The sequence below is a fragment of the Nonomuraea sp. JJY05 genome, from assembly GCF_043496855.1.
Classification (GTDB): Bacteria; Actinomycetota; Actinomycetes; order Streptosporangiales; family Streptosporangiaceae; genus Nonomuraea.
Genome location: NZ_JBIEIS010000003.1, coordinates 337855 through 394212, shown reverse-complemented (window position 1 = coordinate 394212; position 56358 = coordinate 337855). Strand labels below are relative to the sequence as shown.

Genomic DNA, 56358 nt, shown 5'->3' with positions numbered 1-56358 from the left:
CACGTAGCCGCGCTCGGCCGCCAGGTAAGGGGTGGCGAGGGTGTCCTCGTACTCGCGCACCAGCTCGGCCCGGAGCGCGTCGGGGTCGTCGGCGGCGGCCAGCCGCTTGCGGTGCAGGATGTTGACCGCGCCCTGGGCGCCCATCACCGCGATCTGCGCGGTGGACCAGGCCAGGTTCACGTCCGCGCCGAGGTGCTTGGAGCCCATCACGTCGTACGCCCCGCCGTACGCCTTGCGGGTGATCACCGTGACCAGCGGGACCGTGGCCTCGCCGTAGGCGTACAGGAGCTTGGCGCCGCGGCGGATGATGCCGTTCCACTCCTGCTCGGTGCCGGGCAGGAAGCCGGGCACGTCCACGAGCGTGAGCACCGGGATGCTGAACGCGTCGCAGGTGCGGACGAACCGGGCGGCCTTCTCGGAGGCGTCGATGTCGAGCGTGCCGGCCAGGCGTATCGGCTGGTTGGCCACCACGCCCACCGACCGGCCCTCGACGCGCCCGAAGCCGACCACGATGTTGGGCGCGAACAGCGGCTGCACCTCCAGGAACTCGCCGTCGTCCAGCAGGGCCGCGATGACCTCGTGCATGTCGTACGGCTGGTTCGGCGAGTCCGGCACCAGCGCGTCCAGCGCCAGGTCGTCGGCGCCGAGCTCCAGGTCGGCCTCGAATTCGGGATGCGGCGCTTCGTCCAGGTTGTTCTGCGGCAGGTACGACAGCAGCGCCCGCGCGTAGTCGAGCGCGTCGTCCTCGTCATGGGCCAGGTAGTGGGCGATGCCGCTGCGGCTGTTGTGCACCCGCCCGCCGCCCAGCTCCTCGAAGGTGACGTCCTCGCCGGTGACGGTCTTGATGACGTCCGGGCCAGTCACGAACATGTGCGACGACTCGTCCACCATGATCGTGAAGTCGGTGAGGGCCGGCGAGTAGACGTGGCCGCCCGCGCACGCGCCCATGATCAGGGAGATCTGCGGGATCACGCCGGAGGCCCGGATGTTGCGGCGGAAGATCTCGCCGTAGAGGCCGAGCGAGACCACGCCCTCCTGGATGCGCGCCCCGGCGCCCTCGTTGATGCCGATGATCGGCACGCCGTTCTTCATGGCCAGGTCCATGACCTTGCAGATCTTCTGCCCGTACACCTCACCCAGGCTGCCGCCGGACACCGTGAAGTCCTGCGAGAAGACGCACACCTGGCGGCCGTCGACGGTCCCGTAGCCGGTCACCACGCCGTCGCCGTACACGAGTCCGCCGCGGGCCAGCGCGTCCAGCTCGACGAAAGAGCCCGCGTCCAGCAGCCGCTCGATCCGCTCCCTGGCGGTCAGCCTGCCCTTCGCGTGCTGCTTGGCCGCCGCCCGGGCCTCGCCCACGTGAACTGCCTCGTCCAACCGCTCCTTGAGGCGGGCCAGGCTGCCCGCTGTGCCCTGCGCTGACATTCACACCGCCGATAGGACTCACCGATAAGACTCAGTTTCATATTGACGATACTCAGTTTCGCTCGCTTGGATACCCCTAACTTTCGAGACAATGACCACGTGCCGAAACCGCCCATCAGCCAGCGCCTCGCCGAAGCCGCCGTGGCGCTGTTCGACGAGCACGGCTACGACGAGACCACCGTCGACGACATCGCCGCACGAGCAGGCGTGAGCCGCAGCACGTTCTTCCGCTACTACCGCTCCAAGGAAGACGCGATCTTCCCTGATCACGACACCCTGCTGGAGAGGATCGCCGCCCGGCTGCGGGCCTCGACCGCGGACACCGCGATCGTCGCCATCACCGACGCGGTGCGCATCGTGCTCGCCCGCTACGTCGACGACGCCGAGGTGTCGCTGCGCCGCTATCGCCTGGTCCGCCGGGTGCCGGCGCTACGCGACAGGGAGATCGCCAGCGTGGCCCGCTACCAGCGGCTGTTCCGCGAGTTCGTCGGCGAATGGCTGGGTGACTCCCCCGACGCCGGCCTGCGCGCCGAGCTCATGGCCGCCTCCGTCGTGGCCGCGCACAACCAGGTGCTGCGGGGATGGCTGCGCGCGGGCGGCACGTACGATCCCTCCGGCCCCCTCGACCACGCGCTGCGGTACGTGATCGCCACCTTCCGCCACCTGGAGCAGCCCCAGGACAGGGGCGACCAGATCGTCGTCGCCACCTTCAGCCGCGCGGCCTCGCCCCAGGACGTCATGGCCGCCATCCAGCGGCACCTGGAGCCGCCCTCTTAGGAGAACGCAACCCCTGCCGCCCCCCTCTTTTCCGAGCGGGCTCAGCGGGCGAGGCCCGCGTCGCGGGCGCGGATGATGGCCTCGGTGCGGTCGGCCACGTGCAGCTTGGCGAAGATGTTGGACACGTTGTTGCGCACGGTCTTGGGCGACAGGAACAGCTCAGAGGCGATCTGCGGATTCGACCGGCCGGCCGCGATCAGCGTGAGGATCTCCCGCTCGCGCGGCGTGAGCTGCGGGAACGCCGTGTCCTCGGTGGGCGGCGCGGTGAAGAACTCGGTCACCCGCCGGGCGATCGACGGCCCGAAGATGGCCTCGCCGTGGGCGACGGCCTGGATGGCGCGGACGATCTCGCCCTGGTTCGCGCCCTTGAGCAGGTAGCCGCGTGCCCCGGCGCGCATCGCCGCGAACAGGGTGGCGTCCTGCTCCGACATGGTCAGCATGACCACCCCGATGTGCGGGCTGTCGGCGACGACCCGGCGGGTGGCCTCGATGCCGTCCAGCTCCGGCATGCTGACGTCCATGACCACGATGTCCGGCTGCAGGTCGGCGGCCAGGGCGACGGCCTCCCGGCCGTCCGCGGCGGTGCCCACGACGTCGATGCCGGGCAGGGAGGCCAGCAGCGCCGCCAGCCCGTCGCGGTAGACCGGATGGTCGTCGGCGAGCAGCACTCGGATCGTCTCATCGGACACCGGCCACCTCCGTGGTCTGTTCGAGGGGAAGTCGCGCGCTCACGAGCGTCCCGCCGCCGGGCGGGCAGGTGACCTGGCAGTCCCCGCCGAGCTCGGCCGCCCGCTCGCGCAGGGACAACATACCGACCCCGGCCTCGACGTCGTGACCGATGCCCCGGCCGTCGTCGCGTACCGTGATCTCCAGAGTCCGCCCGCGCACGCCGAGCATGATCTCGCAGTGCGTCGCCGCGGCGTGCCGCACCACGTTGGCCAGCGCCTCCGACACGATGCGGTACGCGGCCACCTCCACCGCGGCGGGCAGCGAGCCGAGCGCGTCGTCGCCGGTCACGACGATCTGCAGGCCGCCGGCGCGGACCCGGTCGGCCTGCTGCTCCACGGCGCGCAGCACGCCGAGTTCGTCGAGGGCCGGCGGGCGCAGGTCGTGCACCAGGCGGCGGACGTCGGCCAGCACGACGGAGACCTCGGCCGCGGTCTGCTCCAGGATGCGGTCGGACTCGGCGGGCGCGGTGGCGGCCAGGTTGCGGGCGGTCTCGATGCGCAGCGCGACGGCGCCCAGGCTGGGGCCGAGACCGTCGTGCAGGTCGCGGCGGATCCGGCGGCGCTCCTCCTCGCGCGCGGTGACGAGCCTGGCGCGGATGCGCTGCAGGTCGGCGCTGAGCTCGCTGGCCCGCGCCGCCTGGGCGGCCTGGCGGACGAGGTCGCCGAGCAGCCGCTGGTCGCGCTCGGTCAGGTCGGCCCGGCACAGGACGAGCCGGCCCACGGCCTCGTCGCGGTAGGCGACCGGCAACGACAGTTGCGGCCCGTGCGGGGCGCCGTGCTCGACCACGGTGCGCACGCCGCCCGGCCGCTCGATCTCCACCCGTACGTACGGCAGCCGGAACGCCTCCGACACGGTGTGGGCCAGCGCGGCGAGCTGCGCGTCGGGCTCGGTGGTGACCTCCAGCCGTTCGGCGAGCGTCGAGACCATCGCGTACGGGTCGTCGCGCGCCCCGCGCACCAGCCGCCGCGCCGCCCGCCACAGCCACGTCCGCAGCGGCGCGTAGGCCACCGAGACGATCGCGATCGCGGCCAGCGCGGAGTCGCGCTCGCCCAGCACGCTGCCCGCGACGGTGAACACGGCCACGTCGATCGCGACCACCAGGACCGCGAGCATCCCGTACAGGAAGGTCGCCGGCAGCAGCCGGTCGATGTCGTACAGGCGGTATTCGGTCACCGCGATCAGCACCGCGGCGGAGGTGAGCGCGATGCCGACGCACATGAGCACCGACGACAGCTGCTCCAGGGGCACCAGGAGCACGAACATGTCGGCCAGCGCGGCCCAGGTCAGCCAGCGGATCTGGGCGCGCCGCTCCGCGTCCGCCCGCCGGTAGCGGTGCACCGTGACCGCGAAGGGGATGATGAGGCTCACCGCGGCCCCCGCCCGGGCGAGGGTGAGCAGGGCCGCCCACACCTCGTAGGGCAGCTCCAGGCTGACGGCGTCGAGGCCGAGCCGCAGGATCTCCGGGGGCAGCGGGGCGTTCTCGAACCGCGCCGTCGCGGACGCCGGCACGAATATCCACACCAGCGGCAGGTAGCAGGCCAGCCCCAGGCCGGCGATCGACAGCCGCCGCCAGCCCCTGGCGGCGGGCAGCCGCCCGTCGGGGAAGAGCAGGATCAGCAGCGGCAGCCCGACCAGCAGCGCCGCGCCGAACCGGGCGTAGAACCAGTAGGCCGGCGCGGCCCCGAAGGCCCCGGGCGAGGTGTAGATCGCGTACACCGACCAGGCGCCGGAGAAGCCGTTCAGCGCCCAGTGCACGCCCGACAGGGTCAGCACCCAGGCGACGGGATGCCGGGGCAGCCGCCGCAGCAGCAGCGCGCCGGGCACCGCCTGGGCCAGGCCCGACACCGCGGCCGGCCAGCTCACGGCTTCGAGCCCCGCGTTCGGCGGCAGCGGGGTCCCGGAATTGCGGACGTCCAGCAGCACCGTGCCGACCGTGAGCACGACCGCGAGCGCCGCCGGGACCGCGGACAGGCGGCTGGCTTTTGTCACCTGAGCATTGTCGCCGGATCTGTGTCCCGTTGTCCCGGGACAGCCTGTCCCGGGACACGGCAGGGCGCCTCGGGACCGGATCAGGGACCGGCGGCTCTGCCGGCCCGGGACAGCGGCCCGACATCGTTGGGGGCATCGCAACAAACCGGAAGGAACCCCATGGACGCCCACATCACCAACGAGCCGGCACGGGCCCGCACGGACACCCAAGTGCTCAACTCCTCCCACTACACCGGCGCCGCACCGGCGGTGAGCGAGAGCGCGATCCGCCGCGCCGGGATCGGGCTGATGGTCGGCTCGCTGACCTGGGCGACGGCCATCTTCATCCACGGCACGCAAGGCGTCGGCGTGGGCGAGCGGATCATCGACCTGACCGGGCTGGCGTTCCAGCTCGGCATCTTCTGCCTGCTCTGGGTGCAGATGAAGACGCGGGCGATCGGCACCTCGCGGGCCGCCGCGGTGGCGCTCAAGATCGAGGCCACGGTGCTCGGCCTCGCCAGCGTCTGGTCGCTGCTGCACGGCGTCCTGCCGGACGGCGTCAAGGACGCGACCTGGCTGGCCTTCCTCGACATCTGCTGGCCGCTGTCGATGCTGGGCATGGCCGCGATCAGCGTCAAGCTCGCCACCACCGGGCGCTGGCGCGGGGTGCTGCGCTGGTGGCCGCTCATCGCGGAGAGCTGGGCGGTCGTGACCGTCCCCTGCTACGTGCTGGTCGGCGAGCAGCTGGCCCGCTGGGTCGGCGGCACCCACCTGGTCATCGGGTACGCCACGCTCGGCCTGCTGATGGCCCTGCGGCCCGCGGCCACGCTCTTCTCCCGATCCGCCTGAATCGAACCGGACGTGCTGTGGAATTTCGAGTTCTGGGACCTGTCGAGGTCCGTGCCGACGGCGGGGAGCCCGTCGGCCTGGGCGGGGCGCGCCCGCGCGCGGTGCTGGCCCGGCTCCTCATCGCGCGGGGGGCCGTGGTCTCCACCGACACCCTGATCCATGACCTGTACGGGGACAGGCCGCCGCCCAGCGCGCTGTCGTCGCTGCACTCGTACGTGTCGAACCTGCGCCGGGCGATCGAGCCGGACCGCGGCCCGTGGGCCAAGCCCAAGGTGCTGATCGGCCGGCCGCCCGGTTACCTGCTGGCCGCCGACGACGTGGACGCGTCGCGGTTCGAGGAGCTGGTGGGCCGGTCGGAGTTCCAGTCGCCGGGGGAGGCGCTGGCCTGCCTGGACGCCGCGTTCGGGCTGTGGCGGGGCACGCCGTACGGGGAGTTCGGGGACGAGTCCTGGGCCCTCACCGAGGTGGGCCGGCTGCGCGAGCTGCGGCTGGTCGCGCTCGAGCGGCGCGCCCGGGCGCTGCTCGACCTGGGCCGCCCGCAGGCCGTGATCACGGACCTGGAGGGGGAGACGGCCGAGAACCCGCTGCGCGAGCGGCTGTGGTGCCTGCTCGCCCTGTCCCTCTACCGCACCGGGCGGCAGGCGGAGGCGCTGGCCGTGCTGCGCCGCGCGGCCCGGCTGCTGGCCGACCAGCTCGGCCTCGACCCCGGCCCCGAGCTGCGCTCGCTGGAACAGGACATCCTCCGCCAGGCCGACTCCCTGGCGCCGGCCACCGGCCCGGCCACCCTGATCGCGCCGGCCCAGCCCGGACCGGCGGGACTGGAACCGCCCGGGATGGGACCGGCGGGCCTGGGACCGGCGGGGCTCGGACGATCGGCTCGCCGGGACGACCGGCTCGCCGAGCTGATGGCGCTGCCCGAGCGGGCCGCCGCCACCGGCCTGCGGCTGGCGGCGGTGAGCGGCGAGGCGGGGATCGGCAAGACGTTCCTGCTGGAGGAGTTCGCCGAGCACTGCTCGGCCCGGCTCGGGCAGCTCGTGCTCTGGGGGCGCTGCCACGACGCCGAAGGGCTGCCGCCGCTGTGGCCGTGGGTCCAGGTGCTGCGGACGCTCGAACAGCACTGCCCGCCCGGCGACCCGCAGACCCTGGCCGGCCTGCTCGACGCCGACCGCCCGGCCGACGCGCACGCCGTCGCGCGGTGGCTGACCGCCGCCTCGCGCGTCCGGCCGCTGGTGATCGTCCTGGACGACCTGCAGCGGGCCGACTCCGCGTCGCTGGACCTGCTCAGGGATCTCGTCATGCGGCTGGGCGGCGCGGCTGTCACGCTGGTCGCCGCCTTCCGCCCGGGTTTCGACGACCCGCTGAGCCGGCTGGCCCGCTACGACCTGGTGCGCCTGCGCGTCCGCGGCCTGGCGCCGGAGGCCGTGCGGTCCATGGCGGCCGGCATGGGGGTGGCGCTCGACGCCGAGGCCGCGGCACGGCTGGCCGACCGCACCGGCGGCAACCCCTTCTTCGTACGGGAATGCCTCCGGCTGCGGGCCGGCGGGCACGCCGCGGACGCCGTCCCGGAGGCGGTCGCCGCGCTGGTGCGCTCGCAGCTCGAGGCCCAGGTCGCCGACGTGCTGGCGGTCGCGGCGGTGCTCGGCAGGGAGTTCGACCCGGCGATCGTGGCGCAGGTCGCGGGCGTCGAGGCGGACGACCTGCTCGACCGCGCGACCCGCGCGGGCCTGCTCGTCGTGGGCGGGAGTGGGCGGCTGGTGTTCGTGCACGACCTGGTGCGGGAGGCGCTGGCCGGGGACCTGCCGCCCCGGCGGAAGGCCGCGATCCACCGCGACCTGGCCGCCGCGCTGGCCGCCCGACCGTCCGCCGACGTGGCCGCCATCGCCTGCCATGCCGTCCAGGCGGGCTCGCACGCCGAGGCCGTGCGCTGGGCCGTGGCCGCCGCCGAGCAGGCCGGCCTGCGCCTGGCGTACGCGGAGGCGGCCAGGTGGTGGGGCCACGCGGTGGCCGCCCACGACGCCTCGGGCGGCGACCCCGCCCAGCACGTGGAGCTGCTGCTCCACCAGGTCCAGGCCCTGGAGGCGGCCGGCGACCGGGAGGCCGCCCGCCGCGCCGCAGCCGCCGCCCTGCGCGCCGCCGACCGCGCCGACGCGGGCGCCGGGCTGGTGGTACGCGCCCTCACGGCGCTCGGCACGCCGTCCCTGTCGCTGCTGCGCGACCCGTACCAGGCGGACCGGCACCAGACAGGCCGGCACCAGACGGCCCAGCGCCCGGCAGACCGGCGCCCGGCGGACGACCCCCGTCCGCTCACCCGTACCCGCACCCGTGACGACCGCCGTCTCAGCGTGCACCGGCCCCGGGCCGTCGCGGGGTTGACGGACCTCACCGGCGAGTTACGCGACCTGGCGGAACACTCCGGCAACCCGCAGGTCGAGCTGCTCGCCGGCATGGTGGAGGCCTGCGGCCGCCTGGAGGCGTTCGACGTGGCCGCCGCCGACCAGGCCGCCGCCCGCTGCGACGCCCTCCTGGAACGCCACCCGCTGCCCTGGCCCCGCTTCCAGCACACCCTCTGGCAGGCCAACCGGCTCGCCCTCGACGGCCGCTTCGACGAGGCCGACCAGGTCTACGACGACGCCGACGTCCAGGCCCGCCACCTCGACCTCCGGCACGCCCGCCAGACCGTCGCCGCCGGCCGCATCGCCCTGTCCTACCACCGCGGCGCCATCGCCGACGCCGCGCCCCTCATCGCCGCCATCCGCGGCGTGCATCCCACCCTCCACCACGACGCCACCACCCTGCACCTGTGCGCCGAAGGCCACCTCGACCACGCCCGGCGCCTCAACGGCGGTCCCCGGCCCGCCCCGCCCCGGGACTGGTCCTGGCTGTCGGCCACCTGCCTGCGCGCCGCCGCCGTCGCCGCGCTCGGCCGCACCCACGAATGCCGCACCGCCTACACCGCCCTGCTCCCCTACAGCGGCCGCGTCTCCGCCCTGTCAGCCGTGCTCTGCATGGGCCCGGTCGACTGGTACCTCGCCCTGCTCGCCGCCGCCACCGGCCACCACGAGGCCGCCACCAGCCACCTCACCGCCCTCGAACAGCAGGCCGACGCCGCCGGCCTGCACTGGTGGCGCGACCGCGCCGCCGTCACCGGTGTCCGCAAGCCCCTCCAGGTCGCCACCAGGGCGTGAGCCCGGCCGTCTCACGTCCTGGACAGCGGCTGGCTGAGCAGGCGGCGCCCCTCGTCCTGGAATCCGCGCTTGCCGTAGAAGTCGAAGAGATGGCTCACGTCGTTGCCGTTGGGGGCGATCACGATCTCCAGGAGGGAACATCCCAGCTCCGCGGCCCAGCTCCGGCTGTCCTCGATCAGCCGGTCGGCCTGGCCGCGCCTGCGCGCCTCCGGGACGACGTAGAGGTCTTCGAGCTCGGCGATCAGCCCGGACTCGAGCCCGAACGAGGTCGTGGTGATCGCGAACGCGACGATCCGGCCGCCCTCCTCGCTCACCGCGACCCGGGCCGCGGACGAGGTGATCAAGGTGGTGAGGTTGGCGCTGAGGTCGCCTTCCGGCGTGGTGAAGCCGTCCTCCTCGTAGAAGGCGACGGCGAGGGCGAGCAGGGCGGGCAGATCGGCTTCGCGGGCCGTACGGATCGACATGAGGGCCATGATCCCGGCCGATCCGCCGCCTCCGCCAACCGATTTCGTGGTCAGGGCCTCATCAGCCTGCGGGCGATCACCCGCAGGGCGAGGACCTCGTCGGCGCCCTCGAAGATGGACAGCACGCGCGCGTCCACGAACAGCCGCGAAATGCTGTACTCCTCGGCGTACCCGTAGCCGCCGTGCAGCTGCTGGGCCTCCCTGGTGACCCATTCGGCCGCCCGGCAGGCGAGCTGCTTCACCTGCGCGGCCTCCAGCTGGCCGTCACCGGCCGTCACGGCCCGGGCCGCCGCGAACGTGAAGGCCCGGCAGGCGGCGATCGACCCGGCCATCCTGGCGATCTTGGCGCGGGTCAGCTGGTAGTCCGCGAGCGGCCGGCCGAAGGCCGACCGCTGCCGCGCGTAGTCCACAGCGAGCTCCAGCGCCGACTGCATGACCCCGACGGCCCTGGCGGCGGTCTGCAGCCGCGCGTTGGCGAACGCCTGCATCTGCAGGTAGAACCCGCGCCCGAGACCGCCGTCCCCGCCGATCAGGTCGGCCGCGGGGACGCGCCAGCCGTCGAAGCGCACCTCGAACGAGTGCATGCCCCGATAGCCGAGCGTACGGATGGCGCGCCCCTCGACGGACCCGCCGCCCTCCTGCGTGAGGCGCCATTCGTGGCCGGTGAAGGACGGCTTGTCCACCACGAAGAGCGAAAGGCCCCGGTGCCCGGCCGGGCTCGTGCGGGCCAGGACGAGGAGGTAGTGGGCGCGGCCGGCGAAGGTGCACCAGGTCTTGACGCCGTTCAGCACCCATTCGTCGCCGTCGCGGGTCGCGCTCGTGGTGATCTGCGCGACGTCGGAGCCGTGGTCGGGCTCGGTGACCGCCACGGCGCACAGCCGCTCCCCCGAGGCGATCATCGGCAGCCAGCGCCGTTTCTGCTCCTCGGTGCCGCCCCGGGCGATCGCGGTGGCGATGATCTCGGGACGCGTGATGAGCGAGCCGGCGGCCCCCAGCGAGGCCCGGGACAGTTCCTCGGTCACGACCACCATGGCGGCCAGTTCGTCGCCCTCGGCGGCGCCGCCGTACTCGGCCGGGATCGACAGCCCGAAGCAGCCCATGCCGGCGAGCCCGTCGATGATGCTGGCGGGGATGTCCTCGTCGTCGCGGTGGATGCGGCCGGCGACGGGGGCGACGCGGTCGGCGGCGAACTCGCGGAAGGCGGCGCGGACCAGCTGCAGCTCGTCGGACAGGTGGCGCGGCCCCGCTTCACCGGTGGCGAGCACGCGCTCGGCGACGCGCTCCAGGAAGGCCGGGTCGCGTCCCGCGGCGACGTGGGCGGCGACGCCGTCCAGGGCCGTCCCGTCCACGCCCCACAGGGACTCCCGGCCGGTCAGGCGGCCGGCCAGGTCGGCGGCGACGTCGGCGGCATAGAGCAGCGCCAGGTCCGCGCCGTGGCCCGCGTCATGGTCCGGGCCGGGGCCCGCGCCGTGATCTGAGCCGTGGTCCGCGCCGTGATCTGAGCCGTGGTCCGGGCCGAAAGTCGCGTCATGGTTCGCGTCGTGGTCGAGGAGTTCCCCGGCCGCCGCGACCGCCGCCGACATGGACGCCACGTCGTAGGCCACGGCCTGGTCCCGGTCCGCGGAGGCGACGTGGGCGGCGGCCCTGCCGACGACGTCCCGCAGCGCCTCCACCACGGCCCGCGCGCCGCCGGGCTCCGTCGCCTCACCCACGGCCGGCGCCTTCCCCGAGCTCGATCGCCAACGTGCTGTGAGGCTCGTCGCCCTGGCCGAACACGCCCAGCGTGGCCGCGTCGATCCGCCGCAGCAGCGCCGGCCGGCCGCAGAACAGGGGTTTGCGGTTCCGGTGCCGCATGCGCGCCACCGGGGCGTCGCACCCCTCCAGGCGCAGGACCTCCGCCAGGGCGAGCGTCATCAGGGGCCCGTGCACCACCAGGCCGGGGTAGCCCTCGACGCGGGTGGCGTACGGCCAGTCGTAGTGGATCCGGTGCGGGTTGGAGGTCGCCGCGCTGAACCGCATCAGCAGCGTCGGGTCCGTGGCGAACCGCCAGGCCCGCTCCCCTTCCTTGGCGAATGGCGCGCCGGCGGGGGCCAGGGCCGCCGCGGGCCCGGCCGGAGCGGCCTCGGACGGGACGGCCCCGGCCTCCCGGTAGATGAGGTCCTGCCGTTCCTCGACGGCGAGCCGGTCGTGCTCGTCGTAGAGCCGGATGGCGACGACCACGACGACCAGCCGGCCCGAGCGCCCCGCCTTCTCGGTGACCGACTCCACGCGCGCCTCGCGGCGTACCGTGCTGCCCACCGCGAGCGGGGCGTGGAAGGCGACCTCGCCGCCCGCGAACATCCGCCGCGGCAGCTCCACCGGAGGCAGGAACGACCCGCGCGCCGGATGGCCGTCCGCGCCGAGCACGGACGAGACGGGCCAGCGGGCCAGGGCGAGCCAGTGCCACAGCGGCGGCAGCGGGTCTCCCGGGCCGATCGCGGGCGTGCCGTCGTCGAACAGCGCCGACAGCGCGGCGACCGGGCCCGGTTCGACCGTCTCCCGGGTGGTGAGGGTGTGCGGTTGCCAGCTCACGTGGGCCTTCCCTGCGTCGTCCGGATGACGCCGTTCTCCCGCAGCGCCGCCAGCTCCGCGGCCGACAGGCCGAGCTCGGTGCGCAGCACCTCGTCGGTGTGCCCGCCGACCTCCGGCGACGCCTCCGGTGGCGCCTGCTCGCCGGCCATCACCAGCGGCGATCCCGGCGCCCAGTGCTCGCCGACGCCGGGCTGGGCGACCTTCCCCATCAGCGGGTTCCCGGGCAGCGTCGCGGCCAGCTCCGTGAAGCTCCGGTACGTCGACCACAGCACGCGGGTGGCCCGCAGCGCCTGTTCTGCCTCGGCGAGCGTACGGGTCTCGAACCAGCTCGCGATCAGGTCACCGAGCACCCTGCGGTGCCGGTAGCGCTCGGACTCCGCGCCGAGGTCCACCCCGAGGGCGGCGGCCAGCGCGGAGACCACGCCGGTGAGGCCGGTGGCGGCGAGGAGGTCGCGCCAGTGCCGGTCGGTGAGCGCCACGACCATCAGCCGCCCGCCGTCGGCGGTGGCGAAGTCCCGGCCGAAGGTGCCGTAGACGTGGTTGCCGATCCGCTCGCGCGAGGTGCCGTTCAACTGCGCCTCGGCGAGGTAGCCGAGGCTCCCGGCGGCCGCGAGGGCGACGTCCTCCAGCGCCACCCGCACCTGCTGCCCCTCCCCCGTGAGTACGCGGTGCCGCTCCGCGGCCAGCAACCCGACCGCCAGGTAGAGGCCGGCGGCCAGGTCCCAGGCGGGCACCACGCCGTTCACCGGCTGCCCGGCGTCCTCGGGGCCGGTCAGCAGCGGGAATCCGGTCGCCGCCTGGACCGTGTAGTCCACCGCGGTCGCGCCGTCGCGGCGGCCGCTGAGCAGCACGTGGATCACGTCGGGGCGGCGGGCACGCAGCGCCTCGAAGGTCAGCTCGGGGTGCCGGTCGGAGTTGCTGATCACGATCCCGCCGCGCCGTCCTCCGCTGACGACCAGCTCGGCGATCAGCCGGCGTCCCTCCTCGGCGGACAGGTCCACCTCGACGGCGCGTTTGCCCTTGTTGAGGCCGGACCAGTACAGGCTCGTCCCGCTCTCCGCCAGCGGCCAGCGGGTGCGGTCGGGAGCGCCGCCGATCGGCTCGACCCTGATCACGTCGGCGCCCAGCTGCGCCAGCGTCATCCCGCTCAGCGGCGTGGCCACGTAGCTGGAGAGCTCGATGATCCGCAGCCCGTTCAGCGGCCGCGCGGCATCCTCGGTCAACGGGTGGTCCCGGTCGCACACCCGACCAACCTAACCGAACCGTTCACATCGGGCGCTCGCTAACATCCGTCGTCGGACAACCTGAAAGGCACAGCATGAGCGAGCACCCCCTGTGGCCCACGACCGGCGAGGCGAGCATCACCGCCTTCCCCGTACGGCACGACGGCCCCAGCCCGGCCGTCGTGGTCCTCCCGGGCGGCGCCTACCACCACCTCGCCGACCATGAGGGCGCGCCGGTCGCGCGCTGGCTCAACTCGCTCGGCATCGCGGCGTTCGTCCTGCGCTACCGGATCGCGCCGCACCGCCACCCGCTGCCGCTGCTCGACGCCGCCAGGGCGGTGCGCTGGGTCCGGCACCACGCCGCCGAGACCGGCGTGGACCCGGCCCGCGTGGGGGTGCTCGGCTTCTCGGCGGGCGGCCACCTGGCCGGGCTGCTCGCCACCGAGGCGGGCGCCATGCTGACGGAGGGCCCGCACGACGCCGTCGACCAGGCCGATCCCCGGCCCGGGCTCGCCGTGCTCTGCTACCCCGTCGCCGCGCTCACCGGACCGGCCGCCCACCAGGGCTCCGCCGCCAACCTGCTCGGCGCGGACGCGCCCGAGTCCGTACGCTCCGAGCTGTCGCTCCCCGGCCGCGTCGGCCCGGCCACGCCGCCCATGTTCCTGTGGCACACGGCCGACGACGAGTCGGTCCCCGTCGAGAACACCTTCCAGGTGGCCCGGGCGCTCGCCCGGCACCGGATCCCGCTGGAGGTCCACGTCTATCCCAGCGGCCGGCACGGGCTGGGGCTGGCCGACGCCGATCCCGTCGTGGGCGACTGGACCGGCCGCTGCGCCGCCTTCCTGCGCGCCCGGGGCTGGTGAGCGGGGCTACCCGTGCCAGATCCGCAGGTAGGCCTCGCGGTAGCCGCGCGGGTCCCACGACGTGGCGCCGTTGACGTTCTCCGTCGTGGTCAGGTGCACCGGCGTCACGTACCCGCTCGGCGGGTGCCCGGCGAACGCGCGGTTGAGCTCGTCGACGATCTGGCTGCCCTGCGCGTTCAGCGGCTCGGGGACGGTCGCGTGCTGGAACTGCCGGGCGCGGATCCGCTGGAACGCCGATGGGTCCCCGTCTCCGGCGCCGATGGAGTAGGGAGGCCCCTTCCCCGGCCGGCCGGCGGCGCGCAGCGCCGGAGCGGCGTCGGCGAAGTAGACGTCGTTGATGGCCACCGAGTACGTCCACCGGTCCCCGAAGCGGGACAGCAGGGACGAGACCTCCTGCGGCGTGCGGGTGCCCGCGTCGGGGAGCGGGATGTTCTCGTAGGAGAGGAGCCGGACGCCGGAGCAGGTCGCCAGGGTCTGCCTGATGAGCCGGGACTTGTTCTCGGCGAACGGGATCGAGGAGTCGGTGAAGATCACCACGCCGGCCCGGCCGTTCGACCTGGCGATGATCCAGTACGCGCTGATCCGCGCGACGTCCTCCACCCGGCTGGTGACGTTGGTGAAGAGGCGGGGGTTCGCGCTGGGGCCCGGCGACTTGGTCGCGTGCCATCCCACGAGCTGGATCCCGGCGGCGTTGGCCTGCTTGACCTGCTGCGCCACGGACTCCGGGTCGAACCCGCCGATGACGATGCCCGACGGCCGGAGGGCGACCGCCTCGCCGAGGGCCACCCGGATCCCGGCGGGAGTGCCCTGGCCGTCGATCACGCGGAAGCTCCACCGTACGGACCGGGCGGCTGCCCGCACGGCGTCGGCGGTGCCGGCCACGCCGGGGTTGGTCATGGTCGAGGCGACGAAGACGATGCTCTTGCCGGGGACGGCGCGCGGCCCGCTCGTGGGACCGCTCCAGGGCACGTCCGTCGCCTCGGCGCCCGCGACCGCCCGCCTGGCGGTGTGCACCACGTCGTGGCACCCCTCCGGCCCACCGGGGGCGGGGGGCGGGGAGCCGAGCGAGCAGCCGCCGGCGACCAGGGCGAGCACCAGCAGGCGGGCGAGGTTCATGACCGGCTCGTCACCCGGCCGGCGTGCGTGCGGCGCCGCGCGGAGTAGCCGGCCAGCCCGACGGCGACGAGCAGGGTGGCGCCGTTGAACAGCGGAGTGACCCAGAAGTCCGCCCCGAGCTGGCTGATGCCCGACAGCCCGATGGCCAGGACCGCGATGGCGACGACCGTGCCCCAGGGGTTGGCCCGCCCGGGCTTGATCGTGGTGGAGCCGAGCAGCGCGGCCACGAACGCCGGCAGCAGGTAGTCCAGGCCGACGCTCGGGTTGCCGATCTGCTGCTGGGCCGCGAGGAGCACGCCCGCGAAACCGGTCACCAGGCCGGATCCCGCGAAGGCGAGCACGACGTAGCGGCGGATCGGGATCCCGACCAGCTCCGCCGCCCGCGGGTTCGAGCCGATGACGTAGAGGTAGCGGCCCACGGGGAGCCGCTCCAGCACCAGCCACAGCGCGGCGGCCAGGGCGAGCACGTAGAACGCGGGCGTCGGCATGCCGAGGAGCGTCGAGTCGTACAGGCCGGTGAGCCCCTCGGGCAGGCCCTGCGGGCCCGGGAAGATCCGGGCGCCCTGGGTCACCCAGCCCGTGACGGCGTACAGGATGCTGCCGGTGCCGAGGGTCGCGATGAACGAGTCGATGCGCGCGAACTCCACCAGCAGGCCGTTGACCGCGCCGACCGCCAGCCCGCCGGCGAGCACGGCCAGGCACGCCTCGGGCCAGCGCCAGCCGGCGTTCACGATCAGCAGCAGCGTCATGACGTGCCACAGGCCCAGGCCGTAGCCGAGGGACAGGTCGAAGTTCCCGGTGATGATGGGGATCATCGCGCCCAGCGCCAGGACCGCGATGATCGAATAGGCGGAGACGATCGCGGTCAGGTTGGCCATGGTGGGGAACGTGTCCGGCAGGGCGAGCGCGAACGCGCCGAACAGGACGACGGCCAGCGCGAGCAGCCCGTACCCGCCGATCAACCGGCCGGCGGAGGGCTTTCTGCGGGGCGTCGGCTCGTTCGTCAGCAACGGTCCGTCCCAGGGGTGGCCGTGGCCGCCCGGGTGAGGGCGGCGACGGTGAGGGCGTCGCCGCCCAGCTCGGCGGCCACCGTTCCGCGCGCGAACACGAGCGCCCGGTCGCACAGGTTCGCGACCTCCTCGAAGTCGGCGGAGACCAGGAGCGCGGCGGCCCCGGCCGCCAGCGCCTCGTCGAGCAGCAGGTGGATCTCGGGCTTGGCGCCGACGTCGACGCCGGCCGTGGGCTCCTCGAGGATCAGGAGCCGGCGGCGGGCCCCGAGCCAGCGGCCGATCAGCACCTTCTGCTGGTTTCCGCCGGACAGCACGGCGAACGGCGCCTCCGGGTCGGCCGGGCGGACGCGCAGGCGCTCGACGATCGCCGCCGTCTCGGCCCGCTCGCGGCGCGGGCTCAGCGGGCTCAGCGGCGATCGGCCGCGCGCGCCGGGGTTGGCCAGCAGGTTCTCCCGGACGCTCAGGTCGGCGGCGGCCCCCTCCTCCTGCCGGTTGCCGGGCACGAAACCGACCCCGGCGCCGACGGCCGCCGCGACCGAGGCCGGCCGGTACGGGCTGCCGGCGAGCAGCACACGGCCCGCCGGCATGGGGTACGCGCCGGCCAGCGCGCGGCCGAGGTCCACGTGCCCGGCTCCCGTGAGCCCCACCAGGCCGAGCGCCTCGCCGGACCGCAGGTCGAACCCGACGGGGCCGGCCCGGCCGGCGCGCACGCCGTCCAGGCTCAGCAGGACCTCTCCCGGCCGGCGGACCCGGCGCCGGTGGGGCCTTTCCTCTCGCCCCACGATGTCGCGCACGAGGTCGGCCGGGTCGCGGCCGGCGAGCGGCCCCTGGCTGACGAGGCGCCCGTCGCGCAGGACCGCCACCCGGTCGGCGATCCGGTGGACCTCGTCCAGCCGGTGGCTGACGTACAGGATCCCGTGGCCCCGGTCCCGGAGCGCGCGCAGGACGTCGAAGAGGTGTTCGCACTCGGCGGCGGACAGGGAGGCGGTCGGCTCGTCCAGCACGATGATCCGCGCGTGCGTGGCCAGCGCGCGGGCGATGGCGACCAGCGAGCGCTCCGCCCGCGTCAGCCGGGCGATCGGCTCGTCCGGGTCGAGGCGGGAGGCGACGATCCGCAGGGCGTCCACGCAGCGGCGGCGTACCTCGCGCCAGGAGATGAGGCCGCCGCGCCGGGCGTATCCCATGCCGAGGGCGATGTTCTCCGCGACGGTCATCCACTCCACGAGGCCGAGGTCCTGATGGATGAACGCCATGCCGGCGGAGGCGGCCTGGCTGCCCAGCGGATGGCCGGCCACGAGGACCTCTCCCCCGTCGGCGTGGTGGACGCCGGCCAGGATCTTGATCAGCGTCGACTTGCCGGCGCCGTTGGCGCCGAGCAGGGCGAGGACGTCGCCGCGGCGGAGGTCGAGATCCACTCCCCGCAGCGCGTGGATGCCGCCGAAGCGCTTGCGCAGCCCCCGGATCCGGACGAGCGGATCCGGGTCCGCCGCCGTCGCCGGCCGGGGGCGCGGGTCACTCGCCATCGGGCCGGCGCGATTCCCACGCCTTGACGATCTGCGACCTGGACGAGAAGTTCAGCTTGCGCAGGACGTTCTCGACGTGGCACTCGGCGGTGCGCTGGGCGATGACCAGGGTCTCGGCGATCTGCTTGTTGCTCAGCCCCTTCGCGACCAGATCGGCGATCTCCCGCTCCCTGCGGGTCAGGATGGACGTGACGCCGGACTCGGGCGGGGCGGCGCTCTCCGCGCGCCCCGCGGGCTTTTCGTCCAGCGCGTACGCGGCGGCCTGCTCGGGGGTGAGCTCCGCGCCGCGGTCGAAGGCCGCCTTGAACGCCCGCTCCGTGAGATGCCGCCGCACCTCGGACTCGCACCGGTCGTGGGCGCCGGCCAGGTGCCCGAGCCCGGGCAGCGACGTCCCGATCGACTGCCAGACCATGTGGGCGGCGCCCAGCATCCGGGCAGCCTCCTCGTACTGCTCGTCGTCGGCCAGGATCCAGGCCAGTCCCTCCAGGCACTGGGCCAGGCCGAGGTGGTCGTTGCAGCGCAGCTTGAGCCGCACGGCGTCCCGCATCATGGTCACGGCCTCCCGCGGCGCGCCCTGGCGCCGCCGGTCGAGGGCCGCGACCCACAGCGCGTACGAGATCGACCATTCGGCGTTCGCGCGCTCGGCCGTCTCCAGCACCTCCTCGCAGAGCGCCGTGGACCGCGGATCGTCCATGAGGACGGCGGTCATGGCCAGCTGGAAGAGGGCCACCCACGCGTGTCCCCGATGGCCGAGGGCCCGGCGGCGGGTCAGCGCCTCGTCCAGGAGCTCCATGGCCCGGGTGAAGTCGCCGGCCAGCAACGCGGCGAACCCGGTGATGTGCAGCGCGCCGGCGAGCTGGGCCTCGTCCCCGAGCCGCTCGGCCAGCGCCTGGCACTCCTCCAGCAGCGGTTTGGCGGCCTGCGGGTCGCCCCGCAGCAGGACGAGCCACGCGTCGACCCACAGGGCCTTGGCCCGCCCGGCGCTGGCGTCGGACTCCTGCGCCAGCGCCCGTTCCAGCCAGTGGTGGCCCTCGCTCGGGGAGCTCCACGAGAGCCGGTGACTCCACATCGCGGCGGCGATCTCGAGCGCGGCCCACGCCTCGCCCGGCTCGCCCAGGCAGAACTCCAGCGCGGAGCGCACGTTGCCCTGCTCCTGGATGAGACGCCCGAGCCAGTCCATCTGGTGCTCGCCGAACCACTCGTCCTCCGACCGTGCCGCCAGCCGGCGGCACCAGTCGCGGTGGCGCAGCCGCAGGACCTGGTCCTGGCCGGAGGCGACCAGCCGCTTCCATCCGTACTGGCGCAGCGTGTCGAGCATCTCGAAGCGCACGTCGGAGCCCAGCCCCCGGCGCTGCATGATCGACTTGTCCACCAGCTGGGTCAGCAGGTCCATGAGGCTTTCGGGGGCGATCCCGTCCTCCGAGCACACGTGCTCGATCGCGTCCAGGCCGCAGCCGCCGGAGAAGACCGACAGCCGCTCCCACAGCGTCCGCTCCTCCTCGGAGCAGAGGTCATAGCTCCAGTCCACCAGCGCCCGGAGCGTCTTCTGGCGCGGCGGCGCGGTGGTGGGCCCGGTCGTCAGCAGCCGGAAGCGGTCGTCGAGGCGCTCCAGGATCTGCTCCACGGACAGGACCAGCACTCTCACCGCCGCGAGCTCGATGGCCAGGGGGATGCCGTCGAGTCGCCGGCACAGCCGCGCCACCGCCGCGCTGTTGGCGTCGGTGACCCTGAACTCGTGCACGGCCGCGGCGGCCCGGTCCTCGAACAGGCGCACCGCCTCGTTCTCCAGGGCGCCGTCCAGCGACATCTCGGCCGCCCCGGGCACCTTCAGCGGCGGCACCTCGATGACCAGCTCCCCCGGGACGCGCAGCGCCTGCCGGCTGGTGGCCAGGATGCGCAGTTCGCGGGCCATCGCGAGCAGGTCGCCGGCCAGCGCGGAGACCTGGGGCAGCAGGTGCTCGCAGTTGTCCAGCACCAGCAGCAGCCGTTTGTCGTGCAGGTACTCGGCGAGGGAGGCCGGATCCTGCCGGGGGCATCCGACGGCGTCGGCGACCGTCTCGGTGAGCAGCGCGCCCGCCACCAGCGGGGCCAGGTCGACCAGCCAGACCCCGTCGCCGAACTCCCGGGACATCTCTGCGGCGATCCGCCGCGCCAGCCGCGTCTTGCCCACTCCGCCGACGCCGGTGAGCGTCAGGAGCCGACCGGCGGTGAGCAAGCGCTTGCCCTCGGCGATCTCGTTCCTGCGACCGACGAAGCTCGTGAGCTCCAGTGGCAGATTCCCCGCACGTGACCGCGCCATCGCCCCCATAGCTTCCACAAACCTCGTCACCCGTGCGCGCCCTCGCAGGCCTCGGCTTATTGCTACCCGTGGTGGGCAACGTCATGGCAGTGCGCACGCAAACCCTGCGCCAGCGGTGGACGGGCGGGTCATGCCCGGCCCAAGCCCGCTTGGGCATCGGCCTCACCACGGCTACGGTGGTTGACCTCGACGAGACGCCATGCTGAGCTCCGTATGACGGTAGGCGTTGGTCAGCGTGTCAGGTTGCCTAGCCGCTTGATATCATGCGAACGAGCGCACAAATGGTCACAAAAGAGGAGCATCGAGTAGTGACGAGTGGCAGCGCCGGGTTCTCGGTGACTCCGGTGGTCAAGAGGAGCGCGGCCGTCCAAGTCGCCGACCAGATCGTCGCGGCGATCCGCGACGAGCAGCTCAAGCCCGGCGACAAGCTGCCTTCCGAGCGCGAGCTGGCGCAGAACTTCGCGGTGAGCAGACCCACCATCAGGGAGGCGCTCGCCGCCCTGGAGCTCGCCGGGCTGGCCAAGTCCCACAAGGGCAGGGGCACGGTGGTCACCGGCACCGCCGCCACCGTGGCGACCTGGGGCGTGGAGGTGCTGCCGCCGCAGGTGTTCGAGGCCAGGCTCGCGATCGAGCCCTCCCTGGCCGCGCTGGCCGCGGAGAAGCGCTACCCGGAGGATCTCGAGCTGCTCGAGTCCACGCTGGCCAAGCTGGAGGCCGAGTACGCCGAGACCGGGGCCTACGCGAGCGACCTGCCCGTGCACCGGGCCATCGCCCGCGCCGCCCGCAACCCCCTGCTCGAACAGGCCCTCGAAGAGTCGTTGCGGCACGTCGAGGGGCCGTTGTGGCAGGAGCTGCGGCGCCGCGCGCTGGCCGAGGTCAGCGCCCGCGACGGTCACGTCGAGGAGTCCCGCACGGTCATCAGGCACATCCGGGAGGGCAATGCCGCCGAGGCGGCGGAGGTGTGGCGCCGGCACCTCCTGACCTACCGCAGCGAGATCCTGGGGGCCGCCTCCACCGACGGCTGACCCACGGCCCCGCGCATCCGACCCGCCTGTAGCGACAGGCGGGTCTTCGTCGTGCCTGCGCATGACGGCGTGCAGTCAGGTTGCCTGGCAGGTTCGCGGCGCCTTTGCCGGGACAAGTGCGACCTAATTTACATTTCCCTCTCTTGACACACCCGATTTGGCAAGAAAGTCTGGCTGGCAACCTACCAGGCAACCTTTCAAGTGAGGGGTGATGCTGTGGATCGGCCGGAGTCCTCCACGCGAGTGGAGCATGATCTTCTGGGGCCGCTCACGCTGTCCGCCGACGTCCTCTATGGCATCCACACGGCCAGGGCCGGCGAGAACTTCCGCCTCGGCGGCGAGACCCTGCGCGAGTACCCCGCGCTGCTGGCCGCGCTGGCCCAGGTCAAGAGCGCCGCGGCGTGGACCAACGACAAGCTCGGAGTCCTCGACTCCGACATCGCGCAGGCCGTCATGACCGCCGCCCGGGAGGTCGTGGAGGGAGGTCTGCACGAGCACTTCCCGCTCGAGGTCGTCCAGGGCGGCGGCGGCACCTCGACCAACATGAACATGAACGAGGTGCTGGCCGGCCGGGCCTCCGCCCTGCTCGGGCGCCGGGTGGACCCGCACGACCACGTGAACCGGTCCCAGTCGACCAACGACGTGATGCCGACGGCGCTGAACATCGCGGTGCTGGTGACGGCCCGCTCCACGGCCCGCTCCCTGCGGGTCCTGGCCGAGTCGCTGAACCGCAAGGGCAGGCAGTACGAGTCCCTCATGCGGCTGGGCCGTACCTGCCTGCAGGACGCGGTTCCCGTGCCCGCGGCCCTCGTGCACGAGGGCCAGGCGACGTCGGTGCTGGCCGCCGCCCTGGAGGGCGCGGCCGAGGCGCTGCGGTACGTGCCGCTCGGCGCGACCGCGATCGGCACCGGGCTCGGAGCGCCGGAGGGATACCGCGAGCTGGCGATCCGGCGCCTGGCCGAGGAGAGCGGGCTGGACCTCCTGCCGTCGGCCAACCTGTCCGAGGGCATCTCGTCCCTGGAGGGCCTGGCCTGGGTGGCCGACGCGATGGCCCGGGCCGGCCGGGCCGCCGCCCGCATCGCCGGCGACCTCAGGCTCCTCGCCTCGGGCCCGGTCGGCGGATTCGGGGAGGTCAGCCTGCCGCCCGTGCAGGCGGGCTCGTCGATCATGCCGGGCAAGGTCAACCCGGTCATCCCCGAGCTAGTCATGCAGGTGTCCTTCCAGCTCCAGGGCGGCGCCCACGCCGTGCACCTGGCGAGCGCCGCCCCTGAGCTCGAGGTCACCGCCATGGCTCCGGTGGTGACCGCGGAGCTGCTGCGCGGCCTGCGGCGGCTCGGGCGGGTGTCGGAGGTGTTCGCCGACCGGTGCGTCGACGGGCTGACCTGGAACGCCGCGGCCGTCCAGGACAACCTGCGGGGATCCCTGCAGCCGGCCGTCGAGTCGGCCGTCGAGCACGGGCACGCCCACGCGGTTCAGGAGGCCAGGTCATGACCGCCGTGACCATCGTCGATCCCATCCACGACGGGGCCACGGACCCCGTCCTCGTCTGGAACCACGAGGAAGCCTCGTGGTGGTGCCTGTTCGCGCACCGCCGGGCCAACACCAAGATCGGCGGGCCGCCGCGGATCGGCCGCTGCCACGGCAGCCAGGTGGGCGTGGCGAGCTCGGCCGACGGCGGCCGGAGCTGGCTCTACCGGGGGACGCTCGCGCTGCCGGTCGAGCGCGGGATCAACACGTTCTGGGGCCCGGACGTGGTCTGGCACGACGGCGCGTACCACATGTTCGTGACCTTCATCCGGGGCGTGCCGGACGACCCGGCGTGGGACACGCACGGCCGGCCCAGCCCGTGGCACCGCCAGGTGCACCATCTGACGAGCCGCGACCTGTGGGACTGGGAGCACGTCTCCAGGCTGGACCTCGGCACGGACCACGCCGTGGATCCGTACGTGTTCCCCATGCCCGCGGGCGGCTGGGGGCTGTGGTTCAAGGACGAGGCGCGGGGCGGCTCGATCTGGCGGGCCACGAGCGCTGACCTGTACGAGTGGAAGGTCGCCGACCAGGCCCTGGAGGACTGGCACGAGGGCCCGTCGCTCTTCGAGCTGGGCGGCGCGATCTGGATGCTGGCGGAGAGCCGCGACGGGCTGGTGGCCTACCGGTCCGGCGACGCGCTCACCTGGGAGCCGCGCGGCCCGCTCGTGGTCCCGGGCGAGACGGCGCGCCAGCCGAACGTGCTGCCCGTCGGCGCCGGCAAGGCCTGCATCACGTACTACGTCCAGACAGGAACGGACAGCTTCGGCGAAGCGGTGCCCACGGCCGGCCAGGCGTCGGTCATCCGCGTCGCCGAGCTGGGTCTGGCCGGGGGTGACCTCGAATGCCGTACGGGGGTCGTCGCGGAGCTGCCGCTCCGTGCAGCAAGAATGTCCGACACCAGGTAGTCGAGCCCTGACCTCCTGGAAAAGCAAGGCTGGTGGCACATGCGCATTCACTCCAACCGCGGCAAGCACGCCCGCGCGGCGGTCCTCGCCGGCGCCCTCCTCCTCCCCCTCGCCGCCTGCGGAAGCGGCTCCGGCACCGCGGACACCGCGGCCACGGCCGGCGCGTCGGGCTCCCCGGCCGCCGGGGCCTCCTCGGCCGCGATCGCCAAGGACGCCGAGCTGGCCGCCGCGGTCCCGGCGGAGATCCGCGACCGCGGCTCCCTCATCATCGGCACCAACGCCCCCTACGCGCCCCTGGAGTTCTTCGCCGAGGACAACAAGACCCTGGTCGGCTTCGACATCGACACCGGCGACGCGCTCGGGCAGGTCCTCGGGCTGAAGGTCGAGTGGAAGAACACCTCCTTCGACAACATCATCCCGGGCCTCGAGGCGGGCCGGTACGACATCGGGATCGCCGGGTTCGGGATCGAGCGGGACCGGCTCGGGGTCGTCGGCTTCGTCTCGAACTACCTCAGCGGCGGCGGATTCCTGGTGAAGAAGGGCAGCGGGATCAAGACCAACGACTTCAAGGACACCGTCTGCGGCCTGCGGGTGGCCGTCCAGAGCGGGACGACGCAGGTCGAGCGGCTGGAGAAGGCCGAGAAGTACTGCGCGGGCGCAGGCAAGAAGCCGGTCCAGATCATCCGCATCCCCGACCAGAACCAGGTCGTGCTGACGCTGTCCAGCGGCCGCGCGGACGTGGTGAGCGCGGACAAGCCGGCCGTGGAGTGGGCCGCGAAGCAGTCGGAGGGCGCGCTCTGCGTCACCGGCACGTACCGGACCCCGCACAGCCTGGCCGGCATCGCGGTCCCCAAGCGCAACGCCGCGCTCAACGAGGTCCTGCAGAAGGCGATGACGAAGCTGATCTCGGAGGGGCACTACAAGCGCATCGCCGAGAAGTGGGGCGTCGTCGACGGCGCGATCGAGAAGTCGGAGATCTTCACCAAGCCCGAGCAGGTCGGCGACGGTGACGAGATCTTCCCGCAGCCGATCAAGGAAGGATGTGCCTAGCCCATGCGCACTCCCCGACCGCCCTTCCCCGCGGTGACCTGACATGGCGACGGACACCACCCGGCAGACCTCGCCCGGGCGGACCGAGCCCGCGGAGATCAAGGCGATCCCGGCCCGGCACCCGTGGCGGTGGGTCGCCACCGGCGTCGTGCTGGTGCTCGTGGCGATGCTGGTCAACTCGCTGCTCACCAACCCGCGCTACCGGTGGGAGATCGTCGCCAAGTACCTGTTCGACGGAACGGTGCTGCACGGTCTCCTGCTCACCCTGGAGTTCACCGCCATCGCCATGGTGATCGGCATCGCCCTGGGGGTCGTCCTCGCGGTGATGCGCGGCTCGCCCAACCGGGTGCTGTCGTGGACGAGCGGGGCCTACATCTGGTTCTTCCGCGGCACCCCGCTCCTGGTGCAGCTGATCTTCTGGTTCAACCTCAGCGCCCTCTACCCGGTCATCGGGCTCGGCGTGCCGTTCGGGCCGATGTTCGCGACGCTGGACGCGAACGTCCTGATCACGCCGTTCATCGCCGGCGTGCTCGGCCTGGCGCTGAACGAGGGCGCCTACATGGCGGAGATCGTGCGCGCCGGGATCATGTCGATCCCCAAAGGGCAGATCGAGGCGGCGAGCTCGCTCGGCATGTCGCGCGGCATGACGATGCGCAAGATCATCCTTCCCCAGGCGATGCGCGTCATCATCCCGCCGACCGGCAACAACACCATCGCGATGCTCAAGACCAGCTCGCTGATCAGCATGCTGGCCATCCCGGAGCTGCTCTACAGCGTGCAGATCATCTACGGGCGCAACTTCCAGACCATCCCGCTGCTCATCGTCGCGAGCATCTGGTATCTGCTGGCCACCTCGATCCTGACCGCGCTGCAGACCAGGATCGAACGCCGCTTCTCCTCCGGCTCGGACACCGGCGCGTCGTACGGCTCCCGGCTGCGCCACAACCTCTTCTCGCGACGGCGGACCGTATCAGGGGAGGCACGCTGATGTCCGGCAACACGTTGGTCGAGGCCCAGGGCGTGCACAAGAGCTACGGGCGCCACGAGGTCCTCAAGGGCATCGACCTCACCCTCGACGAAGGGCAGGTGCTCTGCCTGGTCGGCCCGTCCGGCTCCGGCAAGAGCACGTTCCTGCGCTGCATCAACCACCTGGAGACGATCAACCGCGGCCGGCTGTGGGTCGACGGCGAGCTCATCGGCTACCGCCAGAGCGGGGACTCGCTCTACGAGCTGCACGAGAAGGAGGTGTGCCGCCAGCGGGCGCGAATCGGCATGGTGTTCCAGAACTTCAACCTGTTCCCCCACTTCACCACGCTGGAGAACGTCACCCTCGGCCCGTGCCTGGTGAAGAAGGAGCCGCGTCCCGCCGCCACCGAGTACGCGGAGGAGCTGCTGCGCCGGGTGGGCCTCGCCGGCAAGCTGCACAGCTATCCCGGGCAGCTGTCCGGCGGCCAGCAGCAGCGCGTCGCCATCGCCCGCGCGCTGGCCATGCGGCCGAAGCTGATGCTGTTCGACGAGCCGACGTCGGCGCTGGACCCCGAGCTGGTCGGCGAGGTCCTGGACGTGATGCGGCAGCTCGCCCACGACGGGATGACCATGATCGTCGTCACGCACGAGATGGGCTTCGCCCGGGAGGTCGGGGACACCCTCGTGTTCATGGACGACGGCCTGATCGTCGAGTCGGGGCCCCCGAGGGAGGTCCTGGGCAACCCGCGGCACCAGAGAACGCAGGCGTTCCTGTCCAAGGTGCTGTGACGTCAGAAATGGAGCACACATGCTTGACGTGATCGTGATCGGGCTCGGCGCCATGGGGTCGATGACGGCCTGGCAGGCGGCGGCGCGGGGCGCCTCGGTCGTCGGGATCGAGCAGTTCCCGCTGGCCCACTCGCGGGGTTCCTCGCACGGAGGGTCCCGCATCTACCGGCAGATCCTGTTCGAGGGCAAGGAGTACGTGCCGCTGGCCCGCCGTACCCTCGACCTGGTCCGGGGGCTGGAACGGGAGAGCGGCGCCTCCCTGTTCACCCCGTCCGGCGGGATCGTGATCGGCACGCGAGGCGGGCCGCTGATCGAGGACGCGCTGACCAGCGCGGCCGCGGGCGAGGTGACCTATGAATACCTCGAACCGGACGAGCTCGGGAAGCGGTTCCCGCAGCACGCGGCGTTCGACGACGACGTGGCCGTGTACGAGCCGGGCGCCGGGGTCCTCCACCCCGAGGCGTGCGTCACCGCCGCCGCCGAGGCGGCGCGGCGCGCGGGCGCCCGGATCCGCACCGGGAGTGCCGTACGCGCTCTGCATGTCGCCGACGGGCACGTCGAGGTCGTCACCGGCGAGGAGACGTTCACCGCGAGGAGGGTGGTGCTCGCCTCCGGCGCGTGGGGGCTGGACCTGCTGCCCGGGGTCGGGCTGCCGCTGCGGACGCAGCGCTCGTGCCTGGCCTGGTTCAAGGCCCGGCAGGACCAGGGCGACTACCGGCCCGGCAGCTTCCCCGTGTTCGTCAGGGAGAGCCGGGACCTCGACGGGTGGGGGATCCCCGACGTCGACGGCCAGGGCGTGAAGGTCGGGGTCGGCGGCACGGTGAAGAAGCGCTGGCTGGAGCGCCCGGAGGACAACTGGGAGCCCCCGTCCCCGCAGGACCTGGCGCCCACGGAGGAATTCTGCCGGCGGGCCTTCCCCGGGCTCGACCCCCGCGTCGCCCACGCCACGGCCTGCATGAACTCCAAGACGCCCGACGGCGACTTCATCATCGGCACCGTGGGCGGCACCGACCGCGTGGTGTTCGCCGGCGGCTTCTCCGGCCACGGGTTCAAGCACTGCGCGGCGGTGGGCCTGATCTGCGCCCAGCTCGCGCTCGACGGCCGGACCGAATTCGACATCGAGAAGTTCTCTCCAGAACGCTTCAAGGACGCGTGATGAACTACGTACAGCTGGGCCGGTCGGGCCTGCGCGTCAGCCGGCTGGCCCTCGGGACCATGAACTTCGGCCCCGTCACCGGCGAGGAGAGCGCGCACCGCATCCTCGACCTCGCGGTGGCCGGCGGCATCAACCTCGTCGACACCGCCGACGTGTACGGCGCGGACGCCAACAAGCAGGTCTACGGCCTCGAACCGGAGAAGGGGCGGACCGAGGAGATCATCGGCCGGTGGCTGGCCGCGACGCCGTCCCGCCGCGACGAGATCGTCCTGGCCACCAAGGCTTACGGCGCCATGGGTCCGGGGGTCAACGACATCCGGCTCTCGGCCCGGCACCTCGTCCGGGCGTGCGAGGCGTCGCTGAAGCGGCTCCGGACCGACCACGTGGACCTCTACCAGCTCCACCACGTCGACCGCCTGACCCCGTGGGAGGAGATCTGGGAGGCGCTGTCCCTGCTGCGCCAGCAGGGGAAGGTCCTGTACTTCGGCACCAGCAACCACGCGGCCTGGCACATCATGCAGGGGCAGCACACGGCGGAGCGGCAGGGGCTGCTCGGCTTCGTCTCGGAGCAGAGCATCTACAGCCTGGCGCAGCGCTCCGTCGAGCTCGAGGTGCTGCCCGCCTGCCGGGCGCTGGGGATGGGCTTCCTGCCGTACAGCCCGCTGCACGGCGGGCTGCTCGGCGGCCTGCTGCGCAAGCAGGACGCCGCCCGGGGCAGGAGCGGCCGCGCCGCGTCGGCGATCCAGGGCCATCGCGCGCAGGTGGAGCGCTACGAGAAGACGTGTGACGCCTTCGGGGAGCATCCCGCCGTGATCGGCCTGGCGTGGCTGCTGCACCAGCCGGAGGTCACGGCGCCGATCGTCGGCGCGCGTACCGACGAGCACCTGTTCCTGGCGCAGCGGGCCCTGGAGGTCGATCTGGACGCCGAGCAGCTGGCGACGCTGGACGACATCTTCCCCGGCCCCGGCCCCGCCCCGGAGGCCTACGCCTGGTAACAGGCTTCATGCCTGCCAACCGGCTTCACGCCTGGTGGCGGCCCAGCTCCACGACGCGGACGAAGGAGGCGGCGCCGTCGCCGGGGGCCGCGTACCCGTACAGGCGGTCGCTGGCCAGCCGGGCGGAGGCCCCGGCGGCCAGGCTCACCGACCGGCCCTCGACGTCCAGGATCAGGGTGCCGGCGGTGACCAGGATCAGCTCCTCCGAGCCTCGGGGATCGGGCTGGGCCTGGTAGCGGTCCCCGGGCTGGAGGGTCCATTCCCACAGCTCGGGGCCGCCCCGGCGAGCGCTGGCCACGTGCAGGAGGGCCCGGCTGCCCGCGGGGCTGCGCCAGACCTCGACCGGCTCCGAGACGTGCAGCGGGTCGGCTCCCGACGGCCCGGTCAGCGTCGCGAAGTCGATGCCCAGACCGCGGGCGATCTTGTCGACGGTGACCAGGCTGGGATTGGCCGTGCCCTGCTCGATCTGGGTGAGCATGCGGCGGCTGAGCCCGGCGCGCTCGGCCAGCTCCTGCACGGTCAGGCCCGCTTCCCGGCGGCGGCGGCGCACCTCGCGGCCGAGGCGCTCGATGAAGTCCATGGGTGGTGTTGACACGTCGCCTCCCGCAATGCGCATTATATTTCCCATTATGAGCACCAAAGTACCCGTACTGGAGATCCTGCCAGAGCTGCCCGCCGCGCGCGTGCTCGACGCGCTCCGGGCGGCGTTCACCGAACTCGCCGAGGGGAAGGCGGCGCAGCCGCCCCAGACCGTCACCCTGCTGGCGGGCGGCGGCGACGTCATCGCCTACCAGGCGGCGCAGGGCGACGCCTACGGCGTCAAGGTCTCGCCGTACCTGCCCCAGCCCGGGGGCAAGGCCGTCGTCACCGCCTGGACGCTGCTGCTGAGCACGCGGACCGGCCGCCCCCTGCTGCTGTGCGACGCCGGCGCGCTCACGGTGGAGCGCACCGCGGCCACCAGCGTCCTCGCCGTGGACGAGCTCGCCCCGCCCGGCGCGGCCACGCTGGCCGTCATCGGATCCGGCCCCGTCGCCCGCGCGCACCTGCGCTACGCCCGCGCCGTACGCGATTTCACCTCGGTACGGATGTACTCCCCCTCGCTGGCCGCCTCCGCCGCCCCCGAGAGGGTGGCCGCGTCCGCCGCTCCTGAAGGCGTGAGCGCGTCCGCCGTCCCTGAAGGCGTGAGCGTGGCCGGCAGCGCCGAGGAGGCCGTGGCCGGCGCGGACGTCGTGCTGCTGTGCACCTCGGCCGCCCAGCCCGTGATCGACGTCGCCGGGCTGCGGCCGGGCACGGTGGTCACCTCCATCAGCACCAACGCCCCGCGCGCGCACGAGATCGCCCCTCAGGCCCTGGCCGCCATGGACGTCTACGGCGACCACCGGCCCACCGTCACCGCCACGGCCGGCGAGATGGCCATCGCCGCCGAGCAGGGGCTGTGGTCCGCCGGAGACCTGCGCGGCGACCTCCCCGAACTCCTCACCGGGGCCTGCCCCGCCCCCACCGGCGACCGGCCGGTCTTCTTCCGCTCGGTCGGCCTCGGCATCGAGGACCTCGCCGTCGCCCGCCTGCTGCTCACCCTCTGAGAGGCCGTGATGTCCTTCACCCCGTTCGAGCTCGAAGAGTGGCAGTCCCGCTACGAGCACACCGTCGCCCACAACCTCGCCGACAGCGGCTGCCACCCGGTCGCCCTGGGCGAGCTCATCGGCGACGACTCCGCAGCTCTCGATCGACTGCTGGCCGCCGACCTGCACTACCCGCCGGTCGGCGGGACCGACGCCCTGCGCGCCCTGATCGCCGGCTGGCACGGCGCCGCCGCCGGCAACGTCCTGGTCACCGTGGGCGCCGCCGAGGCGAACGCCGTCACCGTCGCCAGCCTCGTCGGCCCGGGCGACCACGTGGTCGTCATGGAGCCCGGTTACCGTCAGGTCCGCGGCTGCGCGCTGAACGCCGGCGCCGAGGTCGACCCGTTCCCCCTCGACCCCGGCCGCGGGTGGCGGCCCGACCTCGACGCCCTGGACCGCGCCGTCCGTCCGGGCACCAAGCTCGTCGCCGTCACCAACCCCAACAACCCGGTCGGCACCATCCTCACCCCGTCCGAGATGGACGCCGTCGTCGCCGCCGCCGATCGCGTCGGCGCCTGGATCCTCGCCGACGAGGTCTACCGCGGCACCGAACGCCTCACCGACGAGGTGACCCCGAGCTTCTGGGGCCGCTACGACAAGGTCGTGTGCGTCGGCAGCCTCTCGAAGGCCTTCGGCCTGCCCGGCCTGCGCCTGGGCTGGCTGGTCGCCCCGCCCGAGCTCACGGAGGCGGCCTGGCGGCGTCACGAGTACGCCACCATCTCCGCCGCCAGCCTGTCCATGCACCTGGCCGAGATCGCGCTGCGCCCGGCGACCGTAGATCGCCTGCTCACCCGCAACCGCGCCCTGATCCGCGAGGGCTACGCGCGCCTGCAGGAGTGGATCGACGGGAGCGACGGGCTGCTGTCCATCGTCCCGCCGCACGCCACCGCGCTGGGCTTCGTCCGCTACCACCTGCCCCACTCCAGCGTCGAGGTCGCCCACGCGATCCGCGAGCACGGTGACGTCCTCGTCGGCGCCGGCGCGCACTTCGGCGTCGAGCACCACCTGAGGATCACGCACGGCCTGCAGGCGGACTATCTCGACGCCGCGCTCGACGGCATCTCCCGTGCCCTCCGCAAGCTGCACACCGTCTGATCTCCGAGCGGGATGCCCTGACATAATCGGACAACCATGGGCATCCTGCATATCTTCGACATGGACGGCACCCTCCTGGCCGGATCCACCGCCAGCCTCGAGATCGCCCGCCACACCGGCACCACGCCACGGCTCCTCGAGATGGAGGCCCGCTTCGCCGCCGGCGAGCTCGACACCCGCGGCTTCTCCGCCGCCCTCCCCGGCCTCTGGGCCGACCTCACCCCCCAGGTCGTGGCCGCCGCCTACGCCGCCGCCCCCTGGCTCGGCGGCATCGCCGAGGTCTGCGCCGACATCCGCGCCCGCGGCGAACACTCCCTGGTCATCACCATGGCCCCGGACTTCTTCGCCCGCCACCTGCTGGAGCTGGGCTTCGACGAGGTCGCCGCCTCCAGCTTCCCGCCCCTGCCCTTCGCCGCGCCCCTGGACCCCTCCGGCGTCCTGACGCCCGCCGACAAGGTCCGCATCGCCGACAGCACCCGTGCCCGGCTGGGGCTCGGCCGCGACCAGTGCCTGGCCTACGGCGACTCGATGTCGGACGCGCCCCTGTTCCGCCACCTGCCGCACACGGTCGCCGTCAACGCCGACCACCACCTCGCCGACCTCGCCGCCCTGGACTACCGGGGCGACGACCTCACCGAGGCCTACCGCCTGGCCCGTACGCTCCTCCCCACCGCCACCCCGGCACCCTGATCGACGGGCCGGTGGGCGGAAGGGTTTGTGGGTCAGCGGCCGTCCAGCAGGTGGACGGCGTCGCCGTAGATGGCCGGGCTCCGGTCCACCTCCTCGACGAAGTCACGCGGGAAGCCGAGCTCGAACTCCACCGCCGACTCCAGCCGCCGCACCGCCTCCTCGGGCAGCACGACCCCCGAGGCCCCCAGGTTGTCCTTGAGCTGTTCCGCGCTGCTCGCCCCGACGATCGGATGCACTCCACGCCCGAGCACCCAGGCGAGCGCCACCTGCGAGGCCGTGACGCCCAGCTCGCCGGCCACCTCCACGACCGCGCGCGCCGCGGCCCGGTCCCGCTCGCTCAGGGAGTCGGGCGACACGCGGGAGGCCGGCGCGCCGGGCTCGTTGTACCTGCCCGCCAGCACGCCGCGCTCGAGCGTCCCCCACGCCGCCACGCTCATCCCGTACGCCTGCGCCATCGGCAGCAGCTCCCGCTCCACGTCCCGCCGCAGCAGGCTGTACGGCACCTGCAACCCCGCGAACGGCGTCCATCCGCGCCACTCCGCCAGCGTGTTGGCCCGGCTGGCCAGCCAGGCCGGGGCGTCCGAGATGCCGGCGTAGAGGATCTTCCCGGCCTGGACCGCGTCGTCCAGGGCGCGCATCGTCTCCTCGATCGGGGTGTGCCGGTCCCAGACGTGCACCCAGAAGAGGTCGACGTAGTCGGTACACAGCCGGCGCAGGCTCTGCTCCAGCGACAGGACGAGGTTCTTGCGGTGGTTGCCGGCGGCGTTGGGATCGGTGCGGTCGCGGGTGCCGGTGTACTTGGTGGCCAGGACGAAACGGTCACGGCGTCCCTGGAGCAGCTCGCCGACGACGTTCTCGCTCTCGCCGTACATGGAGGCCGTGTCGACGACGTTGCCGCCGGACTCGGCGTACAGGTCGAAGATGCGCCGCGCCTCCGGCGACACCTCGCGGTAGGTCATCGCGCCGAGGAACAGCTCGGAGACCCTGAGACCGGTCCGGCCCAGCAGACGGTAACGCACGCGCAGCACCTTTCACCCACTCGGCTCCCCATGATCCACCACCCGGGCAAAAGCGTCGAATCCGCGAAGGCGGCCGGGCGTCGCTTCATGAGCTCCGTACGGGGAGGCTGGTCAGGCCGTGCATGAGCAGCCCCGGACGCCAGGCAAGCCGCTCCTCGGGGACGGCGAGCCGCAGGCCGGGGAAGCGCTCCAGCAGGTGGCGGAAGGCCACCGCGCCTTCGGTCCTGGCCAGCGGGGCGCCGAGGCAGTAGTGGATGCCGTGGCCGAACGCGACGTGCTGGCCAGGCGCCCGGGTGACGTCGAGGCGGTCGGCGTCGGCGAACTGCGCAGTGTCCCGGTTGGCCGACAGGAAGGACACCAGCACGAGCTGATTCGCCGGGATCTCCGTGCCGCCGATGGTCACGGGCTCCTTGGTGAACCTGAGGGTGGACGTGCTGACCGGCCCGTCGTAACGGAGGAACTCCTCGACCGCCGCCGGCAGCAGGCCGGGGTCCTCGCGGAGCTTGGCGTGCTGGTCGGGGTGGCGCAGGAGCGCGAGCATCCCATTGCAGATCAGGTGCACGGTCGTCTCGTGGCCGGCGACCGTGAGCAGGAACGCGGTGTCGACGAGCTCCCGCCCACTCAGCGCGCCCTCCTCGTCCTGGGCCTGCACCATGGCGCTGAACAGGTCATCGGCCGGCTCGGCCCGCCTGGCCTCGCAGAGCTCGGCGAGGTAGGTGATGAACTCGGTGGCGGCCCGCACGACCTCCTGCGGATCCAGTACGGCGCCCTCGATGGTGGTGTTGGACCACTTGATGAGCTGCGGCCAGTCGTTCTCGGGGATGCCGAGCAGCTCCCCGATCACCATGGCGGGCAGGGGCACGGCGTAGTCGTGCAGCAGGTCGAACTCCGGGCCCACCTTGTCGAGGAGGCTCGCGCTGATCTGCTCGACACGGGGGCGCAACGCCTGGACGCGGCCCGCCGTGAACACCTTGCCCACCAGCCGGCGCAGGCGCGCGTGGTCGGGCGGGTCGACGAAGAGCATGTTGTGGGGCACCACGGCCTCGTAGCCGCTGCTGTCGCCGCCCTCCAGCTCGTTCGACTTGATCATGTCCGGGTTGTTCGTGAAGTCCTTGCTGAGGCGCGGGTCGGTGCAGGCCGCCTTGACATCCTCGTACCGGCTCACGACCCAGACCCGTACGCCCTGCGGGGTCGCGGTGCAGTAGACGGGGCGTTCTTCGCGGAGCCGCGCGAATACTCGATGCGGGTCACGCAAATAGTCCTCATTGAACAATGTCTCGGCCATCGTCACCCTTTCACATAGGAATGGCAGGGGTCCACCTTATGTTCGGGGTCCGGGCGCTTGCTATTTCCGTTTACAAGCCCCTGTTTTCGGCCGCCCGAAAATAAGCCCTGGCCTGGACCATCACCGTGCTCCCCTATGGGAGCGACTACCCTGGCGATCGACCGGATTGTCCAGAAAGACAAGAGATGCCAATCGAAAGCCGTCTCCGGAGAGCTCTGGGATACATCGTCCTCACGGTCACGGCCGTGGCCGTGGCCGTGGGTTCCGCATATCTGGGTCACGGCACGGACGGGGCGACCCCGGAACCCGAATCCCCAGCTGCGGTGGCACCCGTGACCGTGAGCCCCCGGGAGAGCAAGGCGCCGGAACAGGTGATGTCCTGCGAGGACGCCCCCGACGAGAAGAGCTGCGAGAGGGAAGAGACGAAGTACGAGCGCTGCGCGGCATCCGGCTTCGCCGGCGGCCGGTGCCGTGGCAGCCGGGCCCTCGACGGCGATCAGCGGGCTTTCGTGGCCGACTGCCGCCGTGCCGGCGTGGCCGGATGGCCGGACCCGTGCGCCAAGAGCGCGGAGCCCGTCGGGGACGCCTACCGGTACTGCCGGTTCCTGGGCAGGTCGAAGCTCCGGTGCGACAGGTCCGCGATGTACACCGCCTGCATCTATCGGGGCGGCGGGCACATCTGCTCCGATGCCGCCCCGGTCTACCGCGCCTGCCAGGGGCGAAGCGTCAACGGCACGAAGATCGCTCGGCGCTTCTGCATAGAAGGTGACGTCCAGTACCGGAACTGCAGGCACGCGTACAGCATCGGCTCGACCAGCGACCTCTGCCGCCCGGCGACGGCCGTCTACACGGACTGCCGCCCGGGAGCGGAGGTCCACGTGTGCGAGAAGGCGCGGGACGACTACGCGAAGGCCCATTCGCGCTAGCCCCGTCCGCCACCAGCTCCCTCTCCCGCCCCCAACAGCACCGTCAGAACGTAGCGCCTCCCACCACCAGACAATCGTCCGATACCGGGCAGACGCTCCGCATCCCTAACGTCGTATCGCCGAGCGCGCAGACGTAAGGAGAAACGTGGATTTCCTGCTCTTTTTGCTGTTGTTCGTCGTGGTGTGCGGCGGGCTCGACCACTGGGCCACCCGGACGCCCAAGGGAGGACGCTGAAATGTTCGTCGGACACTTCGGGCTGGCCGCCGCGGTCAAGGCCGCCCAGCCGCGCGTCCCGCTGTGGTCGCTCATGCTCGCCACGCAGTTCCTCGACGTGGTCTTCGTGGTCCTGTACCTGGCGGGCGGGATCGAGTCCTTCCAGGCCGTCGCCCCGGGCACCTACGGCGAGGCCCTGATCGACGCGCAATACACCCACTCGCTGCTGGGCGCGTTGCTGCTGTCGGCACTGTACGGCGGCCTGGCCGCCTGGCGGTGGGGCCGCAAGGCCGGGTGGGTGCTGGGCGCGGTGGTGTTCAGCCACTGGCTGCTCGACCTGCTCGTCCACCGCGCCGACCTGCCCCTGCTGCCTGGCAACGCCGGCGGCCTGCCGCTGCTCGGCCTCGGGCTGTGGCAGGTCCCGTGGGCCACGGCCGCCGTCGAGGGCGTCCTGCTGGTGGTCGGCGCGGTCCTGTACTTCCGCTCGGTACGGGAACGCGCCGCGATCACCTGGCGCGCGATGGTCTCCGGCGGCGTCATGGCCCTGCTGCTCGCACTCGGGCTGATCGTAGACGTCCTCAGCTAAGGAAGGCGCTGACATGTTCGTTGATGTCCCGGGCGGTCGCCTGGCCTACGACTCCGCCGGCGAAGGGCCGCTGGTCGTGTGCGTACCCGGCCTGGGCGACACCCGCGAGGCCTACCGGTCGCTGCGTCCGCTGCTCATGGAGGCGGGCTACCGGGTGGTGACGACAGACCTGCGCGGCCACGGGGAGTCCTCGGCGGGATGGGAGGACTACTCCCAGTCCGCGGTGGGCGGCGACGTCGTGGCCCTGCTGGAGGAGCTGGACGCGCCCGGCGCCGTCCTGCTCGGCAACTCCTACGCCGGCGGCGGCATCGTCCACGCCGCCGCCCAGGCGCCGGAGCGGGTGGCCGGCATCGTCCCGATCGACGGCTTCATGCGAGCCATCCCCCTCAACGTCGCCGTCCGCGCGCTGCTGAGGCTGATCGCCGCCTCCCCGCGGCTGTGGAGCCTCTACTACGCCATGGCGCACCCTACCGCCAAGCCCGCTGACCTGGCCGGACACCGCGTCAAGCTGGTGGCCATGCTGCGTGACCCGAAACGGCGCGAGGCGATGCGCGCCATGCTCCTCAACCGCGAACTCGACGCCGAACGGGCCATCGACCAGGTCCGCTGCCCGGCCCTGGTCCTGATGGGCGCCAGGGACCCCGACTTCCCCGACCCGGCGGCCGAGGCGCGGACCCAGGCGTCACTGCTGCGCGGGCAGGCCGTCGTGATCGACGGCGCGGGCCACTACCCGATGTCGGAATTTCCTGAGCGTACGGCCGAGGCCCTGCTGCCCTTCCTTAAGAACGTCTTCTGACCGGGGTCTCGGCTTCGGCGAACGGGTCAGGTGCGGTCATCGCGTGCCTGCCTTCTCGGACCGGAGGTCGGCGCCGCCGAGGAGCAGTCGCCTGTCGGTCGCCCAGACGACCAGCGCGCAGGCCGCGAATCCGGCCCCGAGGAGACCGGAACCCGCCCAGCCGTGGGCGGTGAAGACCGCGGTGGTCGCGGCCGCGCCGAGGGCGGAGCCGAGCGAGTAGAAGACCATGTAGCCGCCGATGACGCCGCTGGTGCGATCCGGATGGGCGGCGGTGAGCAGGTGCTGGTTGCTCACATGCACGACCTGGACCGCGAAGTCGAGAACCACGATTCCGGCGATGAGGAGCCAGAGCGACCACGGCAGCTGCGCGATCGCTGCCCACGAGAGGATGAGCAGGGTGAGCGCGAGGCCGGTGACCGGAGCCGCCCGTCCCGCGTCCGCCCACCGTCCCGCGCGGGCCGCGCCGAGTGCGCCGGCGAGTCCGGCGATGCCGAAGAGCCCGATCTGGCTCTCGCTCAGCTGCCACGGCGTGTCCGCCAGCGGCAGGGACAGTCCGCTCCACAGGGTCCCGAACGAGGCGAACAGGAAGAACGCGATGAGCCCGCGCGTCAGGAAGACGCGCTGCCCGAACAGCCCGCCGAGCGAGACGACGGCTCGCCGGTACCCCGCAGGCCGGTCGGGGCGCTCCTCTGCCGGCAGTGCGACGAGGACGAGGGACGCGAGCCCGAGTGACAGCACCGCGAGCACGGCGTAGACGCTCCGCCAGCCCCACACCCCGGCGAGCGCGCCGGTGACGACCCGCGCGCCCAGGATGCCGACCACCACGCCCGAGGTCACGACACCGATGGTCCGTCCACGTTCGGCGGACGGCGAGACCGACGCGGCGTAGGCCACCGCGGTCTGCACCACGACCGCGAACACGCCGGCCGCCGCAAGCCCCACGAACGCCACCCATGCGGCCGACGCCGAGGCTGTCAGGATCATGCCCGCCGCCGTGAGCGCCAGGTGCACGGCGATGAGCCTGCGCCTGTCGACCACATCGCCGAGCGGCACCAGCAGCACCAGCCCTGCCAGATAGCCGACCTGGCCGGTCGCGACGATCCACCCCGTGAGCTCCGCCGGCACACCGAGCTCGCCTCCCATCGGCTCCAGAACCGGCTGCGCGGCGTAGATGCTCGCCACCGCGACACCGCACACCACCGCGAGCAGCAACCGCCGCCACCCGTCCATCGCGCTCCAACCCCAATCAGTAGCAGATTGCAACCAATTCGGTTCTACTGCATGATGGTTTCAATCCGCAACCCATCGGGAGGTGTCATGTCGAGCACCACCATGAGCGCCCCCGGTCCCGCCTGGACCGACCCCGAGTGCCCGGTCGCCCGCACGCTCGACCTCGTCGGCGACAGGTGGAGCCTGCTCGTCATCCGCGACGCGATGGACGGGGCAAGGTCGTTCACCGAGTTCCAGCGACGGACCGGCATCGCCCGCAACATCCTCACCGACCGCCTGCGCAAGCTCACCGCTCACGGGCTCCTCGCCCAGCGCACCGCGCCCTCGGGCCGCCGCCAGGAATACGTGCTCACCGACGCCGGCCGCGACCTCTTCCCCGTCATCCTCACCCTGCGGCAGTGGGGCGAACGCCACGCCTTCGCCCCCGGCGAGACCCACTCCACCCTTGTCGACCAGCACGGCACCCCTGTGCCGGAACTCGCGCCGACCAGCGCCGACGGCACTCCCCTCGGCACCGAGACCACCCGCGTGCGGAAGGCCCGATAGAAGGCAGACCGGGGGCGTGGGCACGATCATGCCGCGCGCTCGTTGCGGTCGCACCCCGCGACCAGGGCGCCGGAGCGGTCTTCCCCTTTGCAGGTATTGTCCGGCGGTCGCGGGACCAGGCCGGGTTGGCACGAGCGGTGCAGGAAACGCCGCCCGTCAGCCGGACTCGGGGCGTGGCGATGGACCGAACGGCAGGCGCAGACCTCGCGTCTCAGCCGCCCGGTGAGGCGCGCTCATGGCGTCGGCTCTTCAGCGCGCGACTGGCTGGAGGTGTAGCCGGCCGCCTGGAGCTGGAACAGGGTTTCGTACGTCCCCGCGTGATCCATCAGTTCGTCGTGCGTGCCGTACTCGGCTATCTCGCCCTCGGACAGCACGACGATGAGGTCCGCGTCGCGGATGGCGCCGAGCCGGTGGGAGATGAGCAGAGAGGTACGACCGGCTCTCCGTTCACGGAGCCTGGTGTGAATTTCGTGCTCGGCCTCCGCATCGAGCCCGGAGCTGGGCTCGTCCAGGATGAGGAGGTCGGGCTCGTCCCGGAGCATGGCTCGGGCCAGGCTCAGCCGCTGCCACTGCCCGCCCGACAGCACCACGCCGGTCTCCGGGTCATGCTCGTCCGCGTCTCCGGGGAACGTGCGGGTCAGCAGAGTCCGGTAGCCGCGTGGCAGCCGCGCCAGTTGCTCATGGATGCCGGCCGCGGCGGCGGCTCGCTCGATCCTGGCCGGGTCTTCGATCGCCGTGACATCACCCAGGGCGATGTTCTCGGTGGCGCTCATGTCGTAGCAGACGAAGTCCTGGAAGACCGCTCCGATCCTGGCCCGCAGTTTCTCGACCGGCACCTCGCGCAGGTCGACGCCGTCCCAAAGGATCTGTCCCTTGACGGGGTCGTAGAAGCGGCACAGCAGTTTCACCAGCGTGCTCTTGCCGGACCCGTTGCGCCCCACCAACGCGGTGGCGCGCCCGTGCGGTATGAACAGGTTGACACCGCGCAGCACCCACGGATGGTCATCGGAATAGCGGAACCAGACATCGCGCAACTCGATGCCGCGCCGCAGACCCGGCAGCGCCACGGGGCTGCGCGGGACGGCCAGGTCAGGCTCGGCTCCCAGCACCGCCAGGTAGTGATCGAACATCAGCAGTTGCTGATGCGCCATCGCGGTCACCGACGTCACCCTGGAAACCGCCCCTTGGACTCCGGCCACCACCGCGATGAACAGTGACACGTCGCCCAGGCTGAGCTGCCCGCGGGAGGCCAGCATGACGGCCCACAGCAGTCCCGCTCCCGCCGTTCCCGCGGACAGCAGAGCCAGGCCGCTGTGCACCCGGAGCTCCCTCTGGTCGATGCGGCGGCGCTCCGCGTCGGCCGTACGGCGCTCCTTCAGCATGCGGCGACGCAGGAAGGCGCCAGAGCCGAACAGCCGGATCTCCTTGGCTGCCTGCACGCTTGACAGCAGGGACGCGTAGAAGTACTCCCGCCGCTCTACCGCGCTGATGCCCCACAACATCGCCACATGCCGACGCGACAGCCGCAACTCGGCCACAAGCACCGGCACGGCCGCGACGGCGACCACGACCGTCATCGGCGGGCTGAGCACGAGCAGTGACCCAAGGAGGCCGCTCACTGTCATGACACCGCCGACGAAGTCGAAGATGCTGTAGACGATCTGTCCTGGAGCGTGCCCGCCGGACTGTTGAGCCAGCCGTAGCCGGTCCAGGAAGCCCGGGTCCTCGAAGCGCGCCAAACCGCCAAAGCGATCCACCGCGGTGAACAGGCGCTCCTGGGCGAGCGCCGCCACCGCTCGATCCGACTCCACCCGTGCGTACTGCGAGACCCGCGGCACCACCGCGACCAGCAACATCCCCGACACCAGCCCCAGCGCGACCGTCAGCACGTCTTGCCCAGGACTCGGTGACGCGAGCCGGTCGATGATCGCCTTGGTGAACCACGCCACCACGACCGGCAACGTTCCTGAGAGCAACGCGCACGCCGCGCCCATGACAAGGTTGCCCGGCGCGGCCCGCCACGCGAGACTCGCCGCCGCCCGGGCCCCGGCCGCCAGCGCCGACAGGCCACGGTTGGAATCCATGGTCGGCATGCCCATCACACCGGAGAACCGGCAGGCAATTCGGTCACGTGGAATCCGCCGGCCCGCGCCCGACGGCTCTCGCTCTCCACGCTCACCACCGTGAAGCCGCCGGCGACCGCTCTCGCCGCGAGCTTTGGTGGAGCACCCGGACTCGGCCGTAAGGATTGGATGGCTCCATATGCCGACAGCAAGGTCAGCACACAGAGCGTCAGAACCAGACCATCAACGATGTGCGGCATGCCGGCTTCCGTTTCCGGATGAAAGGGGAATGGCTCGCCGACGCGACGGGCCATGACGAAAACGACCGCGGAATCCCGATGTCGTTTCGACATCCCGATGCCGGAAATGGCGACACCGTCACCTGCCGGCCGCGGCCTGAACACGCCCTGCGCCGTCACCCGCCACATGTGGCGACGGCGCAAGGCACGCCTTCAGCAGCAGCGAGGCCCGCAGCGCATGGTCCAGTTGGTGCACCGGACCACGCCGGATCGGTCACAGCACGTCCTGACCATCAGGTAACCGTAATCAAAGCACGCCGATTCCTCCTGGCACTCGTCCGCATAAGCCTTGGCCTTGGGGACCACCAATTCGAGAAAACGGTCAGCGGTGGCCGCCACCCTACCGATCGTTCTGGTGAGCATGAATGGCTCCTCCATGTAGAGAGACAGAGGCGAACGCCGATCACATCGGGTTCAAGGGACATTTCGACTTTGCCCCATGGCACTTTCCGGAAGCTGTCGTCACCCTGTCGGCGGTGGGGAGAAGCGCTCATCGTGGAGCGCTGTGGTCAGCCGGGTGAACCGAGAGCACTGCTGGGCAGATCAGCCGCTGGCCGCTCCAACAGTCCCGGCAGGGGGCACCCCTGGCAGCCGATGATCCATCCGAGGGCCGGCGGTGAGCGATCACCCGGCGGGGGCGGCTGAGACGAGCGCGCCGACGACGTCGAAGCGTCCCTGGTGACTTGGAGCCCGCCTTCTCCCCCGCCACCAGCAGCGACGTCTTGGCCGACACGCTGGAGGACGCCTTGCCGCCCGCCCGCTCGATCAGTTCGTCGACCTCGTTGCGCGACAGCGCCGCCAGCGGCCCGGTCATCGAGCCGGTGACGCGCGGACCGCCGCGATCTCCACCACCCGCTCCTGCACGCGCTCGACGCTGTCGGCCACGATCCCGGCGACCGGCGTGGCGGCCGTGGTCCGCACGCCCTGCGCGGCCACCCAGTCCATGATCTGGCTGTGCGGCAGCTCACGCAGCCGTACGTGTAGGGCCCGTTTCCAGTGACGTCCCTCGCGCTCGTAACCTGCGTCGCGGTCGGTTGTTCCAATCGGATGTCGTCAGTCTCAGCCCCAGCCTGACGACATCTCCGGGGTCTCGGAACGCACCCACTTCAACTCGGTGTGGATTTTCGGTGACTTGCCAACATGCTGCTGCACCGTGTCACTACCGCAGACCAGAAGAACTTCATTGTGCGCATGAGGAGCCCTTTTCGGGCTCGGTGTTGGGGGCGGGGCAGCCTGGCGGCCGCCGCGCCGCCATGACCGCCGTTCCGTGCCGGGCCGGCGTCCGAGGCGCCACAGCCCGATCGCCGGTTTGGAAGGATTCTGGGTCTCGGAATTGTCGGTGGCTACCGGCATGGTGGTGCCATGACCGAGACGCCCCCCTTCACCGTCCTCGCCGATGACACGGCCTACGCCGAGGCCGTTCAGCTCGCCGTCGACTCCGCCGCGGCCTATTACGCCGACGGCACCTCCACGCTTGACGACGACGCCTACGACCGGCTCGTCCGCGGCATCCAGGCGTACGAGGAGGCGCACCCCGAGGCGGTGCTGCCGTCCTCGCCGACCGGCAAGGTGGCCGGCGGGGCCGTGGTGGGCGACGTGCCGCACACGGTGCCCATGCTCAGCCTGGACAACGTGTTCGGCGCCGAGCAGCTCGCCGACTGGGCGGCCTCGCTGGAGCGCCGGCTGGGCCGCCCGGTGGCGGCGTGGAGCGTGGAGCCCAAGCTCGACGGCCTGGCGATCTCGGCCCGCTACCGGCACGGCCGTCTGGCCCAGCTGGTCACGCGCGGTGACGGCAGCGCCGGCGAGGACGTCTCGCACGCCATCGGCACCATCGTCGGCCTGCCCGACCGGCTGGCCGACGCGGTCACGGTGGAGCTGCGCGGCGAGGTCATGATGACCGCCTCCCAGTTCGAGGAGGCCTGTGCCAAGCGGCAGGCGCACGACGGCACCACGTTCGCCAACCCGCGCAGCGCCGCCGCGGGCACCCTGCGCGCGCAGGACCGGCCGTACGTGTGCGAGCTGACATTCTTCGCTTATGGGGTGTTGCCATCTTCTGACGACGGCTCTGACCTGGCGGTGCGCCTGCGGGAGCTGCCGCACAGCCAGATCATGGACTGGGTGGCCGCGCAGGGCGTGCAGACCACGGCCGCCACACCGGTCGCCGGGATCGTGGCCGACAGCGTCGAGCGCGTGCAGGAGCGGGTGGAGGAGATCGCGGCGGTCCGCGCCGAGCTGCCGTTCGGCATCGACGGCATCGTGATCAAGTGCGACCTCGCGGCCGACCAGGCCGAGGCCGGGTTCAGCTCCCGCGCACCCCGCTGGGCCATCGCCTACAAGCTGCCCGCCACCGAGAAGATCACCAAACTGCTGGCCGTGGAGTGGAACGTCGGCCGCACCGGCGTCATCGCCCCGCGCGCCGTGCTGGAGCCGGTCGAGCTGGACGGCAGCATCGTCACCTACGCCACCCTGCACAACGTCGCCGACATCACCCGGCGCGGGCTGATGCTCGGCGACAGCGTCACCGTCTACAAGGCGGGCGACGTGATCCCCAGGGTCGAGGCGCCTGTGGTGCACCTGCGCACCGGCGACGAGCGTCCCATCGAGATCCCGCAGGTCTGCACTGAGTGCGGGGGCGCCATCGACAAGTCGCAGGAGCGGTGGCGGTGCGTGCGCGGCCGCGGCTGCCGCGCGATCGCCTCCATCGTCTACGCCGTGGGCCGCGACCAGCTCGACATCGAGGGGCTGGCCGAAAACCGCATCACGCAGATGCTCGACGCCGACCTCATCACCGACTTCGCCGACCTGTTCTTCCTGACCCGCGAGCAACTGCTCGGCCTGGAGCGCATGGGCGAGACCAGCACCGACAACCTGCTGGCCGCCATCGAGCAGGCCAAGGGCCGGCCGCTCAGCCGGGTGTTCTGCGCGCTCGGTGTGCGCGGCACCGGCCGGTCCATGAGCCGCCGCATCGCCAGGCACTTCGGCAGCATGCAGGCCATCCGCGCCGCAGACGCCATGGCGATCCAGGCGGTCGAGGGCATCGGCCCAGAGAAGGCCCCGGTGGTGGTGGCCGAGCTGGTCGAGCTCGCCGCCCTCATCGACAAGCTGGTCAAGGCCGGCGTCACCATGACGGAGCCGGGCTGGACACCACCCGCCGAGCCCGGTGCCGCGCAGGCCGACGGCGCGTTCGAGCTGCCGCTGGCTGGGATGTCCGTCGTGGTGACCGGCGCGATGAGCGGAGCGCTGGAGGCGCTGAGCCGCAGCCAGATGAACGAGCTGATCGAGCGCGCGGGCGGCAAGGCGTCCTCCAGCGTCTCGGCTAAGACATCGCTGCTGGTGGCCGGCGACAAGGCCGGGTCCAAGCGGGCCAAGGCCGAGAGCCTGGGCGTGCGAATCGTCGATCCGGAGGAGTTCGCCACCCAGATCAGCGCCTTCCTGTGAACGCCCTGCCCTTGACGGCGTGGCCCTTCGCGGTGCCGGATCACCGCCGGCACCGCGGGTGCCGAAAATTCATCCATCCAGGTCAAGCGGCATGTCGGCACGCCCTGAGGACACCGCCAGACGATCATGTCGACAGACGTCGAGCTGAGCGATCTGGGCTCGGCCGGCGCCCGGGCCAGGGAGCGGTCGGAGCGGGGCGGCCTGCCGGAGGGCCCGGTGGGGCCGGTGACCGTTGTGAAACGTCTCGAACTCGCGTAGGGCATGAAGCAAGTGGCGCTGGTTCCGGATCAGGGTGCGGTCCAGCAGCTCACGCCGGCAGGTCTGGATCCACCGCTCCATGACCGCGTTCATCCGGAGAATTCGGATACCAGTCGTGACGACTCGAATCCCGGCATCGGCGAATACGACGTCGAAGGCCGCAGAGAGCTTCGCATCGCGTCACGAATGAGGAATCTGGTGGTGCTGCCCGCCTCTTGCAGGTCCATGATGAGGTTCCGTCCGAGCTGGGTGACCCACTGGCCGGTGGGGTGCACGGTGGCGCCGAGGATCCGGACACGCCGGGTGGCGTGCTCGATGACGGCCATGACGTACAGCCGTGCCCCGGTCAAGGCGCGGACCTCGAAGAAGTCACGGGCCAGCAGCGCATCCGCCTGGCTGCGAAGGAAGCCGGACCAGGAGGTGTGCTGCCGCTCAGGGGCCGGCTCGATGCCGTGAACCTTCAAGGTTTCCCACACGGTGGAGGCGGCGACCGTAATACCGAGCGCGGCCGGCTCGCCGTGGATGCGCCGGTATCCCCAGGAGGGGCTCTCCCGAGCCAGGCGCAGCACCAGCAGGTGGATAGAGGAGATGGTGCGCGGGCGTCCTCGGCGCCGGGACGTGCAGGCTGCGGAGTGGCGGCGCCGTTGTTCGGGATCTGCCCGGGCCATCGTGTGCCGGGTCATCCAGCGCCTCGGCCTGCTGCCGGCGCTGGAGCCCGCACGGCGGCCGGCCGAGGCCGCCCGACGGCTGTGGATCGTGGATGGCACCCCGATCCCGGTGCGTGGCCGCGGTGTCGGCGCTTCTGGCCGGAACTATCGGTTCTCGGCGAACGTGCAGGTCATCATCGATGCCGACACCCGGGTCGTCGTCGCGACAAGTCGGCCGGGGCCGGGCAGCAAGGCCGACGCGCACGTGTGGCGGGATTCCGGCCTGCCGGCCCTTTGCGAGGGTGTCACGACTCTGGCCGATGGCGCCTACCTCAACACCGGCCTGGTCGTCCCCGCACCGAAGACGGGCAGGAAGGCCCCTGCTGCGGGCCCAGGAGGACGACAACGCCGAACATCGGCACATCCGCGCCCCCATCGAGTACGCCTTCGCCCGGATGAAGAACTACAAGATTTTGCGCGACTGCCGACAGAAGGGAGCCGGTCTCCACCACGCCGTCGCACACATGCATAACCTCGCCCTCTGCAACACCCTTCAGTGGCTCGCCGCAGATAATGGCTTTGGCGGGAGTGAGAGGGCCTGCGCCGAATTTCAGCCAGTATAAAGATTTGTCGGGAGAGCGGCGCGCGGGTAGCTTCGCCGCCTATGACCCCGACTCTGCGCACTGAGCGCCTGCTCCTGGAGCCGTACACCCCCGAAGACCAGGAAGACTTCGTCACCTTGTTCCAGGACCGGAGGATTTCGCAGTGGATGGGCGATGGCCCTGCTACCGAGGCGGAGGACCGTGCCCTGTTCGGACGGATCTTCACGAAGGTCTATGCCCAGGATCTGTTCGACGTCTGGGCCGTTCGCCGGAACGGTCTCTTGATCGGACACGCTGAGATCAAGCCGACCGACGTGGTCCACGGCTACGAGATCATCTACGCGCTGGCCCCTGATGTGTGGGGATCGGGGCTGGGGAGAGAACTGGCCGAGGCGATCGTCTCCTATGGCTTCGACACCCTGGGGCTCACCGAGGTGTACGCCACCGTAGCGGCGTCGAACAATGCCTCGCTGGCTGTGCTGAACAGGATCGGCTTCGAGCACGTCCGGGACATAGCGGAAGACGACGGCAGCACCACTCGCGTGCTGACGCGCCGTCGGACCAATCAGAGGATTGCTCCAGGCGGCTGAGCAGCAGCTGCTCGTCGGAGTTGCTCTGACTGCCGTGCAGAGTGAGAACGATCGGAAGCTTGGCGTGTGCCGTAGCCGTCGAATCCCCGGCGGTGGTGACCGGCCGGTAGAGGACGGCAGTGCGCTTGGGGCCGCCGCTGGTGGTGGTGAACCTGGACAGGCTCTCCGCGCGGCACCCAAGGCGCGACCGGTCCGGTGAGGACGCCGCCGGCGCCGAACCCGACAGAGCGGGCGCATGGCCGGGCACCGTGAAGTTTTGGTGCCCCAGCCAGCTCCCCGGGCTGGGGCATGTCGAGATTATGACGTTAAGTCCGGTTTGTATAGCTTTGGCGAGTAATTTTCCTTGACGGCCCTTGCAAGGACGCGCCGGCCCGCCGCCACGGCAGGTATGGATAGATCATGACCGCGCGTTATGACGGCCAGGCCGAGTGGTACGACGAGTACATCGGCTCCAGCGCCCACGTCACCACGCACGACATCGTCGACCTCCTCGGCCCCGGCGAGGGACCGTGCCTGGACGTCGGCTGCGGCACCGGCCTCTATCTCGACGCCATCCGCTCCACCGGCCGGACCGTCGTCGGCCTCGACCGCTCCGGCGACCAGTTGCGCCTGGCCCGCCGCCGGGACCCCGCTCCCCTCCTCCGGGGCGACGCCACGGCCCTGCCGTTCGCCACGGGCACGTTCGGCACCGTCACGGCGATGTGGGTCTCGACCGACATCCCCGACTTCGCCGGGTTGCTGCGGGAGGCGGCCAGGGTCCTGCGCCCCGGCGGCCTGCTGCTGTTCTACGGGGTGCACCCGTGCTTCAACGGCCCCCACATCGAATCGCGCGAGGACGGCGCGGTGATCATCCACCCCACGTACCGGATCAAGGGGTGGCACAAGCGCTCGCCGTGGTGGCGCAAGGGCGGGGTCCGGGACCGGGTCGGGATGAGCCACGTGCCGCTGTCCGACCTGCTGAACGCCTTCGTCGACGCCGGGCTGGCCATCGGGCGCGTGTACGAGCCGCAGGAGCGCCCCGTCCCGTCCGTCCTGGCGGTCAGGGCGTTCCGGCCCGGCTGACGCTCAGCGGCCGGGCATCGGCAGCAGGGCCAGGTGCTCGCTGGTCACGAGGTCGAACCTCAGCGCCAGCGACACCAGCGCGTGGCGCTGCCAGTCGGCCTTGCCCTCACCGCCCTGCGGGCTTTTGACGTGCAGCTTCTTCTCGGCCAGGTAGCCGATGTGGAAGCCGATGGCGGTACGGCTCAGCTCCAGGCCGGGGAGCCTCTCGGCGATCTCGGGGATCGTCGGTATGCGTGAGGTCGAGGGGTCGCGCAGGCGCGGCTCGCACCGCGCCTGAGGTCGCTCGACGCGGGATCACCACGCCTTGATCGGCAAAGCTCCGAACAGGGTGTCAGGGGTGCTCGGGCACCGGGAAGACGGCGCCCTGGCGGGGCCAGGCGGGTGAAGACGGAGATACGGGCACCGGGTCGCTTGCGAATACTCCCCCATTCAGGAGTGATCGGCCATCGCGCGCTCCCGCCAGGGCAGGAGGGCGCCCGTGGCGATCAGCAGGATCCCGGCCACCGCGATCGCGGTGCGTACGCTCGTCAACCAGGCCAGCCCGCCCCACAGGGCCGTGGCGGCGGCGGTGACCGCGCGCCCGCTGATGGTCCAGGCGGTGAGGACGCGGGCCAGCGCGTCGTTCGGGGCGCTGCGCAACCGGTAGGTGACGTAGACCGGGTTGAAGACCCCCATACAGAAGATCATCGCCAGCTCGACCGCGATCACGACGAGGAGCCCGCCCGTGCCGGGCCCCACGAAGGCGAGGCCGACGAGCCACAGGGCCCTGGCCACGCCGAAGCCGAGCAGGATCCGGCGCTGCCCGAGGCGCCGGACCAGCGGGGCGGACAACCGGGAGCCCGCCAGGCCGCCCAGGCAGGGAATGCCGAAGCAGAGCCCGTACTGCAGGGGCGTGAAGCCCAGGTCGTTCAGCATCAGGTATGTCAGCAGCGGCTGAGTCGCCATGATGAGCGCGGAGACGAGCGCGGTGTTGGCGAACAGCCGGCGCAGCGCGCGGTCCGTGGCGATGACGCGCCAGCCCTCGACGACCTCGGCCAGGCGCGACGCGCCGGCGCCGCGCACGGGCGGCGCGGGCTCGGGCGTGGAGATCGCGCGCAGGCCCAGTGCGGACAGCAGGTAGCTGGTGGCGTTCAGGACGGTCGTGACGACGGGCCCCAGCATCCCGACGAGCGCGCCGCCCGCCGGCGGGCCGATCGCCGTCGAGATCCACGTGACGGTCTCGAACCGCCCGTTGGCCCGCGTCAGGTGCCGATCGGGGACTAGGGCCCTCAGATGCGCGCCGCTGGCCCCGACGAACACGATGTCGGCCGCGGCGACCACCATGGCCACCACCAGCAGCTGTACGTAGCTCAGCACCCCCAGTCCGTAGGCGACGGGCACGGTCAGCAGAACGAGGAAGCGCAGCAGGTCGGCACGGATCATCAGCGGCCGCTTGGACCGGAACTCGACCCAGGGCCCCAGCGGGACCGCGAGCAGGGCGCCCGCCGCCCCGCCGGCCGCCGAGATCCAGGACACCTGGGTCGCGCTGACGTCGAGGGCGAGGACGGCGATCAGCGGCATCGCGTCCAGCGCCAGCCACGTCCCCAGGCTGCTGACCGCGAAGGCCCGCCACAACCACTCGAAATCCCGCCCCAGCCCGGCGTCTTCTGCCATTCCGCCCCCTTTTGCCGGAGGCGATCCAACACCCGGGAGCGCCCGGGAAACAAACAACCGACACGCCCGACGGACAACCGGCGGTTGTACGTCATCCGCCCTTCAGGACGGCGACCGTGGTCGCCGCGCCTGGGGTAGACCATGATCAGCAGGTGCTGAAGGGCGCCGGGTTCGCGGTAGTGCACCCGTACGCGGTAGTGGCCCTTGCCCGCGACGGTCAGCCGCGGCCGGAAGCCGCCGGCGAACCGCTCCCCGTCCGCGTACGGGGGCCGCGCTCGTCCGCGTGCGGTACGCACCTTGAAGTGCGTACTTCCCGATGGAGAGTAGCTCTCCGTAGGGTCGTCGCAGCGACACCTGATGAGGGAGTTATCGATGCGCGCAGTCGTCATTCACGCTTTCGGTGGGCCCGAGGCACTGGAGATCGCGGACGTGCCGGTGCCCGCGGTACGGGAGCGCCAGGTCCGCATCCGGGTCGAGGCGGCGACGGTCAATCCCGTCGATCTGGCCACCCGGTCCGGGGCGCTCACCGAGGCGGGCCTGCTGCCGGCCCGCGACGTGATCGGCATCGGCTGGGACGTGGCCGGGACCGTGGACGAGGTGGGCCCCGGCGTGAGCGGCGTCGTGCCGGGCGAGCGGGTGATCGGCCTGAAGGACCGCCTCGACGTGTCGCTCGGCGCCCAGGCCGAGTACGTCGTCCTCGACGCGGACGCGATCACCCGCGCGCCGTCGGACCATTCGCCGGTGGCGGCCGCGACGTTGCCGCTCAACGGGCTCACCGCTCTGCAGGCGCTCGACCGGCTGGAGCCGGCCGCCGGGCGCACGCTGCTGGTCACCGGCGCGGCCGGGGCCGTGGGCGGGTTCGCCGTTCAGCTGGCCGCCGCCCGCGGGCTGCGGGTGGTCGCGGTGGCCGGTGCCGAGGACGAGCCGCTGGTGCGCGGGTTCGGCGCCGAGTGGTTCGTGCCGCGTACGGCGCGGCTGGGCGAGGCCGTACGCGAGCTCGTGCCGGGCGGCGTGGACGGGGCGCTGGACGCCGCGGTGGCCGGGGCGGCGGCCCTGGACGCCGTCCGCTCGGGCGGCGCCTTCGCCGCGCTGGTCGCGGGCGGGGCGCCGCTGCCGTTGCGCGGCACCCGGGTGTTCGACCACTGGATCCGCGCCGACGGCGCCCGCCTCGCGGACCTGGTCGCGCTGGTCGAGGCCGGCTCCCTCACCCTCCGCGTCGCCGAGACCCTGCCCTTGGACCAGGTCGCCGCCGCCCACCACCGCCTCGCCAAGGGCGGCCTGCGCGGCCGCCTCGTCCTCGTCCCCTGAACGCCGTCACGCATCGACGGCGGGACCATCCCCTGACGGCGCGGCCTCTCCTGAGCCCGGCAACGCTCCGACGGCGCGGCCCGCTGGGCGCTCATGCGCGGGAGCGGCCGAGGGTGAGGGTGAGGGCGGCGGCGAGGGCGGCGATGACGGCGTAGGCGAGCGTGGTGACGTCGGTGCCGTGCTGCCAGCCGAGCGCGCCGATCGTGGTGGCCATGGCGGCCACGCCCAGGGACGAGCCGACGTAGCGGGCGGTGTTGTTGGCGCCCGAACCCATGCTCGCCCTGGCGATCGGCACGCTCTCGATGGCCAGATGGGTCAGCGAGGCGTTGATGAGCCCGCTGCCGACACCGCCCACCACCAGGCCGGCGACGACCCGCGCCCAGGGGGCCGCGTCCGCGACCCCGAGCGTGAGCAGGGCTCCGGCGGCGGACATGAGCAGGCCGAGCGCGAGGCGGACGCCCGAGTGGACGCGCAGGTGCCGGGCCAGCAGCGAGGCCAGGAACGACATGCCCGACCACAGCGAGAACAGCACGGCGCTGGTGAGCGGGGTGAGCGAGCGGGTCACCTGGAGCACGGTGGGCAGGTAGCTCATCATCCCGATGACGGCGATCCCGGTGACGAACGCGCCCGAGGTGGCCACCAGGAAGAGCGGCCGGCGCAGCAGGCCGAGATCGATGAGGGGCTCGCGGCGGCGGTTCTCGATCAGCGCGAACGCGGCCAGCAGCACGACCGCGGCGGCGAACGACGCGTACACGACGGGCCGGTTCCAGCCCAGCCGGCCCTCGGTGACCCCGGTGAGCAGCGCGGCCGTGCCGAGCGCCAGGGTGATCGCGCCGGGCAGGTCGTGCGGCCGGCGGCGGTCGCTGCGCGACTCAGGCAGCGCCCGGCCGGCCGCCACGGCCAGGACCGCTCCGGCGACGGCGATCAGGACGTGCACGCCGCGCCAGCTCCAGGCGGCGGCGATCGAGCCGGACAGCAGCGGGCCCAGGGCGATGCCCAGGCCCAGCATCGCGCCGTAGCGGCCGGTCACCCGGACGCGGTCCGGTCCGCCCGGGTAGGCGTGGCCGAGCATGCCCAGGCTGCCCGCCAGCATGGCCGCGCTCGCCCCGCCCTGCACCAGCCTGGCCACGACGAACATCGCGGTGTTCGTGGAGAGCGCCGCCAGCAGGGCTCCGGCGGCCAGCGCCCAGGTGCCGGCGACGTAGGCGCGCCTGCGCCCGTGGTCGTCGGCGAGCCCGCCCGCGACCAGCAGGAGCGCGGACAGGCCGAGCGAGATCGAGTTCAGCATCCAGGCGGGACCGGTGGGCCCCGAGCCGAGGTCGGCGGCGGCCTGGGACAGCGTGACCATCGGCACCGTGTAGTTGATCAATGCGAGCAGCGCGGCGGCGCACGCCGCCACGGCCACCGTGCCCGCCGCCTGCGGGGCCGTCGGGGCGGGAGCCGATCTGGTGAGTGTCACGGCGTCTCCTTGGTTCATTCATTGAACTATGGAGGCACACGCTAACACGCCAAGGTTCAATGAATGAATTACCCTGGGGGTCATGGCGCTCGGCAAGAACTACGACGGCCAGGACTGCTCGCTCGCCCGCTCCCTGGAGCTGGTCGGCGAGCGCTGGACGATGCTCGTCATCCGCGACGCCCTGTACGGCGTGCGCCGCTACGGCGACTTCCTGGCCCACCTGGACATCCCGCGGGCCGTGCTGTCCCAGCGCCTCACCACGCTCGTGGCCGCCGGGGTCCTGCGCCGCCACCGTTACCAGGACTCGCCGCCGCGCGAGGAGTACGTCCTGACCGAGATGGGGCAGGAGCTCTGGCCGGCCGTCCTCGTCCTGAGCAGCTGGGGCGAACGCCACCTGTCGGCCAAGCCGCGCCGGATCTTCTGCCACGTGCCCTGCGACACCCGGATCGACGGCTACGGCATCTGCCCCGCCTGCGGCGTCCGCCCCGAGCTGGCCGAGATCGAGGTACGCCCCGGCCCCGACGCCGACCTCTTCCGGGACGACCCGGTCAGCCGCGCCCTACGGCGACCGCACCGCATGCTCGAACCCCTGCCGGGCGCCTGACAGGCCGCTCGGCCGGTCGGCCCACGCCCTACCGCGCGTCCGCGAGCCGTTCGGCGCCGGCGATCCCGTGCACGGCCGGCGCCGCGTGCCCGGAGTCGTTGAACGTGCCCTCACGCCGTACGGTGTGCCAGCGCAGCCGCACGCCCAGCAGGGCCGTCGCCAGAGACTGGATGACCACGAGGTACATGAGCTGGCGGTAGACGAACTGCTGGAGCGGCAGCACCCAGAGCGCGGAGGCGCGTTCGCCGTCCAGGCGGAGTGCGTACCAGCCCGTCAGCGCCTGCACCACCACGAAACCGGCCCATACCGCGACGACCGGGAGAGGATCGCCCAGGACCGTGTTGTAGATCGCCATGAGGTCGACGACGGGGGCCAGCAGGGGCAGCAGCACCTGGAACAGCGTCAGATAACCGAGACAGCGGCGACCGAACGGGCCGGGCCCGAGAACGGCGCGCCGATGCTTCCACATCGCCTGCATGGTCCCGTAGCACCAGCGGTAGCGCTGCTTCCACAGCTGGCCGAGCGAGGTGGGCGCCTCGGTCCAGGCCAGCGCCTTCTCCTCGTAGACCACGCGCCATCCGGCCCGGCACAGCGCCATCGTGAGGTCGGTGTCCTCCGCCAGCGTGTCCGCGCTCACCCCGCCCAGCGCCACGAGCGCCGAACGCCGGAACGCCCCGATCGCGCCGGGTACGGTGGCCATGCAGTCGAGCAGCTCGAAGGCGCGCCGATCGAGGTTGAAGCCGATGACGTACTCGATGTGCTGCCAGCGCCCGATCATGCCGCGCCGGTTGCCGACCTTGGTGTTGCCGCTCACCGCGCCGACCGCGGGGTCGGCGAGCTGGCGGACCAGGTGGCCGATCGTGGCGGGCTCGAAGACGGTGTCGCCGTCCACCATGATGAGCAGCTCGTGGGTGGCCTGGGCGATGCCGGTGTTGAGCGCGGCCGGCTTGCCGCCGTTGGGCCGGCGGATCACCCGTACGCCGGGCAGCCCCAGCGCCTGCGCCAGCGCGGCGGTGTCGTCGGTCGAGCCGTCGTCGACGACGAGGATCTCGAGCGGGCCCTGGTACGTGGTGTCGACCAGCGACCGCACCGTGGCCTGGATCCCGGCCGCCTCGTTGTAGGCGGGCACGATCACGGTCACCGGCGGGGGCGCGGACCACACGGGCGCGCGCCCCTTCCGCCGCCTGCCACCCCTGTTGCGCGCTGCGTGCACCCAGGCGAGCCCGGCGAAGAAGCCGAGCCGCCCCAGCGTGAGCGCTCCCGCGGCCAGCAGCACCCAGGCCAGCACATCGGCGAACGTCTCCGAGGCACGCTGGGCCAGGTTGAGCGCGGAGCCGGCGAACTGTTCGGCGCCGCCGGCCGGCTGGTGCGCCGAGGGCATGCCGAGCGCCTTGGTCACCGTGACGGCGCGGTAGCCCTTGCCGGCCAGCTCCCGCAGGACGGCCCCGACGGCCTCGACGGTCTGCCGCCGGTCGCCACCCGAGTCGTGCATCATGACGACGGCGCCCCTGCCCCTGGCCGGCAGGGAGGACGCCGCGATGTTCGCCGTCCCGGGGCGGCTCCAGTCCCTGGTGTCGAGGTCCGTCAGCGTGACGAGGTAGCCCTCGGCCGCCAGGGCCTTCATGCTCGCCCACTGCGGCCCGGAGATCGCCGCGGGGGTCGAGGAGTACGGCGGGCGGGCCAGCGTCGTGTGCAGCCCGGTCGCTCCGGCCAGCGCCCGCTGCGTCAGCGACAGCTCCAGTTTGAACCGCCAGCCGGGCAGCGCCGCGAGGTCGGCGTGCGAGTAGGTGTGGTTGCCCAGTTCGTGCCCCTCGGCGACGATGCGCCGCGCCAGCTCGGGGTATTTCGCCACTTTGGAGCCGACGGTGAAGAAGGTCGCCTTGGCGCCGTACTTCTTGAGCATGTCGAGCACCTGCGGGGTCCACGCCGGGTCGGGGCCGTCGTCGAACGTCAGCGCGATGGTCCTGCCCGGCAGGCGCGCGCTGGAGGGCCCGTTCGCCGTGATGTTGAGTACGGGGCCGCCGCGCCGTACCTTCTCCAGCTCCGGGGACGGGCGGTCGGTGGAGGGCGGGGGCGCGTGCGTCTCTCCGACGACGTTGGTCACGTACCCGTTGAGAACGAGCGCGGCGCCGGCCAGCAGCATGCATACGGCGAGCGGGAACCAGTGCCCCTTGGGGTCGGCCGGGGGTCTCGCGGTCGGCGCGGGCGGGATGTACGGTCGTTCGTCCTGCTGCCGGGCAGTGTGGTCCTGCCAGGCCGGGAGCGGCGCGGACGGCCAGACCAGCTTGTCGTTCCGGGGCGGGCCGTTCACTTCTTCGGGCCCTTCGTCCGGTTCGGATCGAGCCCCGGCGGCGTCCTGGTCTGGCCGGGCGGCTCGCTGTCCGCGGGGCTCGTCGTGGGGTCGGCTGCGGGGTCCGTGGCGGGGTCGGTGCTCGGCGCCGCATCCGTGCTGGGCCGCGGCGTGGGCCGCGCCGACTGCGGCGAGCTCTGCCCGGACGTCGCCGACGGCCGGACCTGGCCGGTGGCTCTGGGGGTCGGCCGGCGCGACGGCGGGCGTGTCGTCTCCGGGCGCGTCATGGAGGGGGTCGGCCGCTCGGACCGCTTCGGCGAAGGCGTCGGCGAGCGGTCCGGCGAAGCCGTGCCGTCCGACGCTCCTCGGCGATCGCCCGGCCAGCCGTTCACCGAGAGCGTCGTGCTGGAGAACATTCCGGCGATCACGACGGCGAGCAGCGCGAGAGCCAGGACGCTCGCGGCGATCGAGCCGATCGTGATCAGCCTTCGACGCCGTCCGGTCTGGGTGACGAAGACGGCTGTCGTGTTGTGTTGCTCAGGAGACACGCGGAAATCGTAGTGACAGGGAGCAAAGTAGAGAAACTAGGGCAATCTTGACATCACCCCCCCAAAGCCACCCGACACGCCCAGTCAAGCGTGCGGCGGCGGCCAGGAAGCGGGGGCGACCAGGGAGCGGGGCGGCGGCCGGGGAACGGGGAGGTCAGGGCCTCATGCGGGCGACAGCCACGTGCGCAGGGCGGCCGCCAGCGTGACCGTGTCGGCGGAACCGGAACCGGAACCGCGACTGGTAGCGGGACCGGGGTCGGATGCCCACGCGACCGTCCCGTCCGGCCGGACGAGCGCCGCCGTCAGATCGTCGCGATCCTTGACGGTCGCCTCCACCACCTCCAGCTCCCCGAGCCACGGCCCCGCCACCTCGGCGACCTCCGGTTGCGACGGCGCATGGACGAGCAGCGCCCGCCCGCCGCCGCACAGCCCCGAGATCGTGCGGGTCTCCCCCGAACTCGTCAGCAGCCGCAGGTCCGGGCAGGCGCGACCGGTCAGCGGGTGCGTGGCGGGGTAGGGGAACTCGTACCGGGTGCCGAGCCCGTTCAGCATCCGGCCGAAGTAGCGGTTGACGTCCGGCAGGTCGAGCAGGTCCGACACGATGTCGCGCATGGCCGCCACGTGCGCCCCCGGCAGCGACAGCGCGGACTGGGCGCGCGTGTTGTGCAGGACGGCGGCGCCGACGGGGTGACGTTCGGCGGTGTAGGTGTCGAGCAGGCCCTCGGGGGCGCGCCCGGCGACGGTGGCGGCGAGCTTCCAGCCCAGGTTGACGGCGTCCATGAGGCCGAGGTTGAGCCCCTGGCCGCCGTTCGGCGAGTGGACGTGGGCGGCGTCGCCCGCCAGCAGGACCCGGCCGATCCGGTACGTGGCCGCCTGGCGCGCGCCGTCGGTGAACCGCAGCGGGCCGCGCACCGGCGCGATCTCGACGTCCACGCCCGTCACCCTGAGCAGGCTCTGGCGCATCTCCTCGGCGGTCAGCGGCAGCCCGCGATCCTCGGGGAACCCGTCGAACTCGATCGTGGCCACCATCCCGGGCGCCCGCATCAGCCTGCCGGCGGGGGTCCAGCCCGGCGCGGGGAGCCGGTCGAGGCCGGGGGCGTCGGTCAGGAC

General features: G+C 72.4%; 50 protein-coding genes (2 of these 50 cut by a window edge). 25 read left to right on the top strand and 25 right to left on the bottom strand.

Annotated elements, in window-relative coordinates; all coding sequences use genetic code 11:
- Window positions 1-1425, bottom strand: partial view of an acyl-CoA carboxylase subunit beta gene (locus ACFKCF_RS05985; protein WP_394491423.1) — the 5' portion only. Its footprint begins 114 nt before the window's first position; 1425 of the gene's 1539 nt are visible here — the first part of the coding sequence; the start codon lies at window positions 1423-1425; its stop codon lies off the left edge, out of view.
- Window positions 1426-1524: 99 nt separating this feature from the next.
- Here ACFKCF_RS05985 and ACFKCF_RS05980 point away from each other — a divergent pair, with 99 nt between their 5' ends.
- A complete protein-coding gene (locus ACFKCF_RS05980; RefSeq protein ID WP_394491421.1) occupies window positions 1525-2202 on the top strand; it encodes a TetR family transcriptional regulator in 678 nt (225 codons plus the stop codon).
- 41 nt (window positions 2203-2243) lie between these two features.
- Here ACFKCF_RS05980 and ACFKCF_RS05975 read toward each other — a convergent pair whose 3' ends face one another.
- Together ACFKCF_RS05975 and ACFKCF_RS05970 are read right to left on the bottom strand one after the other, a co-directional pair.
- Window positions 2244-2891, bottom strand: coding sequence for a response regulator (locus ACFKCF_RS05975; RefSeq protein WP_394491419.1), 648 nt, complete (start codon window positions 2889-2891; stop codon window positions 2244-2246).
- On the bottom strand, window positions 2881-4920 hold the full coding sequence (locus tag ACFKCF_RS05970) for a sensor histidine kinase (protein WP_394491417.1): 2040 nt from the start codon (window positions 4918-4920) through the stop codon (window positions 2881-2883). Before ACFKCF_RS05970 ends, ACFKCF_RS05975 begins: the two co-directional genes overlap by 11 nt.
- A 159-nt stretch (window positions 4921-5079) precedes the next feature.
- Here ACFKCF_RS05970 and ACFKCF_RS05965 point away from each other — a divergent pair, with 159 nt between their 5' ends.
- Window positions 5080-5748: a hypothetical protein gene (locus ACFKCF_RS05965; RefSeq protein ID WP_394491415.1), complete on the top strand. Its 669-nt coding sequence runs from the start codon at window positions 5080-5082 to the stop codon at window positions 5746-5748.
- 17 nt (window positions 5749-5765) lie between these two features.
- The gene (locus ACFKCF_RS05960; RefSeq protein ID WP_394491413.1) at window positions 5766-8933 is read left to right on the top strand and encodes a BTAD domain-containing putative transcriptional regulator; all 3168 of its coding nucleotides are present in this window, start codon (window positions 5766-5768) and stop codon (window positions 8931-8933) included.
- Between the two features lie 11 nt (window positions 8934-8944).
- Here ACFKCF_RS05960 and ACFKCF_RS05955 read toward each other — a convergent pair whose 3' ends face one another.
- From ACFKCF_RS05955 to ACFKCF_RS05940, 4 genes are read right to left on the bottom strand one after another with little or no spacing between them, the layout of a single operon-like run.
- Window positions 8945-9397 carry a GNAT family N-acetyltransferase gene (locus tag ACFKCF_RS05955; RefSeq protein ID WP_394491411.1) on the bottom strand — a complete coding sequence of 151 codons (453 nt, stop codon included), beginning with the start codon at window positions 9395-9397 and terminating at the stop codon, window positions 8945-8947.
- Between the two features lie 50 nt (window positions 9398-9447).
- Complete coding sequence (locus tag ACFKCF_RS05950) at window positions 9448-11109, bottom strand: acyl-CoA dehydrogenase family protein (RefSeq protein ID WP_394491409.1); 1662 nt, start codon at window positions 11107-11109, stop codon at window positions 9448-9450.
- Window positions 11102-11968 (bottom strand): MaoC family dehydratase N-terminal domain-containing protein, encoded by an 867-nt coding sequence (locus ACFKCF_RS05945; protein WP_394491407.1) that lies wholly within the window; start codon window positions 11966-11968, stop codon window positions 11102-11104. The genes ACFKCF_RS05950 and ACFKCF_RS05945 overlap by 8 nt, the downstream gene beginning before the upstream one ends.
- Window positions 11965-13191: a CoA transferase gene (locus ACFKCF_RS05940; protein WP_394491405.1), complete on the bottom strand. Its 1227-nt coding sequence runs from the start codon at window positions 13189-13191 to the stop codon at window positions 11965-11967. Before ACFKCF_RS05940 ends, ACFKCF_RS05945 begins: the two co-directional genes overlap by 4 nt.
- 95 nt (window positions 13192-13286) lie before the next feature.
- Here ACFKCF_RS05940 and ACFKCF_RS05935 point away from each other — a divergent pair, with 95 nt between their 5' ends.
- The gene (locus ACFKCF_RS05935; protein ID WP_394491403.1) at window positions 13287-14054 is read left to right on the top strand and encodes an alpha/beta hydrolase; all 768 of its coding nucleotides are present in this window, start codon (window positions 13287-13289) and stop codon (window positions 14052-14054) included.
- 6 nt (window positions 14055-14060) lie between these two features.
- Here ACFKCF_RS05935 and ACFKCF_RS05930 read toward each other — a convergent pair whose 3' ends face one another.
- The 4 genes from ACFKCF_RS05930 to ACFKCF_RS05915 are packed head-to-tail and all read right to left on the bottom strand — an operon-like array spanning window position 14061 to window position 20002.
- Window positions 14061-15170: a substrate-binding domain-containing protein gene (locus tag ACFKCF_RS05930; RefSeq protein WP_394491401.1), complete on the bottom strand. Its 1110-nt coding sequence runs from the start codon at window positions 15168-15170 to the stop codon at window positions 14061-14063.
- A complete protein-coding gene (locus ACFKCF_RS05925) occupies window positions 15167-16180 on the bottom strand; it encodes an ABC transporter permease (RefSeq protein WP_394491399.1) in 1014 nt (337 codons plus the stop codon). The genes ACFKCF_RS05930 and ACFKCF_RS05925 overlap by 4 nt, the downstream gene beginning before the upstream one ends.
- Window positions 16174-17703, bottom strand: coding sequence for a sugar ABC transporter ATP-binding protein (locus ACFKCF_RS05920; protein WP_394491397.1), 1530 nt, complete (start codon window positions 17701-17703; stop codon window positions 16174-16176). The genes ACFKCF_RS05925 and ACFKCF_RS05920 overlap by 7 nt, the downstream gene beginning before the upstream one ends.
- Complete coding sequence (locus ACFKCF_RS05915; RefSeq protein WP_394491395.1) at window positions 17693-20002, bottom strand: ATP-binding protein; 2310 nt, start codon at window positions 20000-20002, stop codon at window positions 17693-17695. Before ACFKCF_RS05915 ends, ACFKCF_RS05920 begins: the two co-directional genes overlap by 11 nt.
- 308 nt (window positions 20003-20310) lie before the next feature.
- Here ACFKCF_RS05915 and ACFKCF_RS05910 point away from each other — a divergent pair, with 308 nt between their 5' ends.
- The 8 genes from ACFKCF_RS05910 (at window position 20311) to ACFKCF_RS05875 (ending at window position 28418) form a co-directional block, all read left to right on the top strand.
- Window positions 20311-21027 (top strand): FadR/GntR family transcriptional regulator, encoded by a 717-nt coding sequence (locus tag ACFKCF_RS05910; protein WP_394491393.1) that lies wholly within the window; start codon window positions 20311-20313, stop codon window positions 21025-21027.
- A 243-nt stretch (window positions 21028-21270) separates the two neighbouring features.
- A complete protein-coding gene (locus tag ACFKCF_RS05905; RefSeq protein ID WP_394491391.1) occupies window positions 21271-22518 on the top strand; it encodes a lyase family protein in 1248 nt (415 codons plus the stop codon).
- Entirely contained in the window at window positions 22515-23462 is a 948-nt protein-coding gene (locus ACFKCF_RS05900) for a hypothetical protein (RefSeq protein WP_394491389.1), read from the top strand. The genes ACFKCF_RS05905 and ACFKCF_RS05900 overlap by 4 nt, the downstream gene beginning before the upstream one ends.
- Window positions 23463-23501: 39 nt before the next feature.
- Window positions 23502-24512, top strand: coding sequence for an ABC transporter substrate-binding protein (locus tag ACFKCF_RS05895; RefSeq protein WP_394491387.1), 1011 nt, complete (start codon window positions 23502-23504; stop codon window positions 24510-24512).
- Window positions 24513-24555: 43 nt separating this feature from the next.
- The gene (locus ACFKCF_RS05890) at window positions 24556-25500 is read left to right on the top strand and encodes an amino acid ABC transporter permease (protein WP_394491385.1); all 945 of its coding nucleotides are present in this window, start codon (window positions 24556-24558) and stop codon (window positions 25498-25500) included.
- Window positions 25500-26267, top strand: a complete 768-nt coding sequence (locus ACFKCF_RS05885) for an amino acid ABC transporter ATP-binding protein (protein WP_394491383.1) — start codon at window positions 25500-25502, stop codon at window positions 26265-26267. Before ACFKCF_RS05890 ends, ACFKCF_RS05885 begins: the two co-directional genes overlap by 1 nt.
- Before the next feature lie 19 nt (window positions 26268-26286).
- A complete protein-coding gene (gene solA, locus ACFKCF_RS05880; protein WP_394491381.1) occupies window positions 26287-27423 on the top strand; it encodes an N-methyl-L-tryptophan oxidase in 1137 nt (378 codons plus the stop codon).
- The gene (locus tag ACFKCF_RS05875) at window positions 27423-28418 is read left to right on the top strand and encodes an aldo/keto reductase (protein ID WP_394491379.1); all 996 of its coding nucleotides are present in this window, start codon (window positions 27423-27425) and stop codon (window positions 28416-28418) included. Before solA ends, ACFKCF_RS05875 begins: the two co-directional genes overlap by 1 nt.
- A gap of 25 nt (window positions 28419-28443) precedes the next feature.
- On the opposite strand, the gene ACFKCF_RS05870 is transcribed toward ACFKCF_RS05875, so the two are convergent.
- Window positions 28444-29013: a helix-turn-helix domain-containing protein gene (locus ACFKCF_RS05870; RefSeq protein WP_394491377.1), complete on the bottom strand. Its 570-nt coding sequence runs from the start codon at window positions 29011-29013 to the stop codon at window positions 28444-28446.
- Window positions 29014-29047: 34 nt separating this feature from the next.
- Between ACFKCF_RS05870 and ACFKCF_RS05865 the strand changes: the two genes are divergently transcribed.
- Genes ACFKCF_RS05865 through ACFKCF_RS05855 form a run of 3 tightly spaced genes read left to right on the top strand, consistent with a single transcriptional unit; the run spans window position 29048 to window position 31825 of the window.
- Window positions 29048-30001: an ornithine cyclodeaminase family protein gene (locus ACFKCF_RS05865; RefSeq protein WP_394491375.1), complete on the top strand. Its 954-nt coding sequence runs from the start codon at window positions 29048-29050 to the stop codon at window positions 29999-30001.
- A 9-nt stretch (window positions 30002-30010) separates the two neighbouring features.
- Window positions 30011-31135 carry an aminotransferase class I/II-fold pyridoxal phosphate-dependent enzyme gene (locus ACFKCF_RS05860; protein ID WP_394491373.1) on the top strand — a complete coding sequence of 375 codons (1125 nt, stop codon included), beginning with the start codon at window positions 30011-30013 and terminating at the stop codon, window positions 31133-31135.
- 36 nt (window positions 31136-31171) lie between these two features.
- Window positions 31172-31825 (top strand): HAD family hydrolase, encoded by a 654-nt coding sequence (locus tag ACFKCF_RS05855; RefSeq protein ID WP_394491371.1) that lies wholly within the window; start codon window positions 31172-31174, stop codon window positions 31823-31825.
- Window positions 31826-31857: 32 nt separating this feature from the next.
- On the opposite strand, the gene ACFKCF_RS05850 is transcribed toward ACFKCF_RS05855, so the two are convergent.
- Window positions 31858-32844, bottom strand: coding sequence for an aldo/keto reductase (locus ACFKCF_RS05850; RefSeq protein ID WP_394491369.1), 987 nt, complete (start codon window positions 32842-32844; stop codon window positions 31858-31860).
- An 85-nt stretch (window positions 32845-32929) separates the two neighbouring features.
- Window positions 32930-34129, bottom strand: a complete 1200-nt coding sequence (locus ACFKCF_RS05845) for a cytochrome P450 (protein ID WP_394491368.1) — start codon at window positions 34127-34129, stop codon at window positions 32930-32932.
- 332 nt (window positions 34130-34461) lie between these two features.
- Here ACFKCF_RS05845 and ACFKCF_RS05840 point away from each other — a divergent pair, with 332 nt between their 5' ends.
- From ACFKCF_RS05840 to ACFKCF_RS05830, 3 genes are all read left to right on the top strand, one after another.
- A complete protein-coding gene (locus ACFKCF_RS05840) occupies window positions 34462-35055 on the top strand; it encodes a hypothetical protein (RefSeq protein WP_394491366.1) in 594 nt (197 codons plus the stop codon).
- A gap of 236 nt (window positions 35056-35291) precedes the next feature.
- Window positions 35292-35855: a permease gene (locus tag ACFKCF_RS05835; protein ID WP_394491364.1), complete on the top strand. Its 564-nt coding sequence runs from the start codon at window positions 35292-35294 to the stop codon at window positions 35853-35855.
- 13 nt (window positions 35856-35868) lie between these two features.
- Window positions 35869-36651, top strand: a complete 783-nt coding sequence (locus ACFKCF_RS05830; protein ID WP_394491362.1) for an alpha/beta fold hydrolase — start codon at window positions 35869-35871, stop codon at window positions 36649-36651.
- Between the two features lie 36 nt (window positions 36652-36687).
- On the opposite strand, the gene ACFKCF_RS05825 is transcribed toward ACFKCF_RS05830, so the two are convergent.
- Window positions 36688-37881, bottom strand: coding sequence for an MFS transporter (locus ACFKCF_RS05825; RefSeq protein ID WP_394491360.1), 1194 nt, complete (start codon window positions 37879-37881; stop codon window positions 36688-36690).
- 87 nt (window positions 37882-37968) lie between these two features.
- Between ACFKCF_RS05825 and ACFKCF_RS05820 the strand changes: the two genes are divergently transcribed.
- Window positions 37969-38427, top strand: a complete 459-nt coding sequence (locus ACFKCF_RS05820) for a winged helix-turn-helix transcriptional regulator (RefSeq protein ID WP_394491359.1) — start codon at window positions 37969-37971, stop codon at window positions 38425-38427.
- 233 nt (window positions 38428-38660) lie between these two features.
- Here the strand turns inward: ACFKCF_RS05820 and ACFKCF_RS05815 are convergent, their stop codons facing one another.
- The 3 genes from ACFKCF_RS05815 to ACFKCF_RS05805 all read right to left on the bottom strand — a co-directional run bounded on the left by ACFKCF_RS05815 (window position 38661) and on the right by ACFKCF_RS05805 (window position 41734).
- A complete protein-coding gene (locus tag ACFKCF_RS05815; protein WP_394491357.1) occupies window positions 38661-40511 on the bottom strand; it encodes an ABC transporter ATP-binding protein in 1851 nt (616 codons plus the stop codon).
- Window positions 40512-40525: 14 nt separating this feature from the next.
- Window positions 40526-40918, bottom strand: coding sequence for a hypothetical protein (locus ACFKCF_RS05810; protein ID WP_394491356.1), 393 nt, complete (start codon window positions 40916-40918; stop codon window positions 40526-40528).
- A gap of 681 nt (window positions 40919-41599) precedes the next feature.
- Window positions 41600-41734: a hypothetical protein gene (locus ACFKCF_RS05805; RefSeq protein ID WP_394491354.1), complete on the bottom strand. Its 135-nt coding sequence runs from the start codon at window positions 41732-41734 to the stop codon at window positions 41600-41602.
- A 417-nt stretch (window positions 41735-42151) separates the two neighbouring features.
- On the opposite strand from ACFKCF_RS05805, the gene ligA reads away from it, so the two are divergent.
- A complete protein-coding gene (gene ligA, locus ACFKCF_RS05800; protein ID WP_394491352.1) occupies window positions 42152-44227 on the top strand; it encodes an NAD-dependent DNA ligase LigA in 2076 nt (691 codons plus the stop codon).
- Between the two features lie 69 nt (window positions 44228-44296).
- Here the strand turns inward: ligA and ACFKCF_RS05795 are convergent, their stop codons facing one another.
- Complete coding sequence (locus ACFKCF_RS05795; RefSeq protein WP_394491480.1) at window positions 44297-44566, bottom strand: integrase core domain-containing protein; 270 nt, start codon at window positions 44564-44566, stop codon at window positions 44297-44299.
- Window positions 44567-44574: 8 nt separating this feature from the next.
- Window positions 44575-45054 (bottom strand): hypothetical protein, encoded by a 480-nt coding sequence (locus tag ACFKCF_RS05790; RefSeq protein WP_394491350.1) that lies wholly within the window; start codon window positions 45052-45054, stop codon window positions 44575-44577.
- Between ACFKCF_RS05790 and ACFKCF_RS05785 the strand changes: the two genes are divergently transcribed.
- The 3 genes from ACFKCF_RS05785 (at window position 45008) to ACFKCF_RS05775 (ending at window position 47386) form a co-directional block, all read left to right on the top strand.
- A complete protein-coding gene (locus tag ACFKCF_RS05785; protein WP_394491348.1) occupies window positions 45008-45664 on the top strand; it encodes a transposase in 657 nt (218 codons plus the stop codon). The two genes, ACFKCF_RS05790 and ACFKCF_RS05785, sit on opposite strands and share 47 nt — an antisense overlap.
- A 132-nt stretch (window positions 45665-45796) precedes the next feature.
- Window positions 45797-46324 (top strand): GNAT family N-acetyltransferase, encoded by a 528-nt coding sequence (locus tag ACFKCF_RS05780; RefSeq protein WP_394491346.1) that lies wholly within the window; start codon window positions 45797-45799, stop codon window positions 46322-46324.
- Between the two features lie 399 nt (window positions 46325-46723).
- Window positions 46724-47386, top strand: coding sequence for a class I SAM-dependent methyltransferase (locus tag ACFKCF_RS05775; RefSeq protein ID WP_394491344.1), 663 nt, complete (start codon window positions 46724-46726; stop codon window positions 47384-47386).
- A gap of 429 nt (window positions 47387-47815) precedes the next feature.
- Here the strand turns inward: ACFKCF_RS05775 and ACFKCF_RS05770 are convergent, their stop codons facing one another.
- Window positions 47816-49039 (bottom strand): MFS transporter, encoded by a 1224-nt coding sequence (locus ACFKCF_RS05770; RefSeq protein WP_394491342.1) that lies wholly within the window; start codon window positions 49037-49039, stop codon window positions 47816-47818.
- A gap of 372 nt (window positions 49040-49411) precedes the next feature.
- Here ACFKCF_RS05770 and ACFKCF_RS05765 point away from each other — a divergent pair, with 372 nt between their 5' ends.
- Window positions 49412-50347 carry an NADP-dependent oxidoreductase gene (locus ACFKCF_RS05765; RefSeq protein WP_394491340.1) on the top strand — a complete coding sequence of 312 codons (936 nt, stop codon included), beginning with the start codon at window positions 49412-49414 and terminating at the stop codon, window positions 50345-50347.
- A 91-nt stretch (window positions 50348-50438) separates the two neighbouring features.
- Here ACFKCF_RS05765 and ACFKCF_RS05760 read toward each other — a convergent pair whose 3' ends face one another.
- On the bottom strand, window positions 50439-51806 hold the full coding sequence (locus ACFKCF_RS05760) for an MFS transporter (RefSeq protein ID WP_394491338.1): 1368 nt from the start codon (window positions 51804-51806) through the stop codon (window positions 50439-50441).
- Between the two features lie 82 nt (window positions 51807-51888).
- On the opposite strand from ACFKCF_RS05760, the gene ACFKCF_RS05755 reads away from it, so the two are divergent.
- A complete protein-coding gene (locus tag ACFKCF_RS05755) occupies window positions 51889-52410 on the top strand; it encodes a winged helix-turn-helix transcriptional regulator (protein ID WP_394491336.1) in 522 nt (173 codons plus the stop codon).
- A gap of 28 nt (window positions 52411-52438) precedes the next feature.
- On the opposite strand, the gene ACFKCF_RS05750 is transcribed toward ACFKCF_RS05755, so the two are convergent.
- From ACFKCF_RS05750 to ACFKCF_RS05740, 3 genes are all read right to left on the bottom strand, one after another.
- On the bottom strand, window positions 52439-54721 hold the full coding sequence (locus tag ACFKCF_RS05750) for a bifunctional polysaccharide deacetylase/glycosyltransferase family 2 protein (RefSeq protein WP_394491334.1): 2283 nt from the start codon (window positions 54719-54721) through the stop codon (window positions 52439-52441).
- On the bottom strand, window positions 54718-55248 hold the full coding sequence (locus tag ACFKCF_RS05745) for a hypothetical protein (RefSeq protein WP_394491332.1): 531 nt from the start codon (window positions 55246-55248) through the stop codon (window positions 54718-54720). Before ACFKCF_RS05745 ends, ACFKCF_RS05750 begins: the two co-directional genes overlap by 4 nt.
- A 162-nt stretch (window positions 55249-55410) precedes the next feature.
- On the bottom strand, window positions 55411-56358 hold the 3' portion of the coding sequence (locus ACFKCF_RS05740; protein ID WP_394491330.1) for an FAD-dependent monooxygenase. 576 nt of this gene lie beyond the right edge of the window; 948 of the gene's 1524 nt are visible here — the last part of the coding sequence; its start codon lies off the right edge, out of view; its stop codon occupies window positions 55411-55413.

Coding starts and splice junctions, on each gene's coding strand:
- ACFKCF_RS05755 (WP_394491336.1), top strand. CDS start 51,889: ATGGCGCTCGGCAAGAACTACGACGGCCAGGACTGCTCGCTCGCCCGC.
- ACFKCF_RS05830 (WP_394491362.1), top strand. CDS start 35,869: ATGTTCGTTGATGTCCCGGGCGGTCGCCTGGCCTACGACTCCGCCGGC.
- ACFKCF_RS05920 (WP_394491397.1), bottom strand. CDS start 17,703: ATGGCGAGTGACCCGCGCCCCCGGCCGGCGACGGCGGCGGACCCGGAT.
- ACFKCF_RS05890 (WP_394491385.1), top strand. CDS start 24,556: ATGGCGACGGACACCACCCGGCAGACCTCGCCCGGGCGGACCGAGCCC.
- ACFKCF_RS05815 (WP_394491357.1), bottom strand. CDS start 40,511: ATGGATTCCAACCGTGGCCTGTCGGCGCTGGCGGCCGGGGCCCGGGCG.
- ACFKCF_RS05855 (WP_394491371.1), top strand. CDS start 31,172: ATGGGCATCCTGCATATCTTCGACATGGACGGCACCCTCCTGGCCGGA.
- ACFKCF_RS05900 (WP_394491389.1), top strand. CDS start 22,515: ATGACCGCCGTGACCATCGTCGATCCCATCCACGACGGGGCCACGGAC.
- ACFKCF_RS05935 (WP_394491403.1), top strand. CDS start 13,287: ATGAGCGAGCACCCCCTGTGGCCCACGACCGGCGAGGCGAGCATCACC.
- ACFKCF_RS05930 (WP_394491401.1), bottom strand. CDS start 15,170: ATGAACCTCGCCCGCCTGCTGGTGCTCGCCCTGGTCGCCGGCGGCTGC.
- ligA (WP_394491352.1), top strand. CDS start 42,152: ATGACCGAGACGCCCCCCTTCACCGTCCTCGCCGATGACACGGCCTAC.
- ACFKCF_RS05965 (WP_394491415.1), top strand. CDS start 5,080: ATGGACGCCCACATCACCAACGAGCCGGCACGGGCCCGCACGGACACC.
- ACFKCF_RS05825 (WP_394491360.1), bottom strand. CDS start 37,881: ATGGACGGGTGGCGGCGGTTGCTGCTCGCGGTGGTGTGCGGTGTCGCG.
- ACFKCF_RS05765 (WP_394491340.1), top strand. CDS start 49,412: ATGCGCGCAGTCGTCATTCACGCTTTCGGTGGGCCCGAGGCACTGGAG.
- solA (WP_394491381.1), top strand. CDS start 26,287: ATGCTTGACGTGATCGTGATCGGGCTCGGCGCCATGGGGTCGATGACG.
- ACFKCF_RS05775 (WP_394491344.1), top strand. CDS start 46,724: ATGACCGCGCGTTATGACGGCCAGGCCGAGTGGTACGACGAGTACATC.
- ACFKCF_RS05795 (WP_394491480.1), bottom strand. CDS start 44,566: ATGGAGCGGTGGATCCAGACCTGCCGGCGTGAGCTGCTGGACCGCACC.
- ACFKCF_RS05895 (WP_394491387.1), top strand. CDS start 23,502: ATGCGCATTCACTCCAACCGCGGCAAGCACGCCCGCGCGGCGGTCCTC.
- ACFKCF_RS05770 (WP_394491342.1), bottom strand. CDS start 49,039: ATGGCAGAAGACGCCGGGCTGGGGCGGGATTTCGAGTGGTTGTGGCGG.
- ACFKCF_RS05860 (WP_394491373.1), top strand. CDS start 30,011: ATGTCCTTCACCCCGTTCGAGCTCGAAGAGTGGCAGTCCCGCTACGAG.
- ACFKCF_RS05845 (WP_394491368.1), bottom strand. CDS start 34,129: ATGGCCGAGACATTGTTCAATGAGGACTATTTGCGTGACCCGCATCGA.
- ACFKCF_RS05885 (WP_394491383.1), top strand. CDS start 25,500: ATGTCCGGCAACACGTTGGTCGAGGCCCAGGGCGTGCACAAGAGCTAC.
- ACFKCF_RS05810 (WP_394491356.1), bottom strand. CDS start 40,918: ATGTGGCGGGTGACGGCGCAGGGCGTGTTCAGGCCGCGGCCGGCAGGT.
- ACFKCF_RS05785 (WP_394491348.1), top strand. CDS start 45,008: ATGCGCCGGTATCCCCAGGAGGGGCTCTCCCGAGCCAGGCGCAGCACC.
- ACFKCF_RS05865 (WP_394491375.1), top strand. CDS start 29,048: ATGAGCACCAAAGTACCCGTACTGGAGATCCTGCCAGAGCTGCCCGCC.
- ACFKCF_RS05820 (WP_394491359.1), top strand. CDS start 37,969: ATGTCGAGCACCACCATGAGCGCCCCCGGTCCCGCCTGGACCGACCCC.
- ACFKCF_RS05805 (WP_394491354.1), bottom strand. CDS start 41,734: ATGGACTGGGTGGCCGCGCAGGGCGTGCGGACCACGGCCGCCACGCCG.
- ACFKCF_RS05835 (WP_394491364.1), top strand. CDS start 35,292: ATGTTCGTCGGACACTTCGGGCTGGCCGCCGCGGTCAAGGCCGCCCAG.
- ACFKCF_RS05780 (WP_394491346.1), top strand. CDS start 45,797: ATGACCCCGACTCTGCGCACTGAGCGCCTGCTCCTGGAGCCGTACACC.
- ACFKCF_RS05915 (WP_394491395.1), bottom strand. CDS start 20,002: ATGGCGCGGTCACGTGCGGGGAATCTGCCACTGGAGCTCACGAGCTTC.
- ACFKCF_RS05955 (WP_394491411.1), bottom strand. CDS start 9,397: ATGTCGATCCGTACGGCCCGCGAAGCCGATCTGCCCGCCCTGCTCGCC.
- ACFKCF_RS05875 (WP_394491379.1), top strand. CDS start 27,423: ATGAACTACGTACAGCTGGGCCGGTCGGGCCTGCGCGTCAGCCGGCTG.